This window comes from Nocardiopsis sp. NPDC006938 (assembly GCF_042869555.1).
Taxonomy (GTDB): domain Bacteria; phylum Actinomycetota; class Actinomycetes; order Streptosporangiales; family Streptosporangiaceae; genus Nocardiopsis.
Genome location: NZ_JBIAGA010000024.1, coordinates 1 through 55299 on the forward strand (window position 1 = coordinate 1; position 55299 = coordinate 55299).

Sequence of the window (55299 nt, forward strand, 5' to 3'; positions counted from 1 at the left end):
GGTTGCACCACTACAATCACCACCGGTTCCACACCGCCATTGGCGGCCCTCCCGCCTCCCGCGTACCTAACCTCTCAGGTCAGTACACCTAGGGCGACGGGCACGTATCGCCTCGGACGCGAGGTAGCGGGTACACGCCAGCTCGCAGAGTTTCAGGTAACGGGGCGCCATCAGCGCACACCTCCGGTACGGGAAGCCGCTGGATGAGGGCGGCGATGGATGAGTACGTCTCCATACTTCACTCGAAACTTTTAAATCGCAAGACCCAAATCAAGATACAGTGATCCGAACGAACGTGATGGGGAGTTGCGAAATGTCTGGTTCCGGTTGTGCGGCGATACCATCGGCGGCAGATCCAAGGGAGGTCGATTTGAGCAGCCCATCCGTGGCCAGACGGCAGCTATCAGCGCAAATGCGCGCGAAGCGAATCGCCACGGGCAAGACCATCGAGCAGGTTGCTGAGGACCTTGAGTGGTCGAGCACGAAGGTCTCGAACATTGAGACCGGCCGGTCGAAGAAGCCCGCTGTGACGGACATCCGTGTGTTGCTCGATCTATACAAGGTTCGTGACTCCGCAGAGCGGGAGGCGATCCTCACCCTGGTACGTCAGTCTCGGGAGAGCGGGTGGTGGAACCGCTACGGTGACGCGATCGGTGGCCCGTACACCTCCTACGAGGCTGGGGCGACCGGTATTAGGATCTTCGAGCCGCAGTACATTCCTGGCCTCTTCCAGACGGAGGCCTACGCTGCCGCAGTCGCCCAGGCGACCCTCATTCGCGATCCAGACGACATCGCCAGAGCAGTCGAAGCCCGGATGCGCCGCCAACAACTGCTCACGCAGCTGGACCCGCCGACCGTGTGGGCGGTGATCCACGAGGCCGCCCTACTCATGCTGCGATCGCATCCGGAGCTGTTTTTCCCGCAGGTTGACCGGCTTATCGAGCTGTCCGAAGCTCCGAACAACGTGACTATCCAGGTGCTCACCACGGGTGCGGGGCTGCATGCTGGGATGGGAGGGCCGTTCGTGATCCTGGACTACGAGGACGCCGCAGCGATCACGTTCCTGGAGACAAACACGGATGGCCTCTACTTGGAGAAGCCCACTGAGGTTACGCGGTATCGCCAGTCCTTCGACCGGCTGGTCGCCAAAGCCCTCGATCCAGATGAAGTGCCCGCGTACCTGCGGGCTCTGGCCGCCTAGAAAGTCACGACCATGTACTCATCCACCGACAGTCAGCTCGAGTTCCGTAAATCGAGCTACAGCAATCCGTCGAACTGCGTCGAGTACGCCGACGCCGGGGGAGGGACAGCCGCTGTGCGGGACTCCCAGAACCCGGAGGATGGCCACTTCTTGCTCTCCGGGCAGGAGTGGGGGGCGCTTCTGGGTGCCGTTCGACGCGACTAGGCTGCGAAAGCAGTGGGGCCCCGACATGTACCTGTCGGGGCCTCTGCGTACTCATCCAGAAGCAACGTATCCGCTGTGTGGTGAGCGAAAAAGTAGCCCGGCTGGCCGCAGTTGGACAGAGACTCGGGACGTTCTCCTCTGTGCGGAGGGCCCAGAGGCGGGCAGGACAGTGCATGAAGCCGTCCATGTCCCCACCCTCAGCGGAGGTCCCACCCATGCGCCCCGACACCACCGAACTCAACTTCCGCAAGAGCAGCTACAGCGGTGCCCGCACGCAGGACTGTGTCGAGGTTGCCGACATCCCCGGCGCCTCGGCTGTGCGTGACACCCGGAACCGCGATGCCGGGCACCTCACGTTCTCATCGGCGCAATGGGCTGGGCTGGTGGTCACGGTGAAGGCCCCCTCGTAGAACAGGCGGGAGGCCTGACCGCGCGGCGGCCCGGGCCCTCCTGAACCCGGTCCCCTCCCTCGTTCCCGGCCCCGCCCCTGGCCTTGGATGCCTGCTACCGGAACGAGCGATCCGATGATTTCGGGGATCTTCTTGAGCACACCCTCGTTGGGAGAAGGGCCCGAGTCGTCATGGCCAACCCAGGCAGGGCACAGGCCGAGGGCCGCATGAGGCATGGATGATCTATTCGACATGGCCCGCAGGAAACGGGTCACCGGCACTGGTGAGCGGAGGTATCGCGTGGGACTGACCTCATGGGAGACCGAGTTTTCGAGCTTGGACGGTCTCCGGTTGAAGGGGACCTTCACCGCGGGGGAGGGAGCTGTGGCGCCCACTCACGTGGTGGTGTTGGTACACGGTGGCGGCGTGGACCGTGAAGAAGGGGGGTTCGCGTCCCGCATGGCAGACGGGCTCGCACGAGCAGGGGCGGCGTCTCTACGGTTCGATCTTCGCGGCCACGGCAGTAGCCAGGGAGAGCAGAAGGACCTCACCCTCTCGGGCGTGGTGAACGACATCCGCTCCGCAGTTGAGCATGCGCAGGAACAGGTACCCGGCGCTCCAGGAGGTGTCTCGCTGCTCGGGGCGAGCTTCAGTGGAGGGCTGAGCGCCTTCTACACCGCGCACTACCCAGAGTCGATCACCGCACTTGTTCTGGTGAATCCGTTGATCGACTACAAGAAGCGGTTCATCGACGACAAACCCTACTGGGAAGCCGACCGTATCGCTCCCGAAGAGGGCGAAGCTCTTCTCCAGAACGGTTTCGTCCCGCACTCACCAACGTTCCGGCTCGGTCGAGCCCTGCTGAACGAGGTGTTCTACATACGACCTGACCAGGCGCTGTCTTCAGTGCGGTGTCGGACCCTGGTGATCCATGGAACTGCGGACAGCTTCATTCCAGTCGAGAGCTCTCGTCGTGCGGTGGAACAGATCGCGGGCCCGGCGAGGCTGTGGGAGATCGAAGGAGCCCAACACGGCATCGCCATCCCCAATGATCCCGGATACGGTGACCCGCAGACCCAGAAGTGGCAGGCCGAAGCCATCACTGAAGTCTCCGAGTGGGTCACTCAGTCGCGAGCGTGATCTCCTGGATGGTGTCGCGCACCACCGACCGGTTGCGCCACGGACGCAACCGGTCGGATAGCCGCCCCAACTCCTGGAGAGTGCGGCGCGACCCGACTCGCTGGGCGGTGGGCAAGGCCATGAGCGCGGTCTCGCAGGCTCTCTCCGGGGCTCCCGCGTCGGCCAGAGTCAGCGCTTGGAGCGAGCTGAAGTAGCGGCGGCCCGGGCCCTCCTGAACCCGCCCCCTCCCTCGCCCCCGCCCCTGGCGCCACTTGGGAGTGGCGCGCGGTGGATGCGGCCGCCCACATCCGGCGCCAGGTCGAGATGAGTACGGGATGTGGACACCCACAGAACCGAGCATGCGTCCCACACCTCCGGTTAGGCCCCTCGCGCCCCCTCCGGCACCCGCTCCGCACCGTCGCCGGAGGGCACGGTCAGCAGTCGAATCCCGTACGCCGCCACCACCGCGCACCCCACGGCGACCACTCCCCCCAGCCAGCCGCCCGCGTACGTCTCCCCCATGAACAGCACCCCCACCAACGCGGCCGCGACCGGGTTGGCCAGGGTGGTCACCCCCAGCGGCGCGCCCAGATCCATCCCCTGGTAGGCGGCCTGAGCGAGCAGGAGCCCGAAGACCGCCAGCACCGCCGTCGCCGCGCTCGACGGATGCGCCAGACCCACCACCAGGCCGTCCTCGAAGGCCCACACGGCGGTCTTCACCATCGCCGCCGAAACCCCGAACGCCACCCCGGCCGCCCCCGCCAGCAGGTAGGCGCGCCAGGCCGTCGACGACAGCCGCCCCGCACCCCAGGCCGTCGCGGCGAGCAGCACCGCGGTTCCGGCTCCCACCAGCGCCGCGTCCCCGTAGGACAGGACCCCGCCCGCGTCACCGGTGACGGTGACCGCGAGCAGAACCCCGAGCGCAGCCATCGTGTAGGCCGCGCCCCGCCACTCCGCACCACTCACCCTCCGGTGGGACAGCCGCGCCGACCACGGGATACCGAGGACCAGCACCAGGACACCCAGCGGCTGGACGACGGTCAGCGGCGCGAAGCTCACCGCGGCCACCTGGAACCCGGCCCGCCCCCCGTTGAACACCAGCGACACCCACCACAGGGGGTGTCGGAGCAGCGCTCCGATCTGCCGTCCGGTGGTGAGCGGCCCGGTCACGCGAACGGCGAGTCTGCGCTGCGCGACCGCCGCCACCGTGTACGCGACACACGACAGGACGCCGAACCCGATGCCGAGCCAGAGTCCGTAGGACAGAGCGGTCATACGCCCCATCTTCCCGGATTCCGTGAGCGGGAGACAAAGGCACGAAGTCCCCTCCGCGATCCGGTTCCGGGCCCGGACCTCACGCCCGGTCCCCGACCGGGACCGTGCCCCGGTACAGGGCGGACACCACCCCCTCGATGTCGGGCTCGCGAAGGGTCAGGTCGGCCACCTCGTGCGCGCTCGTGACCCGCGAGATCACCCGGGCCGGGTTGTCGGAGAGCTCCAACCACTGGCGCGGGCCCTCCACCCGGACCGTGACCGCTCCCTCCACCTCGATCGCGGCCGCCGGAACCGCCAGGTCGACCACCAGCACGCGCGGGGTGGGAACGGTGGCGCGCAGCTCCGGCAGGTCACCGTCGAAGGCGAGGCGCCCCTTGTCGATCACCATCACCCGGTCGCAGAGCCGCTCGACGTCCCCCAGGTCGTGCGTGGTGATGAGGATGGTGGTGCCCCGCTCCCGGTTGATCCGCAGCAGGAACTCCCGGATGGTCGACTTGCTGACCACGTCCAGACCGATGGTCGGCTCGTCCAGCACCAGTAGCCGGGGGGCGTGCAGCAGGGCGGCGGTGAGGTCGCCGCGCATCCGCTGCCCCAGGCTGAGCTGGCGGACGGGGGTGTCCAGGAAGGGCTCCAGCTCCAGGAGTTCGGTGAGCTCGGCCAGGCGCTCGGCGTGCGACTCCGCGGGCACCCGGTACAGGTGCCGGGTGAGGGTGAGGCTGTCGCGCAGCGGAAGGTCCCACCAGAGCGTGGTGCGCTGGCCGAACACGACGCCGATGTCCCGGGCCAGGCGCGTGCGCTGGCGGGACGGGTCCCGCCCGACCACCCGGACGCTGCCCGAGGTGGGGGTGAGGATGCCGGTCAGCATCTTCATGGTGCTGGACTTGCCCGCGCCGTTGGGCCCCAGGTAGCCGACGATCTCCCCGCTCCGCACGGTGAAGGTGACGTCCCGGACGGCGCTCACGGTGCGCCGGGTGCGACGCAGGAACGGGCCTTCGGAGAGGACGAAGTCGCGGCCGAGCCCGACCGCCTCGATGATCGGTTCGGCCCCGGGGGCCGGGCCGGGCGTGGACGTCTCCTCCGGAGAGGTCGCGCCGGTCGCGGCGGTCGCTCCCCCGGGGGCCGGTTCGGCCGCTGCGGGCGGTTCGGCCCCGTTCGCCAGCTCGCCCCCGGTGGCCGGTGCGGTCGTGGTGGTCGGTTCGGTCGTGGTGGTCGGTTCGGTTTCGGACATCGGTCAGCTCCCGGTGGATCGGTAGTGGCGCAACCCGAACCGCCACAGCAGTGCGGCTCCGGCGCAGGCGAGGACGGCGACGGCCGGGCCCGCGTAGCGCAGGGCCTCCGGCATGCCGAGGGGATCGGGGCGGTCGAGGACGAGCAGGACGGGCTGCCAGCTCACGAAGGCCAGCGGCACCACGTAGGTCACCGACCGGACGATCTCCCGGCCGTAGATCGCCAGCGGGTACTCGGTGAGCGCCTGCCCGCCGTAGGTGAGCGCGTTGGCGGCCTCGCGGGCGTTCGCGACGAAGAACTGCAGACACGCGGTGGCCACCCAGACGGCGCCGCAGATCAGCACCCCGGAGACCATCATCACCAGGAGCAGGAGCGCCTTGCCGGGCGTCCAGTCCACGTCGGTGTTGGCCACGGCGACCCCCAGCACCACCAGGGCGGGGACGACCTTGCCGAGGCGTCGGGGGGAGAACTCGTCCGCGGCCAGCTGGACCAGCGGGGAGACCGGGCGGACGAGCATGGCGTCCAGGGAACCGGTGCGGATGTGCTGTCCGAGCCGTTCCACCGCGCCCATGAACAGGTCGGCGAGACCGAAGGCGCTGGCCGCCAGCGCGAACACCATGAGCCCCTCGTACACCGTGAACCCCGCCAGGGTCCCGGCATGCCGAAACACGATCACCACGGCTCCGACCTGGGCGAGCACGCTCGCCGCGACGGCCAGCGACATCATCGCGAGCGAGGCCGGGTACTGCGCGAAGGCGCGCACCCAGATCCAGGCCAGCCTGCGGTAGTCGTCGATCGGCCGGAGGACGCCAGCGGCGGCGCGGGCCAGGAGCCGACGGCGCGCCGGGACCGGCGTGCGGATCTCAACCACCCTGGATCACCACCCTGCGCGCGGCCCGGCCGGTCAGCCAGGCGGAGAACACGAGCAGCGCCGCGGCCCACCACGCCTGGAGTACCAGCCCGCCGAACGCGCCCCCGAACGGCGGCGACTCCTTGCCGAGCAGGATCTCCGCCGGGATCTGCACCATGGACGCCCACGGCAGCAGCCGCAGCACGTCGCCGAGCGCGGGCGGGAACAGGGCCAGCGGCAGCAGCATCCCCGCGGCCACCGGCGCGACCAGGCCGCTCGCGGTCCACAGCCCCCGGCTGTCCACCAGCCAGAACCCGCTCAACGAGCACAGGTAGCGCAGCGCGAACCCGATCAACGCGGCGAGCACCACCGACAGCACGACCGCGACCGCCCGGGCGGGGGTGTCCGGCAGGGCGACGTCGAACAGCAGGAGGCCGACGCAGAAGGTCGGTACACCTCGGAAGAGGAAGGTGAAGGTGGCCCGGCCGAGGTCCTGGGCCAGCCACCAGCCCAGGAGCGAGACGGGGCGGAGCAGGTCCGTGGCCACGTCGCCGTCGCGCACGCGTTCGGCGAGGTCGAGGGAGGGAGCGGTGTTGACGATCAGGGTGACGGCGATCAGCGCCTGCCCGACGAACACCTGGGTGACGGCGTCCCCGGCGTCGTACCCGTTGATCTCGGGGCGGGCGGAGAACACGGCCAGGAGCACCATGGCGTTGATGGCGCCGAAGACCGCGTTGGTGAAGGCTCCGGCGACGAGCGCGGCGCGGTAGGTCGAGTGGCGGCGCAGCCCGCGGACGTACACCGCTGTGTGGACACGCACGTGGTCTCACTCCTTTCACTGGAGGGGTGGTCGGAGGCAGGGGCAGGAGGACGGGGCGGGAGGACGGGGCGGGAGGACGGGGCGGGCGGTGTGGAGGCGGTGCCCGGCGGGGTCCGTGGCCGGAGGCGGGCGGTGCCCGGGACGTCCTCCCGGAGGCCGGTCCGGGACGGCTGGCGACGGCGCCCCGGCACCGGGCTCAGCTCCCCGTGGAGCGGTAGCGGCGCAGACCGAACCGCCACACGCCCGCCGCCGCCAGCGCGAGGGCGACCGCCACGACCGGGGCGAGGAAGCGCAGGAAGTCCGGCAACCCGGTGGGGTCCGGGCGTCCCAGCAGGTGGAGGGCGGGCTGCCAGCTCACGAAGGCCAACGGCACCACGAAGGTCACCGCCCCCACCAGGCCGCGCCCGTAGATCGCCAACGGGTACTCGGTGAGCGCCTGCCCGCCGTAGGTGACCGAGTTGGCCGCCTCCCGGGCGTCCGTGGCGAAGAACTGGACGCAACTCGCGAGCAACCACACCGAGGTACAGATGACCACCCCCGACACGAGCAGCACGGGCAGCATGAGGACCCGCCCCGCCGTCCAGTCGATGTCGCACGCCACCAGCGCGAACACCAGGACGACCAGCGACGGGACGATCCGGCCGAAGCGGCGCGGCGAGAACTGGTCGGCGGCCAGCTGGAGCAGCGGTGAGACCGGGCGGACCAGCATCGTGTCGAGAGTTCCCGTGCGGATGTGGTCGCCGAGGTGGTCCACCGTCCCCGCGAGCAGCTGGGCGGCGCCGAAGGAGAACGCGGCCAGCGCGTAGACGAGCAGCCCCTCGTACACCGTGAACCCGGCCAGGGTCCCGGCGTGGCGGAACACCACGACGACGGCGCCCATCTCGGACAGCGTCGCCAGCGTGATCCCGAGGGTGAACAGCGACAGCGCCATCGGGTACTGGGAGACGGCGCGGGTCCAGGTCCAGGCGAGCCGGAGGTAGGTGCGCAGCTCCGCTCCCACGTGCGGCGGCGGGACCCGGTGGCGATCGGACCCGTGCCCGTGCCCGCGGCCGGGGGCGGTGATCGTGTCAGCCACCCTGCACCACCACCCTGTGCGTGGCCCGACCGGTCAGCCAGGCGGCCAGGGCGAGCAGCGCGGCCGCCCACGCGGCCTGCAACGCGAGCCCGCCAAGGACACTCCCTCCCGGCAGGGTGTCCTTGCCGAGGAAGACCTCCGCCGGGATCTGCACCATGGCCGCCCACGGCAGCAGCCGCAGCACGTCCGCGACGGGGGTCGGGAAGAGCGTGAGCGGGAGCAGCGCTCCGGCGAGGACCGGCCCGGCCGGTCCCATCACGGCCCACACGCCCCGGGTGTCCATGAGCCAGAACCCCGCCACCGAGTACAGGTAGCGCAGCGCGAAGCTCACCACGACGGCCAGCCCGAACGACCCCAGGGTGAGGAGCCAGCGCAGCGGGTCCCCCGGCAGGGCCAGGGTGAACAGCAGCGCGCCGAACACGAAGGTGGGCACGCCGCGGAAGACGAGGTCGTAGGTGGACCGGCCCAGGTCCTGGGCCAGGTACCAGCCCAGGAGCGGAACGGGACGGAGCAGGTCGACGCCGACCGCGCCGGTGCGGATGCGTTCGCTGAGGTCGAGCGCGGGCCCCATGATGGCGAGCGGCGCCAGCAGCGCCTGGGCGACGAACACCTGGGTGACGGCGTCGGTGGCGTCGTACCCGTTGATCTCGGGCCGGGCCTCGAACAGGGCGAGCAGCACCATGGCGTTGATCGCGCCGAAGACCGCGTTGGTGAGGACTCCGGCGGCGGTGGCCGCGCGGTAGGTGGAGTAGCGGCGCAGCCCTCGGGCGTACACCGCGCAGTGGACACGCACGGGCGTGGCTCCCTGGCAGCTGGTGAACGTGCAGAAGCGTCCGCTCTCCGCCGCTGGCCTTGGGGGCCGCGGGGAGACACGGGTTCGGCACGTCCCTGGGCCGGGAGGCCAGGTCCGGGTCGCCGCGAAGCAGTGACGTTAGCACGGAGCCCGGCGGGTCGTCACCGTTTTCGCGAACGGGCCGGTGTCAGCCGCGACCGGCGAAGGGCATCTCGCGGGCCATCACGGTGACGGTCGGCACGTTCACGTCCAGGGGCAGGGAGACGATGTGCGCGATGGTGTCGGCGACGTGCGCGACGTCGATGGTGGGCTCCGCACGGACCGACCCGTCGGCCTGGCGGGCGTTCGCCCCGAACCCGGCGGTCATCGCGGTGGCGGCGTTGCCGACGTCGATCTGCGTGCAGGCGATGCCGTGGCCCCGGAGGTCGAGGTTGAGCGAGGCGGTGAGGCCGCTGATCGCGTGCTTGCTGACGGTGTAGGCCACGCTCGACGGCCGGGGGACGTGCGCGGAGATCGAGCCGTTGTTGATGATCCGCCCACCTCCCGGGGTCTGCGCCCGCATCATCCGAGCGGCCTCGCGGGCGCAGTTGAGCGACCCGGTGACGTTGGTGTCGAGGACCTCCCGCCAGGCGTCGTCCTCGATCTCGTCCACGGAGGCCGCCGGACCGAACACCCCGGCGTTGTTGAAGAGCACGTCCACGCGCCCGAAGCGCTCCCGGACGGCCGCGAAGAGCGCGCCGACCGACTCCGAGGAGGTCACGTCGGTGTCGACCACCACGGCACCGGGGCGCTCCCCCGCCGTCTCCTCCAGGGTCTCCCGGCGCCGCCCCGCCAGTACGACGGAGTGGCCGTCGCCGAGCAGCCGACGGGCCGTCTCGCGGCCGATCCCGGCGCCGGCTCCGGTGATCACGATGACCTTGTGGTCGTTGACTGCTGGTCCCATGGTCGGCTCCCCACGTTCGTCGCGGCCCACCCCGGGGCCGTCAGCTGGAGACTACCGACACGGGGGTCACGGGGAGGAGGTTGTCCACAGCCTGTGGACAACATCATCCCGCGTGAACGCCTCCACACGGCACGCTCCGGTGGGAGGACTCCGTGCGGCACACCCCCACCGGTCCGCGCCGGATCAGATCCCGTCCGCCGCCTCGAAGAACCACGCCACCGCGACGGCCCCGGGATCGAGGACCTCCTGTGCGCGTTCCCCCAGGTAGCTGGCGCGACCCCGGCGCGCCACCATGCCACTGGTCGACTCCGCCCCGGCCCGGGCCGCCACGGCCGCCTCCCCCACGGCCACACGCCAGGAAGGGGACACACTGGCCGCGAGGGCCTCCGTCGCGGGCACCATCGCGTCGACCATCGTCTTGTGACCCACCTCCGCCCGGCCCAGGCGCCGCACGGCCCCCGTGGCCGTCTCGAAGGCCCCGGCCAGGTCGGAGACGGCCCAGGAGGCGGCGGGCCCGGCCCCCAACCGCCCGAACCACAGCCCGAAGAGCGGGCCGCTGGTGCCCCCGGAGGCGAGGAAGGCGTCCGACACCGACTGGAAGACCCCCGCCGGGGTGTCGCCGGTCAGACCGGCGCGGGCCCGCTTCAGGGCGGTGCTGATGTTCCAGCCGAAGTCGCCGTCACCGGCCCGCCGGTCGAGCTCGGTGAGCTCCGACGCGTCGGTCACGACCCTCTCGGCGAAGGCCTGCGTCCAGGCCCGGGCGTCCGCGCCGGTGAGTTCGTTCTCGGGCATGTTCGTTCCTCTCACCAGGCCAGTGCGGGAGTCCGCACCGGAGCGTCCCAGAGCTTCACGAGGTCGTCGGTCAGCGCGGTGAGCGTGATCGACAGCCCCTTCATGTCCAGCGAGGTGACGTACGGCCCCACCAGCGACCGCGCGACGCCCACCCCCAGTCCGTCGAGCACCCTGCGGGTCTCCCGGGCCGCCACGCCGAGCTCCAGGCCGTGCGTGGCCCCCAACCCGTTGACGATCGCCAGAACCGAGTCCCCGCGTCCGACCCCCACGGACTCCACGAGGGGGTTGACCAGGCTCTCCACCAGATCGGCGGCCTCCGTCACGGCCCTGGTCTCGATCCCGCGCTCTCCGTGGATGCCCACACCGAACTCCAGCAGGCCGGGCTCCAGCTCGAAGGAACGCTGCCCCGTCATCGGGTTGGTGCAGGCCTCGAAGGCCACACTGAGCGTCGCCGAGCGCGCCACCACGTCCTGACCGAGCGCCCTCACCTCGGCGACCGGCGCGCCCGCCTCGGCCGCGGCCCCGCAGACCTTCTCCACCGCGACCACGGCCGCGGTGCCCCGGCGCCCCGGTCCGCCGTCGTCCTCCCTCTGGGTGGCCAGGTCGTCGTCGACCAGCACCTGTTCGACCCGGTGGGTCTCGGCCAGGAGCTCGGCGGCGATCGAGAAGTTGAGGACGTCACCCGTGTAGTTCTTGACCACCATCACCGTGCCCTCGCCGGTGTCCACGGCACGGATCGCCGCGCGCACCTGGAGCGCGGTGGGGCTGGCGAACACGTCGCCCGGCACCGCCGCGTCGAGCATCCCGGTGCCCACGAACCCGGTGTGCAGCGGTTCGTGCCCCGAACCCCCGCCGGAGAGCAGGGCGACCTTGCCCGCCGCAGGGGTGCGCCGGGTGACGAAGAGCGGGTCGGCATGGACGTCGACCAGCCCGCCATGCGCCCCGACCATCCCCTCCAGCGCCTGCGCGACCAGGGTCTCGCGTTCGTTCATGAAGAACCGGCTCATGCCGCCTCCTGGGTCTGGAATCCCTCGGTCGTGGTCCGCTCGCCGCGTGCGGGCGTGGCGTCCCACCTCCTGCCTACCCAGTTCTGGCCGATCGGCTGGCCGGTCGGCCGATGCGCCGAACCGACCGGCTGGCCAAGACTGTGGGAAGGCTCCCAGGCCCGCCACCAACAGAGGAGACGAATCGACATGTCGGCAACAACAGGGGTCGGACCACCCGTCAGGGCCCAGCGCAAACTGGCGCCGGACCTGGCGCGCGGTGCCATGCTCCTGCTGATCGCGATGGCCTACGCGGGCGTGTACGCCGGCGGCGGGTTCGGCACGGACGTCGCCGGCGACCCCTGGCCGGACCGCGCGGCGGCACTGTTCACCACCCTCTTCCTGGACAACCGGGCCTTCCCGATGTTCGCGATCCTCTTCGGCTACGGGATGGCCTGGATGGTCGCCCGCCAACTGGCGCGGGGCACCCCGGAGCGCGAGGTCCGGCGGCTCCTGCGGCGGCGCGGCGGGTTCCTGCTGCTGTTCGGCTTCGTCCACGCGTTCCTGGTCTTCCCCGGCGAGATCCTCACCTCCTACGGCCTGGCGGCGTTGGTCACCGGATGGCTGCTGTTCCGCTCCAACCGGACCATCGTGCGCGCGGCCGCTGCGTTCGCGGCGTTCTACGCGGTCACCGTGCCCCTGGCGATGGTCGCCATGGCGTGGGCCGGGTCGGAGGCCGAGGAGTACGGGCTGATCCCCGGCTACCTCACCGCGCAGGACTGGTTCGAGCGTCTGGCCTTCCTGCCGTCCGGCCCGCTGTTCATCGCCTTCGCGTACCCGCTGCTGATCCTGGTGGTGCTCGGCTACCGGGCGGGTAGGGCGGGTCTGCTCGACGACCCGGCGGCGCACCGGGGACTCCTCACCCGGATCGCGGTCGTGTGCACCTCGCTGTCGGTACTGGGCGCGCTGCCCATCGCGCTGACCGTGCAGGGCGTGCTCTCCCCGGGCGCGATCACCGAGGGGCTGTCCATGGCGCTCCAGGTACTCACCGGGATTCTGGGCGGTGCCGGGTACGCGGCGCTGTTCGCCCTGTGGGGCATGCGCCTGGAACGGAAGCCGTCCCCGCTGGCCAGGGCGGTCGCGGCGATGGGACAGCGCTCACTGACCTTCTACATCCTGAACTCGGTGCTGGTCGCGGTGGTACTCCACCCCGACCTGGTCGGCCTCGGCACCGGGGCGGGCGCCTTCGGCGCCCTGCTGGTGGCGGCGCTGGCCTGGTCGGTCAGCCTGGCGCTGGCGGCCTGGTCGGAGGTCCGGAACCGCCCCGGTCCGCTCGACCAGCTGATGCGGCACTGTGTGTACGGCGGACGCAAGGCGCGCCGGGCCGCCGAGGCGGAGGCATCCAGACGAAGAGACGGTTGAGGTCAGACGGGGGTGGGGGCCGTGCCGGGCCCTCCCCAGTGGCCCGGGGCGCGCGCCACCCCCGTCGCTCAGCCCGGACCCGTGTGGTCGCGCGACCCTCGGGCCACGCGGCGGGTCCAGGCGAGTTCGGTGGTGTCCCATCGGGGTCGGTGGGAGTCGGTCGAGGTCGTTCGAGGCCGCCAGGGACGACCGGATCAGGCAGGGTCCGGGTCCGGGGATTCCCTGACCGGTGAAGCCGGGCAAGGCCGTTCGGCGGAGAGTGGTCCGGGCGGGGCCCGGGGCTCAGGCGAGTTCACGGCCGGTGGGTTGCCCGGAGACCGATAGGCGCAGCACGGTGGGCAGGCGGTCCAGCCCCAGGGAATCCCTGAGCCGGGCGAGCCCGTCGGCACGGCAGCGACGCCACACGGCGACGGGGTCGGCGTCCTCGGCCAGCACGAGTTCCAGACTCAGACACGGGTGGCGCTCGGACTCGGTCAGCCGTGCCCGCCCCCGGCGCACCCCCGGATAGCCGCAGACCTCCCTCACCAGGGCGGAACAGGCGGCGCGGGCCGCGACGTCGGTGTGCCCCCGCTCCTCCTCGTCGAGGCGGAGCGAGGGGACCCGTGCGGTGCGCCCCTGGACGAGCAGCCAGCGCAAGGCCAGCCACGCCACCACCACGGCCAGGACGGCGACCGCGTAGGGAACCCACGGTGCGGGCGAGGACGAGGTGAGGCGTTCACCCACAGCACCGAGGGTCTCCCCCTCGGCACCGGGAGGAAGGAGCTCGAACGGTCCCAGAGCGAGGGTGGGGACGACACCGCCCAGGGCGATCATCGACGCACCGACCAGGGCCAACCCCTGCCGGTTGCCCCGGGCTGTCCGTCGCTCCTCCCGATGCGGGCGGCGGTTCCCCCGAGACGGATGGCGGTCGCCCCGCTGCGGATGGCGACTGCCCCGATGCGGGCGGCGGTTCACCGGAGGCCTCCTTCCACCACGCGGACCTTGGCGCGCACGCGCACCGGGCGGACCGGGTCGAGTTCGTTCAGGCGCTCCCGGAAGCGTTCCTCCACCCGACCCCGTGTCCCGGGATCGACCGGAGCGGCCGCACGCGCCGTGAGGCGGACGGTGCCTCCCCGGACCCGGGCGCGGACCCCCGTGACCCCGGGCACGTCGAGCGCGACGGTCTCGGCCAGCTGGCGCACCCCGCGCCGGGACAGGCCGACGACCAGGTCCCGGTCGTCGGTACGCAGCACCAGGTGGCCGCCCCGTCCCGGAACGAACGCGGTGAGCAGCAGGCACAGACCCACGACGGCGGTCACCGCCGAGGCCAGGAACATCTCCGGTCCGTCCCAGTGGACACCGGCAGCGGGTTCGACGACCCTCCCGACCGGGACGATCCGCAACGGGCTGCCCGCCAGCGTGGCGATCAACTCGGCGGCGGCCGCCCCCGCGACCAGTGTCGCGACGGTGCTGACCACGATGGCGGCGGTGGACCTCCGGGGCCGGAAGGTGCGTATCGCGACCCGGCGGGCGGCGCGTGCCTCGGCCCCGGTGACGACCGGCTCCCCGGGGACGGCCACGGTGGCGCTCACCATCGCGGGTCCTTGCCCGCGCGCTCACGGGAGAACAGCGGCGCCAGGTCCGTCTCCCCGCTGTAGGCGCGCCCGGCCAGGAACCCGGCCGCCCCGAGGAGCAGGACCAGGAGAAAGGCCCCGAACCCGCCGAAGTAGGCCACCAGGCCGAGGAGGGACCCGTAGGTCAGGCCGACGATCGACCACATCGTTCGTGCTCCTTAGCTGCTGTGGGTGGGGGTGCGTCAGCGCACGCGCGGCTCGGAGGGGGTCTCCTGGGCCTCGTCGTCCGGCAGGTGGATGTCGTCGACGGTCACGTTGACCTCGGTGACCTCCAGGCCGGTCATGCGCTCCACCCCGGCGATGACGTTGCGGCGCACCACCCGGGCGAGGTCGGGGATCGAGATGCCGTACTCGACCACCAGGTTGATGTCGACGGCGGCCTGAGTCTGGCCGACCTCGACGGAGACGCCTCGGGCCGCCGCGTTGGTGGAGGTGGAACCGGGGATGCGCTCGCGGACGGCGTCGAACGCACGGGCCGCTCCGCCGCCCATCTGGTGGACGCCGCGCACCTCGCGGGCGGCCATCCCCGCGATCTTGGCGACGACGTGGTCGGCGATGTCGGTGCGCCCGTGGTCGCCCTCGCGGGCGGGTCCGCGGTCGGTACGGCCGGACGAGGTGGTGTCCAGGGCGGTCGGCGCGGTGGCCTCGTGGATGTCGGTGCGGGCGTTCGCGGTGTCCTTGGCTGCCATGGGGTGCTCCTGTGGTTCGGGACGGAAGGGCCGGCGAGGCCCTCGCGTCGTTCTGTTCGGGCCGTCGTGTGAAGGACACGGGTGGAAGGGCTCGGCTCACGCTCGCCATCGTGTGACCTGAGACACATACATCATCCCGCGATCCTTGCGTAGGGTGGTCCTCTTCTGACGACAGGTAGTCGACCGGCTTCGGGAGCAGGACCCCGCAGATGCACACGGACACCGCACTACCGGAGAGCGTGCTCGTGGAACGGGCACAGGACGGCGACGAACACGCCTTCGAGACCCTGGTGCGCCGCCACCAGGACGCCGTCTACCGCATCGCCCTGCGCACGCTCGGCAACGCCGCGGAGGCCAGGGACACCGCGCAGGAGGCCCTCATCACGGCGTGGCGCCGACTGCCCGACCTCCGCGACCCGCAGGCGTTCCCCGCGTGGCTGCACCGGACGGTGGCCCGCCTCGCGTTGAACGCCCTGCGGGCCCGCCGCCCCGAGGACCCGGCCGAGGCGGACCGCGCCGAACCCAGGGAACGCGGCGCGGGCCCCGCCGACAGCGCCCTGGCCACCGACCTGCACGAGGCCCTGCGCACGGCGCTGTCCGGCCTGCCGCCCCCGCAGCGGATCTGCTGGGTCCTCCGGGAAATGGAAGGATTGGGCTATGAGGAGATAGCGGAGATCGTCGACACGACCCCGACCGCCGTACGCGGGCGCATCCACCGCGCGCGTACCCATCTCGTGGAGGCGCTCGAACCATGGCGGTAGAACCGTCCGACGACCACGACCGGCTGCCCTGCGGCACCTCCGCCGACACGCTCCTGGACCACCTCCGGGCGGGCACCGTCACCGAACACGAGCGGACCTGCCCGCACTGCCGCGCCGCGACCGAGGAGTTCCGGCCCCTGCTGTCGGCCCTGGGCGCGGCACTGGACGACGACCACCGGATCACCGCCCCGCCCGGCCTGCTCGACGACGTCATGAGCGCGGTGCGCGCCGAGGGGCGCTCACGTAGGACGCTGCGTCTGCCCGGCACCGGGCCGGGTGGAGCCCGGGGCGACACGCGCGTCCGGCACTCGGCGGTGTCCGCGATGCTGCGCGCCCGCGTGGACCGGGCCGGGGGGCTGGTCCTGGGCCGCTGCCGGATCGAGGAGACCCCGGAGGGGCTGGTCGTCACCGCCACCGCCCGGGTCGTGAGCGGAACCGTCATCCCCGAGGCCACCGCGCGGGCCCGCCGCGACATGGCCGCCTTCGTCGCGGACCGGCTCGGTCTGCGGGTGGCGCGGATCGACATCGACGTCACCGACGTCATCGACCTCCCCTGAGCGGCTCTCCGGGGACGGCGCCTGCCCGCATCCGGTCCTTGTAGGGTCGGGACCGGCGTCGCCACCTCCCCGCCACGGGCCGTCCCGGCCGGTCGGGACCGTACGGATCGAAGGGCACCACCATGACATCGGCACTCACCGGCGCATGGGAGCTGCTGGAGGCGGGGGACGTCTCGGCCGCCGTGGACTCCCTGCGCGACACCTCGGACGACCTGCCCCTGGGAGAGCTCGGCGCCTTCGTCGCGGCGGTCGCCAGGGCCCTGGACCTCGACGACCTCGCCACCACGGGCGAGGCCCTGCGGGCGGAGCCCGACTCCGCCCAGGCCTGCTACGACTTCGGGTTCGAGTGCCTGGAGGTCGGGGCCCCGCACCTGGCGGTCCCCGCGCTGCGCGCGGCCCGTCTGCTCGCCCCGGCCGCCGCCCCCGCCCTGTGGGAGCTGGTCTCCGCGCTGGAGGACCAGGAGCGGCACGGCGACGCGGTCCGGGAGCTGCGCGCCTGGGAGGGCGACCTCCCGGACTGGCCCGGCGGCTACCTGCTCGCCTACAACGCGCTGTGCTCCGCGGACCCGGACACCGCGCGGGAGGTGCTCTCCGCCCTGTCCACCCCGGACGACGACGGCTGGGACCTGGCCCACGACCGGATCACGCGGATGGTGGAGCGCGCCGACGCCGCCCGTACCGCCAGCCCCCTGGACACCCGCGACCTGCGGGGGTGGCAGTTCGCCCTGACCGGCGCCCTCCTCGGCCAGGTCTCCCCCCACGGGTTCGACGAGGGCATGAACGGCAGGTTCGCCTACCTCGGCGACTCCTACGAGTCGTGCCGGACCGGGCTCCGCGACCTGGCCGCGGTGCTGGAGGCCACGGGGAGCCGCCCGGACGCGGTCATGCCCCTGCCGGACCGCTCCAGCCGCGTCCTCGGTCTGGCCGCCGCCCGGCTGCTGGACCTGCCCGTGGTCGCGGTGGACCCGGAGCGGTCCGACGCCCTGGTGGTGGCCTACGACCTGAACGACTCGGAGCCGGACCTGCTGCGCTCCCTGGTACCCCGCGCGCCCGGTCAGGTCCTGTTCGAGCACGCCTCCTGCTGGACCTCCCCGCCCGGCGCCACCGCCGACGTCGTCTCCGTGCTGCACCAGAGTGTGGTGCGGCCGTGGGGCGAGAGCCTCCGTGTGGTGGACGGCGAGGTGGAGCGCGGACCGGCCGACGAGTCTCCGGAGGAGGAGCTGGCCGAACGCGTCGTCGCGGCCGAGCCGGAGGCACGGGACGCCGCGCTGACGCCCTTCGCCGAGGCGGTCGCCGACCACTGGGCCCGGGGGCCGCGTCTGCCCGTGTTCACCTCCGGGCCGGTCCGCAGTTCCCGGTTCGCCTGACCCCCGGCGGGACGACGAGGCCCCGAATCCGGGACGGGGGCGGACTTGTGGGTAAATGAGACCTATGGTTTCCCCCCGATCACACTTCGCAAGGAACTCCGTTCGCACTACGACCCTCACCCTCGGGGCGGCCTGCGCCCTGGCGGTGGGATCGGCGCTGCTGGCCGCGCCGGCGCACGCCGTACCGACCCCCGCCGTCTCGGCGTCCGCCGCGGACGCGGTGACCGCGGACCTGCGCAAGGGCGACTCCGGTGCCCAGGTGAGCGCCCTCCAGCAGCGCCTGTCCGACCTCGGTTACTGGATCGACGGTGTGGACGGCGAGTACGGGCCGCACACCGAACAGGCCGTGATCGCGCTTCAGAAGGCCGCCGGGATCGACCGTGACGGACTCGTCGGCCCGGCCACCAGGACCGCCCTCGCCGAGGGCACGGTACCGACCGCCACGAGCTCGGGCACCGCGGTGGAGATCGACCTCGAACGTCAGCTGCTGCTGGTGGTCGTCGGTGGCGAGGTCGAGAGCGTGATCCACACGTCCACCGGCTCCGGTCAGCCCTACGAGGGCTCCGACGGCTCCGAGCGGATCGCCACCACGCCGACCGGCGAGTACGCGGTCTTCCGTGACGTGGACGCCTGGGACCCGGGCCCCTACGGCGCGCTCTACCGGCCCAAGTACTTCAACGGCGGCATCGCCGTGCACGGTTACCCCAGCGTCCCCTCCCAGCCCGCCTCCAAGGGATGTGCCCGGGTGAGCCTGGCCGCCATGGACTGGCTGTGGGAGCAGGGCCACCTGGACGTGTACGCGACCGTGGTCGTGCGCTGACCGAAACCCGCCGCCCCCTCCCGCCCCGGCCCGTGTCAGTCGGTTCCTGACGGGTAGGAGGGGGCTCGTGCCCCTCCACATCGCCACCGCCCCCGGACGCCCCGACCACCCCAACGAGGACTTCGCCGCGGCGACCGCCACGGCCGCGGTCCTGCTCGACGGCGTCAGCGCGCCGGTCGGTCGGGACAACGGCTGTTCGCACGGGGTGTCCTGGCACACGCGCCGTGTGGGCGCGCTGCTCCTGGCCGGGCTGGACGCGGGCGCCGACCCGCGCGCGGCGCTGGCGGAGGCCATCACCACCGTGGCGTCGCTGCACGCCGGAACCTGCGACCTCGGGGTCCAGGAGACGCCCTCGGCGACGGTGGTGGCGGCACGGATCGGCGCGGACCGCCTGGAGTACCTGGTGTTGTCGGACTCCGTGCTGCTCACCGAGGCGGACGGCGGGGTCCGGGTGCTGGCGGACACCCGGCTGGACGACCTGCGTCCCCGGGTGGCTCCGGGAAGCGTCCACACCTGGCGCAACGTCCCCGGCGGGTTCTGGACCGCGGGTTCCGACCCCCGTGCGGCCGAGGAGGCCGTGGTCGGGACGGTTCCGCCGGGCCCCTTCCTCGCGATGACCGACGGTGCGAGCCGCGCGGTGGAGGTGTTCGGCGACCTCGACTGGGAGGGCGCGTTCGCCCTGGTGCGGGAGCGGGGGCCGGGCGCTCTGGTGCGCCGGGTCAGGGAGCTGGAGTCGAACGATCCCGCGTGTCGGCGGTTCCCGCGCGGCAAGGTCCGGGACGACGTCACCGCCCTCTGGTGGTCCCCCTGATCCGTCCGGGGTTTCGGACAACCTAAATACCGGGTTTCGGTCGACCCTTTCAGAGAAAAAGAAAGATCGTTTTCCGGCGAAACCCGAGTGAACTGGGAGAAGAATGTTCCCGGCATTGCTGACGTTTACATTGGGGCTCCCGAGCACCGGGAATCCGTTTTCTGGGAGAACTTCCCAACAGAACGGCGCACCACGAGTCCGCCACCTCGAAAAAGAGACGTACGCCTCCCAGGGACCCGGACACCAGGCGCTTTCGCGTTTCGTCTTCTTCGGGTAGATTCCCCTGCAACCGACCAGTCAGCGTTACCGCCACGACGCCACCGCCGTACGGTCGGGCCTCTCGAACCCCTCGTCCGTACTCGTGATCCACGGGTACTGGAGAGTCCTTTCCATGACACAGGCAGTCACCCCGACCGCCGAAAAGGAGACCGTGTGAGCGTCCCGGGCCTCCTCGAACCGACCGGACCCAACCGCGCACCACACCGAACCCGCTGGCTGGATCGCGTCCCCTCTGAGGCCATGACCCTCCCCATCGAACCCGTCGAGAGCGTACGCCCCGACCCGGAGCGCCGCCCCAACCCCATGGACGCGCGGACCCCCGCGGAGTTCCTCCTCACCATGCGCCGCTACCTCTCCTGGGCGGGCGGCTGGTCGTACCTGGAGCTGGAGTACAAGTGCGGCGGCGTGGTCAGCGCCGCCAAGTTCCAGCGCGCGCTGGAGGGCACCGACCTGCCCGGGTACGTGTTCCTGATGGCCTTCGTCACCGCCTGCGTGGGCACAGACGAGGGCGAGCGTCTGCGCTGGGCCACCTCGTGGCACCGCCTGCGCCGCGCCGCCCGGGCCGAGGAGGACGCCCGCGCACGCGTTCCCCGCCAGGAGGAGCACGGCCACCGCTGACCCCGCCCCCCGCGGGCCCCGGCCCGCGGGGACGAACCCCGGCCGGTAACCACCACGGCACGTCGGCGCACCCGCGCGTCCACAGCCCCCGGCGCGCTATACACACCACGTATACATCGTGTGTAGAGTCATTCCATGTCACTCGGCCAGACTTTCGTGGGGCTGCTGGAAACGCGCCCCCAGCACGGATACGACCTCAAGCACGCCTACGACGCGCGCTTCGCCACCAAGCGCCCCCTGGCCTACGGCCAGGTGTACGCGACCCTCTCCCGGCTCCTCAAACACGGGTTCGTGGAGGTGGACTCCGTCGAGCCCGGCGCCGGACCCGAACGCAAGCGGTACACCGTGACCGAAGCCGGGATCACCGACATGGAACGGTGGCTCTCCCAGCCGGAGAGCCCCGAGCCCTACCTCCAGAGCACCCTGTACACCAAGGTCGTCCTGGCCCTGATCACCGGCCGCCCGGCCGACGAGATCCTCGACGTCCAGCGCACCGAGCACCTGCGGCAGATGCGCGAACTCACCCGCCGCAAGACGTGTGGCGACCTCGCCGACCAGCTGATCTGCGACCACGCCCTGTTCCATCTCGAAGCCGACCTGCGATGGCTGGAACTCACCGCGGCCCGGTTGCACGACCTCGCCGGGGAGGTACGCCAGCGATGACCCGGCCCGCCCCCCGCCCCCACCCCGTCCGACCCGGCGAGAACCCCGGCGCACCCCTGCTCGCGGGCACCGGTCTCCGCAAGTCCTTCGGCCTCACCCAGGCCCTGGAGGACGCCTCCCTGAGCCTGTACCCGGGCGAGATCGTCGCGATCATGGGCCCCTCGGGCTCCGGCAAGTCCACCCTCCTCCACTGCCTGGCCGGCGTGGTCCGGCCCGACGCCGGCCGGATCGCCTACTGCGGACAGGACCTGGCCACCGCCAACGACACCCGGCTCAGCGCCCTGCGCCGTTCCGAGTTCGGCTTCCTGTTCCAGTTCGGCCAACTCGTCCCCGAACTCTCCTGCCTGGAGAACGTGGCGCTCCCCCTGAGGCTGGGCGGGTGGTCCCGCCGCCGCGCCGAGCACACCGCCGCCACGTGGCTCGACCGCCTGGACGTGGCAGACCTCGCCCGCAAGACCCCCGGTGAGTGCTCCGGGGGTCAGGGCCAACGGGTCGCGGTGGCCCGGGCCCTCGTCACCGGTCCCCGCGTGGTGTTCGCCGACGAACCCACCGGCGCCCTCGACTCCCTGAACGGGGAACGGGTGATCCGGATGCTCACCGACACCGCCCGGGAGACCGGTGCCGCCGTCGTGGTGGTGACGCACGAACCCCGGGTGGCCGCCTACGCGGACCGCGAGGTCGTGTGCCGGGACGGCCGCACCCGGAACCTCGGAGGACCGGAATGAGCCCGCGTGGGGGCTCCGCCGAAGGGACCGGCCCGGACCGGGCCCGCCCGTCCCTGTCCAAGGACCTCTGGTTGGGAGCGCAACTCTCCCTGCGCGGCGGGCGGGAGGTGGTCCTGCGATCCGTGCTGACGGCGATCGGGGTGGGTGTGGCCACCGCCGCCCTGCTCCTGGCCGCCTCCCTGCCGACCATCCTGGACCACCTGGCCGAGCGGACCGCGGATCGCGCGGACTACCAGGTGGCGCCCTATCCGCAACCCCCCGCCGGTGACGACACGCTTCTGATCGGTCTCGCCGACACCCAGTACGACGGGCGTGGCATCCACGGGCGGGTGGTGCGGGCCGAGGGGTCCGACCCTCCGCTCCCACCAGGGGTAGCCGAGATCCCCGGCCACGGCGAGATCGTGCTCTCCCCCGCCCTGGCCGAGGTCCTCGACGACCCCGAGGCGAAGGCCCCCCGAGAGGCGTTCGGCCACCACACCGTCGTCGGGGAGATCGGGCCCGAGGGCCTCGAGGGCCCGCACGAACTGGCCTTCTACCTCGGCAGCGCGGACCTCTCCCCGGACAACGCCGGGACTCGCGTCACCGAGTACGGTGGCGAACCCGCCGCCGTACTGGCGGGACCGGTCGTCCTGCTGCTCGGCGTGGTGGGCGTGGTCGTCATGCTCACCCCGGTCGTGGTGTTCCTGAGCGCGGCCGTGCGGTTCGGCGGTGAACAGCGTGACCGTCGTCTGGCCGCACTGCGACTCATGGGCGCCGACCGCCGGGCCACCAGGCGGGTCGCTGCCGGTGAGACCCTTCCGGGAGTCGTGCTCGGACTGGCTCTCGGGGTGGGCTTCTTCCTTCTGGGACGCCCTATCGTGGAGTCGGTACCGGTGTCCTCCGGGCTCTTCACCTCCGACGTGACACCGCAGCCCCTGCTCGGGCTCCTGGTCCTGGTCGGGGTTCCGCTGCTGTCCCTGTGGGTCGTGCTCGGTTCCCTGAAGGGCGTGGTGATCGAACCGCTCGGAACGGTGCGGCGAGCCGAACGGCAGCGGCCCAGGCTGTGGTGGCGTCTGCTGCTGCTCGTCATCGGGTTCGTACTCATCTTCCTGATCGCGAACCCCGAAGTGACCGGTGGTCTCGGCCTGACCGGGGGCGCGTGGTTCCCCCTGGTGTCGATCGGACTCCTGGCCGCCCTGTTCGGTACGACCGCCGTACTGCCCTGGGTGGTGGACCGCCTCTTCGGGCGCGCTTCGGGCGGACCCCTCTCGCTCCAGCTGGCCCTGCGCCGCCTGAGCGCGGCGGGCGGTGGTCCCACGCGCGCCGTCAGCGGGATCGTGGTGACCGTCGCGGGCGCCATCGCGTTGCAGAGCCTGTTCGCCAACGCCTGGGCCGAGTCAACGGTGGTGCGAGCGGAGACCCGCGCGCAGGCCTACACGGAGGACGCGTTCGGCGCGGCCGGGTTCCAGGTCCAGGCGGACCTGATGATGCCGCCGACCGACGACGACCCCGCCACCGTTGTGTCGGGGGTCCCCGGTGTGGAGGAGGCCGTGGCCTTCAGCACGGTGTGGGGCGTCGACGACAGCGGTTCCGACATCGTCGTGCACGTCGCCGACTGCGCCGCTCTCCGGCAGATGGCCGACCTGCCGGAGTGCTCCCCCGGGGACGCCTTCAGCGGGGTGCCGGGGTTGGCCGCCGGTGACACCGTCATGGTCCGGCCCCGGGACGAGCGGGCCGAAAGCGCGTGGGCGGTACCCCGGCTCACAGGTTTCGAAGGACCGCTGGTCGAACACCCGTGGAGCGGGATGGGGCGGACGGCGGCCGACGTCGTCCTGGCCACCCCGGAGGCGGCCGCGGTGCCCGAGGAGATCGCCACCCGGAGTTCGGTCTGGATCCGAGTCGACCCGTCCGTCCCCGAGATGGAGGAGCAGCTCAGGTTCGCGGTCGGGGCTCTGGACCCGACGTCACGCGTGGGCTTCCCCATGCTCAGCGCCACCGCCTCGGGCATGGTCAACATGCGTGACGCGCTCATCGCCGGAGCCCTGGCCAGTCTGGCGGTCATCGCCGCCGGGCTGGTGGTGGGCACGGTCGAGCAGGTCCGCGAGCGCAGGCGGGTGCACGCGGTCCTCACCGCCTTCGGCGCACGGCGCGGGACGCTCGTGGCCTCGGTGCTGTGGCAGACCACGCTGCCCGTGCTCCTGGGCGTCACGCTGGCCGCGATGGCCGGGACCGTACTCGGCCTCCTGGTGCAGCGGGTAGCGGGCATCCCCTTGGCCTTCACCCCGACGGACACCCTGGTCATCGTCGGCGCGGGCATGGGGGTGGCGTTCCTGACCACCCTGCTGGCGATCCCCGCGCTGCTGCGCACGATGCGCCCGGAGGGGCTACGTTCGGAATGAGCCGGACGGCGGGCCCCTCGCACGACTGGCCCGCCGTCACCCGCCCCGGCCCGACTCTGCGACCGCCCCCCGAGGTGCCCCCAACCTCCTGGCTAGGCTGGTGGGATGTCGGAGACCGGGGAGCCGCCCCAGGCCGTACCACCGCCGGACGCACCCCCAGCGGGCACAGCACCGCCGCCGCACGCGCCAACCCGGGCCGCACCGGCCGCGCGCACCGCCCCTCTGGACGGCGCCTCCTGGCCGGGCGAGCTGCGCCCCTACCAGCACACGGCGCTCGCGGAGGTGGACCGGCGCTGGGCCGACGGCGCGCACCGGACCTGGATCGTGCTGCCTCCCGGCTCCGGCAAGACCCTCGTCGGGCTGGAGGCCGCACGCCGCCTGGGCCGCCGCACCGTGGTCCTGGTCCCCAACACCGCGATCCAGGGCCAGTGGGTGGGGCACTGGGAGCGGTTCGCCCGCCCCGAGGGGTGCGCCGCCGGGACCTCCAGGGACCTCGGTCACGCCGTCAACGTGCTCACCTACCAGTCGCTGGCCGTCTTCGACCCGGACGCCGAGACCGACGAGGAGGGGCGCTCGGCCACCCCCGTCCGCGATCGGCTGCACGCCAACGGGCGCGCCCTGGTGGACGCCCTGCACGCCGCTGGTCCGCTCACCCTCCTGCTGGACGAGTGCCACCACCTGCTCCAGGTGTGGGGGCGCCTGCTCGCCGAGGTCCTCGACGGGCTTCCCGACGCCCGCGTGGTCGGCCTGACCGGGACCCCCGCCGCGAGCCTCACCGCCTCGGAGAAGGACCTGGTCGACCGGCTCTTCGGCCCGCCCGTCACCGGAGCGTCCCTGCCCGCGCTGGTCCGGGACGGCTACCTGGCCCCGTTCGCCGAGCTCGTGCACGTCACCGAACCCACGCTCACCGAGCACGAGTACCTGGCGGGGCAGGCCTCCCGCTTCGAGGCGATGTGCACGGACCTGCTCGCCCCCGGGTTCGCGACCACGGACTTCCTCCCCTGGCTGGACGCGCGCTTCGTGTCCCGAGACGCCCGGGAGGGCGGGCGCGTGGGGTGGGGAACCCTGGCCGTGCGGGAACCGGAGCTCACCGACGCCGTGCTGCGACTCCACCACCGGGGACTGGTCGCGCTGCCCGAGGGGGCCCGGCTGCGGGAACGGCACCGGCACCCTCCGCAGGCCGAGGACTGGACGGCGCTGATCGGCGACTACGCCCGCAACTGTCTGGACCCGGAGGTCGAACGGGAACGGGAGGCCCGCGACCGTATCCGGGCGGCCCTTCCCTCAGTGGGCTACCACCTCACCCGCAACGGCATCCGGCGCGGAGCCTCACCGGTGGACCGGGTCCTGGCCCGCAGCGCCGCGAAGTCCCTGGCCACGGTGGAGATCCTGGCCGCCGAAAGCGACGCGGTGGGGCCCCGGCTCCGCGCGCTCGTGCTCTGCGACCACGAACGCGCCACCGCCCGCGCTCCCGCCGCGCTCCGGGGCGTGCTCTCCGACGACGCCGGTTCGGCGTGGCTCCAGGTGAGCCAGCTCGCCGCCGACCCCCGTACCTCGGCGCTGGACCCGGTCCTGGTCACCGGCCGTACCGTGGCGGTGGGTCGCGGCACCGGCGCGGCGTTCCTGGAGTTCGCCCGGGCCGCGCTGCCCGGGGTCGATCTGACCCTGCGCGAGACCGACGGCTTGTACCAGGTGGAGGGCGCCTGGACCTCGCGTACGTGGGTGGGCGTGGTGACGGCCTTCCTGGAGTCCGGCGGCTGCCAGGTGCTGGTGGGGACGCGGGCGCTGCTCGGCGAGGGGTGGGACGCGCGCGGGGTGAACACCGTGGTGGACCTGACCACCGCCACCACTCCCACGTCGGTAGTGCAGAGCCGGGGGCGGGCGCTGCGCCTGGACCCGTCGTGGCCGGAGAAGGTGGCGCACACCTGGACGGTGGTGTGCGTGAGCCGCGAGCACCCGCGCGGCGCGGCCGACTGGGGCCGCTTCGTGCGCAAACACGAGGGCTATCTGGGGGTGGGCGCGGACGGCGAGGTGATGAGCGGGGTGGCGCACGTGGACCCGGAGCTGTCCCCGTACGACCCGCCCGAGGACCCGGCGCGGGTGAACCGCCGGATGGCGGCGCGCGCGGCGGACCGCGAGGGGACCCGGGCCCGGTGGCGTCCGGGCGCGGGCTACGCGGACGTGCTCCTGCCGACGCTGCGGGTGCGGGAGGCGCGTGCGCTGCCGTCGGCTTCGGCCGGGGCGGTGGCCCGGCCGAAGCCGCCCGAGGTGGTGGTCGGGGCGTCCGGGCTCGTGCCCACGCCGAGGAGGCTGCCGTCCGCCCGGGCCCTGGGCGCTCTGTGGGCGGCGGGCGCCGTCCTGGCGGTGTGCCTCGTCTTGGGCCTGGTCGTGCCATGGCTGTGGACCGTCGCCCTCGGCGCCGCCACGGCGGCCGGGGTCGCGTGGTGGCGGGCGCTGCGGCGCACCGCGCGGGAGGCGGAGCGCGTGCGCGCCCTGGCCCGGGCGCCGGTGGAGACGGCCCGGTTCGCGTGCGCGGTTGCCGACGCCCTGCGGGCCGCCGACCTGTCCGCCACCGGCTCCGACGGCGTCCTGGTGCACGTGGACGGCGACGGCGTGTACCGGTTCACGCTCGATGACCAGGGGGCGGCCGCGCTGTTCGCCGACTCCCTGGACGAGGTCCTCGGTCCCCTGGTGGGAGATCCGCGCTATCTGGTGCCCCGGTACGTGCCCACCGGCCCGGAGGACGTCCCGGAGCCGGTGTTCCACGCGCTGCCGTCCGCCGTGGCCCGGAACAGGAGGGGCGCGCTCGCCTTCCAGCGGGCGTGGAACCGGTGGGTGGGCCCGGGGACCGTCGTGGGCACGAGGTCCGAGGAGGGCCGCGCGCTGCTGGCGGTCCACCAGGGGAGCTCGCCGTTGGAGGTCTGGACCGCGCACCGACTCACCTGGGAGTAGCGACGGGGGCGTTGAACGCGTGCGAAGGGGGCGTTGAGCGGGTGCGCTCCGTCTGACGGAGTCGGTGCCTCCGCGTCCGCGCCCCGTGGTGCCCGTCGCCCGAAGGCCCGCGTGTCGCCGTACGCACCGGGGCCGGTCACCGTCTGACCTGCGGCGGGGAGGTGTTTCGGGTCCGCACCTTCACCCGGAGGCCACCGGGAGTTCGGGTCCCCCTCGTCCCGGGGTGGTTGGCTTCGTGCGCATCCCCCTCTCACGAACCTCGGGAACCACCATGCGCAGATCCCTCACCGCCGCGGCCCTGCTCGCGTTCGGTCTCACCATGGCCGTGCCGGTCCAGGCCGACGAAACCCCCTCGTACGGGGCGCCCGAGGCCACCGGCGACATCCGGCTCTCCGCGTTGGGCACCTACCACACCGACGTCTTCGACTCCTCGGGGGCGGAGATCGTCGCCCACGACCCGCGTACCCAGCGCCTGTTCGTGGTCAACGCCGCCGCGGCCGTGGTCGAGGTCCTGGACGTCTCCGACCCCGAGCGGCCCGTGAAGCTCTTCGACCTGGAGACCGCCGGGGTCCCGGCGGCGGACGGGTCCGTGGTGGAGCGCGGCGGCGCCGCCAACTCGGTGGCGGTCCACGGGAACGTGGTGGCCGTGGCCGTGGAGGCCGCCGACCGCACCGACGACGGCTGGGTGGTGCTCTTCGACACCGACGGCAGGTCGGTGAACGCCCTGCGGGTCGGTGCGCTGCCGGACATGCTGACCTTCACCCCTGAGGGCCGCACCCTGCTGGTGGCCAACGAGGGCGAGCCCGACGACGACGTCACGGTGGACCCCGAGGGTTCCGTGAGCGTGATCCCGGTGAACCGCAGGCCCGCCGGGCTCACCCAGGACGACGTGCGCACCGCTGACTTCCGCGCCTGGGACGAGGACCGCGAGCTCCACCCGGACGTGCGCGTGTTCGGCCCGGACCTGTCCACCGGCGAGCCCGGCACCCCCGGCCGGGTGGCGCGCAACCTGGAGCCCGAGTACATCGTGGCCGACACCAACCACAGCGCCCACGTGGTGCTCCAGGAGGCCAACGCCTTCGCGGTGCTGGACCTGCGCGGGGCGGAGATCACCGACATCGTCCCCTTCGGCACCAAGGACCACCTGGAGCCCGGGAACGAACTGGACGTCTCCGACCGCGACGGCGGGATCACCATCGCCAACTGGCCGGTCAGCGGCATGTACCAGCCCGACGGGTTCGACAGCTACCGCTGGCGCGGGCAGACCCTGCTGGTCACCGCCAACGAGGGCGACTCGCGCGACTGGGACGGGTACTCGGAGGAGACCCGGCTGAAGAACCTGGAGCTGTGCGAGGACGCACCGGCCGTCCGCCGGTTCCTGGACGACAACGACCAGGGCATCGGGACCGTGGCGGAGCTGACGGCCGACCGCAACCTGGGGCGGCTCTCGGTCAGCACCGCTGACGGCCTGCGCGAGGACGGGTCCTGCTACGAGGAGATCCACTCCTTCGGCGGCCGTTCCTTCTCGATCTTCGGCACCGACGGCGAGGTGCTGTTCGACTCGGGTTCCGACTTCGAGCGCATCACCGCCGAGGCCGCTCCGGAGTTCTTCAACTCCAACCACCGCGAGAGCACCTTCGACGGCCGCAGCGACGACAAGGGCCCCGAGCCCGAGGGGGTGGCGCTGGGCAAGGTGAAGGGGCGCACCTACGCGTTCGTGGGCCTGGAGCGCGTGGGCGGGGTGATGGTCTACGACGTCACCGACCCGCGCGCCGTCACGTTCACGCAGTACCTCAACAACCGCGACTTCGGGGCCGAGCCGTCCAGTCGTGCGGCCGGTGACCTGGGTGCGGAGGGTCTGACCTTCATCAGCGCCGGTGACTCGCCGGTTCCGGGCGTGCCGGTGCTGGTCGTGGCCAACGAGGTCTCGGGCACCACCACACTGTTCCGGATCGACTGACGGCCGCCCCTGGCGCCGCGGGCTCCGGGGGTGGCCGACGCCGTCGGGGCGGGCGTGTCCGAGTGACGCGCCCGCCCCGGCGGCGTTCTCAGTGTTCGGCGCCCATCAGGTGCAGCAGGGAGTGCACGGTGGTGTCGACGAGTGTGTAGCGAACCGTGCGCCCGTCGCGTTCGTCCTGGACCCAGCCCTGGAGGCGGAGGGTGCGCAGGGCCTGGGAGGCGGCGACGTCGGTGATCCCGGCGGTCGCGGCCAGCTCCCCCACCGAGGCCTTCGCCGGGCCCGCGTGGTGCATGGCGGCCAGCAGGCGCAGGCGGGTGGGGTCTCCGAGCAGGCGGAAGCGATCCGCCCAGGCTCCGATGTCGATCTGGGGCTCCGAGGATGGGTGATCGCTGTGGGAGGTCATCGGTTCCATTATCCCCGATCGGACCCGGGAGGGTGACCGTCGTCTCCGGATGTTCCGTGGGGCGTGGAGTCGGCGGCACGGGGCTCCGATCCTGGCCGTGGGCGGGGCCGACGACGAGAGTCGATACCTTATCATCTGATCAGATGGTCAACTTTTCGCCATCGAATGACCATGACTCCCACAAGGAAGCACTGCATGAACGGAACCGTCCCCACACGCGCCCTCCTCGCGACCGCACTCGCCCCCGTCCTCCTACTGACCGCCTGCTCCGGCTCCACCGACACCGACGCATCGGGGACCCCGACCCGCGTGGTCCTCGCCGACGCCCAGCCCGTCGGCGCGTTCGACCCCGTCAACGGCTACGGCGAACTCGGCGTCTCCCCGATCTTCGAGGGCCTCCTGCGCCCCGACTCCTCCGGAGACGACGCCCTCCCCGAACTCGTCCCCGCGCTCGCCGCCTCCGACCCCGAACCCAACGACGACAACACCGTCTGGGACGTGGAACTGCGCACCGACGTCACCTTCTCCGACGGCTCGGCCCTCGACGCCGAGGACGTGGTGGCCACCTACTCGGCCGTGCTCGACCCCGACACCGCCTCGGAGGTCGCCGGTTCCTACTCGATGATCGAGTCCGTCACCGCCGTCGACGACCACAACGTGCGCTTCACACTGAGCCACCCCTACTACGCCATGCCCGCGCGGATGACCCTCGGCATCACCCCCTCCGAGGAGATCACCCCGGGCCCGGCGGCGGACTCCGAGCGCAACCGCGCCCCGGTCGGCACGGGCCCCTACGTGCTCTCCGACCTCAGCGCCGACCAGGCCGTGTTCGAGGCCAACCCCCAGTACCACGGCACCGCGCCCGAGGTCACCGAGCTGGTCATCCTCTCCGTGCCCGACGACAACACCCGGGCCCAGCGCATGAGGGCAGGCAACATCGACGGCACGGTGCTGCCCCCGGTGACCGCCGAGACCTTCACCGACCTCGACGGCTCCGAGGTCGTACCCGTCCGCACCGCCGAGTGGCGGGGCCTCTCCCTGCCCGCCGACAACCCCTTCACCGCCGACCCCGACGCACGGCTGGCGATGAACCTCGCGGTGGACCGCGACGGCGTCGTGGAGAACGTGCTCGCCGGGCACGGACGCCCCGCCCACACCCCCGTCCCCGACGTCTACGGTGAGGCGCACGACCCGGAGGCCGTCTTCGAGTACGACCCCGAGGCCGCCGCCGACCTCCTGGACGAGGCCGGATGGGAGGAGGGGCCGGACGGCGTCCGGGTCCGCGACGGCGACCGCGCCGCGTTCACCCTGAACTACCTGGCCTCGGACCACCTGCGCCGCGACCTGGCCACCGCGTTCGCCGCCGAGATGGAACCCCTGGGCGTCGAGGTCGACATCCAGGGCGCCTCCTGGGACGAGATGGGCGCGGCCAGCACCGAGGCGGGCATCCTGCTCGGCGGCGGCGACAAGCCCTACGACCTGGACACGCAGGTGTACGCCACCCTGCACACCCGAGACGCCGACACCCCCACCTACGAGAACCCGGGCGACTTCGCCATCCCCGGCGTGGACGAGGACCTGGAGACCGCCCGCCGCACCCTCGACCCCGAAGAACGCGTCGAGGCCTACCGCAGGGTCCAGCGGGCCTACGTCGAGAACCCCACCTACGTGTTCATGGCGTTCGTCGATCACACGTACGTCGCCGCCGAGGACGACTGGGACCGCGGCCCGCTCGTGCTCGAACCCCACGCCCACGGGGTCTCCTGGGGGCCGTGGTGGAACCTCGCCGAGTGGCGTCGATGAGTTCCCCGCCCGCCCGCCGGGTCCGGCCGCGCCGGACCCGGTGGCGGGACCGCCGCCGCGAGCTGGCGGGGCTGGTGGCGCGCCGCGTCGCCGTCGGCCTGCCGATGCTCGTGGGACTCAGCGCGCTGGTGTTCCTGCTCGCCGCGCGCTCCCCCTTCGACCCGCTCGCCGCCTACCTGGGCGCGGGCTACCAGCGGACCACCACCGAGCAGCGGGAGTCCCTCGGGGCCGCACTGGGGTTCGACCTGCCCTGGTGGCGGGCCTGGTGGTCCTGGGCCGGAGACCTCCTGCACGGTGACCTGGGCTGGTCCCGCGGGTACGCGATGCCGGTCTCCGAGGTGTTCGCCGAACGGCTCCCGTGGACCCTGCTGCTCTCCGGCACCGCCCTGGTCGTGGCCGTGCTGGCGGCCCTGGTGTGGGGCACCGTCGCCGGTCTGCGCCCAGGGTCGCGGGCCGACCGGATCGTCACCCGCGTCGGGGTCCTGGTGCAGGCCGTGCCGCCGTTCGTCCTCGCCCTGGGTTCGGTGACCGTGTTCGCCGTGATCCTGCGCTGGGCACCGGTCGCGGGAGCGGCCGCCCCGGGGCAGGCACCCACGTTCGGCGGGGTCGTCGTCCACCTGGTGCTGCCCGCGTGCACCCTCGCCCTGACCCAACTTCCGTGGCTGCTGCTGGCGGTACGCACCGCGGTGGCCCGCGCCCGGGAGTCGGAGCCGGTCCGGGCCGCCCGGGCGCGCGGGGTGTCCCCCGCCCGTGTGGTCACCGGCCACGTGCTGCCGGTCTCGCTCGCCCCGCTCGTGACGATCGTGGGGGCGCGGCTGCCGGAACTCGTGGTGGGCGCGGTGCTGGTGGAGGCGATCTTCGCCTGGCCGGGGATCGCCGCCGCCCTGGTGGCCTCGGCGGTGTCGCTCGACTTCCCGTTGTTGGCCGCCCTGACCCTGACCACCACCGCCGTGGTGCTGCTCGGCTCCCTGCTCGCCGACGCGGCCTACCTGTTCCTGGACCCGAGGGTGAGCGCCGATGTCTGAGCCCGTACCCGAACCGACCACACCAGCCCAGGCCGCCCCGGGGAACTCGGGTGGCCCAGGGGGAGCGCACAACCCTGGCGACACTCCCAAGTCACCGGGCACGGGCGCCACCACCCTCCCCGGGCGCGGCATGACCACCGCACCGTCCTCGAAACCACCTCGGCCCCGCCGTCGCCTCCCCTTCCGTCTCCTCCCCGCCACCGCCCTGGCCGCCCTCGTCGCCTACGCCGTCCTCGTCCCTTGGTGGGCGGGGACCCAGACCGCCGACTTCTCGCAGGCCCTGCTGCCGCCCGGCCCGGGGCAGTGGTTCGGCACCGACCACTCCGGCTACGACCTGTTCGTACGCTCCGCCGAGGGACTGCGCGTCTCCCTCCTGGTGGCGCTGGTCTGCGCCGTGGTGGCCACCGTGCTCGGAGTCGCCGTCGGGGCGGTCGCGGCCACCACGGGCGGCCGCGCGGACCGGGTGCTGATGCGCACCACCGACGGGGTCAACGCCCTGCCCCACCTCCTCATCGGTGTGGTCATCGTCGCCCTCTACCCCGGCTCGCTGACCGCGATCATCGCGTCGATCGCGCTCACCCACTGGCCGCAGATCGCCCGCGTCGTGCGTGCCGAGATGCTCTCGGTGCGCTCCTCCGAGTACGTCGAAGCCGCCTACCTGTGGGGCTCCTCCCGGAGGTGGGTGCTGGTCCGGCACCTCCTGCCCGCCGCGCTCCCGCAGGCGGCGGTCGGCCTGGTGATGCTGGTCCCGCACGCCGTCTGGCACGAGTCCACGCTCAGCTTCCTCGGTCTGGGCCTGTCCCCGGACGAGGCCAGCCTGGGCACCCTGCTGGAGATCGCGCGCGGCGACGTGTTCACCGGCGCCTGGTGGGCGCTGGCCGCCCCGGCCGGAGTGCTCGTGGCCACCACGCTGTCCGTGGCCGGGCTGACCCGCGCCCTGGACGGCCGTCCCCGCTCCCGGCGCGGCGGCCGGACGGCCGACCCCCTTCCCGGGGCCTCCCCCGGTGACGCGGGTCCGATCGACGGCGCGTCCCTGGTGCGGGTACGGTCCCTCACCCTGCGTCTGCCCACGGACGACGGCCGCTGGGTGCACGCGGCCACGGACGTCGACCTCGACCTGCGCGCGGGCGAACTGACCGCCCTGGTCGGGGAGTCGGGTTCCGGCAAGTCCACGCTGGCCTCGGCGCTGTGCGGTCTGGCCCCGGCCGGAACCCGGTCCTCGGGAAGTGTGCTGGTCCAGGGCCGGGAGATGCTCGGGGCCGACGAACCCGCCTGGCGGGCGCTGCGGGGCCGGACCATCGGCCTGGCCGCCCAGTCCGGCTCCGCGACCTTCACCCCCGTGCGCCGCGTCGGACCCCAGCTCGCCGAGGTGGTGGCCGCCCTGGGCAGCGGGGAGTCGGTCGCCGCGCTGTTGGAAAGGGTCGGCCTGGACGCCGACGCCGCCGAACTGTTTCCGCACGAACTGTCCGGGGGGATGGGGGTCCGGGCCGCGACGGCCGCCGCCCTCGCGGGCGCGCCCCGGGTGCTCGTGGCCGACGAACCCACCGCGGGTCTGGACCCGGACCTGGCCGTCCAGGTCCTGGGCCTGCTGCGCGCCGTGGCCGACTCCGGCACGGCGGTCCTGGTGATCACCCACGACCTCCAGGCGCTGGAGACCGCCGACCCGGCCGACCGGGTGGCGGTGATGTACGCGGGACGGATCGTGGAACAGGGCCCCGCGCGCAGGGTGCTCACCGCGCCGGAGCACCCCTACAGCCGGGCGCTCGTGGCGGCGCTGCCCGCGCACGGGCTGCACCCACTGCCGGGGCTCCCGCCGGAGCTCACCGACCTGCCCGCCGACCACGCGTTCGACGACCGGAGGGAGCGGAACGATGCCGTTGGTGGCTGACAGCGTCGCCTGTCGATACGGGGATCACGTGGTGATCCGAGGGGTGGATCTGACCGTCGAACCGGGGCGTGTCCTCGGGCTGACCGGCCCGTCCGGCAGCGGCAAGTCGTCGCTGGCGCGCGTCCTCACCGGCCTGCGTCCACCCGACGAGGGGGCCGTACTGGTCGACGGTCGGCCCCCGTCCGCCCGGCGGGGTCGGATGGACGGGCGGTTGGGGCTGCTGCACCAGTCACCCGTGGCCGCCACCGACCCGAGGATGACGCTGCGGCGGATCATCGCGGAGCCGTTGGACGCCCGGGGGCGTCGGGCCCGGCGCGGTGCGGAGACGGACGCCCGGACCGCGGAACTGGCCCGAAGGGTGGGGCTCACCCCGGACCTGCTGGAACGGCTCCCGCACCAGGTGTCGGCCGGCCAGCTGCAACGGGCCTGCGTCGCCCGGGCTCTGGCCGCCGCCCCCGACTACCTGGTGTGTGACGAACCCACCGCCATGCTCGACGCCGCCTCCACGGCGACTGTCGCGCACCTGTTGTCGGAGCTGGCCGCCGAGGGGGTCGGCGTCCTCACCATCAGCCACGACCACGCGCTGTTGCGGGCCTGGGCCCACGAGGTGGCGGACCTCCGGGAGTTGTCCGGCTGACCGAGGGAGGGCCGGGGGAACGTGTTCCCCCGGCCCTCCTCCGTCGCGCACACGCGCCAGACACAAGCGTCAGGCGAAGTCGTGCTCCGGTTCGGCCGCCTCGTATCCGGCGGGGTCCGTGAACTCCGCGCGCCACCGCCGCCACGAGTCGGCGACCTGGGCGTCCGCCTCGTGGGCGTGCCCGGCCACCGCCCTGGCCAGGGCCCCCGGCCCGTGCAGCAGGGTCTCTCGCACGCCCACCGCCCGCTCCGGGCGGGCCCCCAGCAGGAAGGTCGAGCTCTGCACCCGGTTCCCGCCCATCACCCCGGGGGCCGCCGACAACGACGGATCACGCAGGTCCAGGTCCTCCACCAGCAGCGGACGACCGTCCACGTCGACCCGGGTGACCGAACGCAGCGGCCCCCCGGACGATTCGTAGGAGCGGCCGAGCGCCAGCGTCTCGTGCACCAACGCACGGCCGGAACCCGACAGGCGCACCCGCATGTCCCGCGTGATGTCCGCGCCCGCGGTCACCACGAACGGGGCGCCGCGCCACACCAGGCACGCGCCGTCCGCCACGCTCAGGTCGGCCCGCCAACTCGCGGACCCGCCGTCGGCGTCGTAGGCGACCGTCCCGGACGGTTCCACCAGCTCCAGCCACACTCCGGGGCCCACGGTGACCTCCATCCGCAGGTCGTCCCCGGCGAGCAGCAGGGCCCAGGTGCCCAGCAGCGCCACCCGCGCGGTGTCGCCCCGCACGCCCAGGGGCTGAGCCCGCAGGTACGTGCCGCCGGACAGGTGCGTCATACGCACCCGCCCGCCGACCCGCTCCACGGTCACTCGGGCCGGGACGCTCTCACTCATCCGTGCTCGTGCCCGTCCCCGTCACCCTCATGGGTGTGGGTGGTGCCGTCGGCGTGGGTGTGCGGGGCCATCGGGCCCGGGTCGCGCGGCACGTGGCTACCGGCGCGGTAGTCGGCCAACACCTGGTGCACCCACCCGGCCAGGGCCTTGATGGAGACGTCGTCGTGCTGGCTCAGGGCCAGCACCGGGAGGCCGCCGCGCGAGGCGGAGGCGTCGGCCACCATCCGCTCGGCGTCCACGCCCACGTGCGGGGCGAGGTCGGTCTTGTTCACCACGAGCAGGTCGGCGCGCTCGATGCCCGGGCCGCCCTTGCGGGCCACGTCGCCGCCACCGGCCACGTCCAGGCAGAAGATCTGCGCGTCGGCCAGGGCGGGGCTGAACGTGGCGGTGAGGTTGTCGCCGCCGCTCTCCACCACTACCAGGTCCAGCGGGGCGAACTCCGCCTCCAGGTCCTCCACCGCGAGCAGGTTGGGGGTGACGTCGTCACGGATCGCGGTGTGCGGGCACGCACCCGTCTCCACCGCGTGGATGCGCTCGATCGGCAGGACCCCGGCCGCGCGCAGCAGGCGGGCGTCCTCGTCGGTGTAGATGTCGTTGGTGACCACGGCCATGCTCAGCTCGTCGGCGAGCTCACGGCACAGGGTCGCGATGAGCGTGCTCTTGCCGGTTCCGACCGGACCGGCCACACCCAGGCGCATCGCGCGACGGGGGGCGGTGGTGGAACCTGCGGCCGCGTTCGCTTCGGTCTGCTCAGGCAACGAAGATCCTCCTGGTCTTGACTTGGTGTTCGAGGGACCACCCCTCGATCTGGGGTGCGGTGCGGGCCGGGAGGTCGTCGGGACCCCGGACCGCGAGCGCCTCCGCGACCGTCGCGGAGATCACCCCCTCGGCTCCGAGCACCCAACCGGCCGCGTCCACCGGGTCGACGGGTGCGAGTTTCAGTGCGGCGGAGGCCACCGTCTGGGCGTCGTCGTACAGACTCACCCGGGCGGTCTCGGTCTCGTCCGACCCCATGACGGCCGCGACCACGCCGAGCGCGATCGGCCGCTGCGGGGCCCGGCCCAGCGTGCGCAGCGCCTTCACCGCCGGGTGTTCGGGCCACAGGCGGTCCGCCAGGCGGACCAGCCCCCGGCCGAGCAGCCCCGAGATGTCACGCAGCGGGGCGCTCGGCGAGCGGGCCAGCAGCGCCTCGTGCGCGTCGGCGAGGGCTCCGGCGTCCGCCCCGACCCCCTCGGGGCCGTCGATGGCGGGGGCGTCGGCGGCCGCGCCACCGACCGCACGGTGGGCCAGGACGGCGGCGGCCGCCTCCACGAGACCCACCGTGCGGGTACGCGCGGCGATGTACGCCGGGACGAGCTCCGTGGGCAGGCCGTCCAGCAGGGCGGGTTCGAGCCCCGCCGAGTACGTGTGGCCTCCCACCGGCAGGCGCGCGTCGGCCAGCAGGAGTGTGCCCAGTCCAGTGCTCACACGGCGGCCTAGAACATCGAGTACCGCTGCGCGAGCGGTACCTCGTCCACGGCCTGGCGCCGCACGAACTGACCGTCGATGGCGATCTCGAACGTCTCGGGGTTGACGTCGATGTCCGGCAGCGCGTTGTTGTTCGGCATGTCCGCCTTGGTGATGTCGCGCGTCGGCTTCACGCCCACCAGCTTGCGCTGGAGCCCCAGCCGGTCGGCCAGCCCGTCCTCGATCGCCATCGGCGACACGAAGCTCACCGCGAGGTCCGCCGCCGACGTGGCCTCCGCGGCCAGGGTCGGCCGCATCAGGACCGGCTGCGGCAGGGGAACCGCGCCGTTGGGGTCGCCCAGCGGGGCGGCGACGATCGCGCCCGCCTTGATCACCGAGGTCGGCCGGATGCCGAAGAACGCCGGGTCCCACAGCACCAGGTCGGCCATCTTCCCCGGCTCCACAGAACCGACCACGTGGTCGATGCCGTGCGCCACCGCGGGGCAGATGGTGTACTTCGCCACGTACCGGCGGGCACGGGCGTTGTCAGCGGGCAGCTCCGAGGGGAGCGGACCGAACTTGTTCTTCATCACGTGCGCCACCTGCCAGGTACGGCAGATCAGCTCACCGATGCGGCCCATCGCCTGCGCGTCCGTGGACGTGATGGCGATCGCGCCCATGTCCAGCAGGACGTCCTCGGCCGCCATCGTCGAGGCGCGGATGCGCGAGTCGGCGAACGCCAGGTCCTCCGGCACGCGCGGGTTGAGGTGGTGCACCACCATGAGCATGTCCATGTGCTCGGCGACGGTGTTCACCGTGAACGGCAGGGTCGGGTTGGTGGAGGCGGGCAGGACGTTCGACTCACCCGCGGTGACGATGATGTCCGGCGCGTGGCCGCCGCCCGCGCCCTCGGAGTGGAACACGTGGATGCCGCGACCGGCGATCGCCTCCAGCGTGTGCTGGACGTAGCCGGTCTCGTTGAGGGAGTCGGCGTGCAGGGCCACCTGGAGGCCGAACTCGTCTGCGCCGCGCAGGGCCGCGTCGATCGCCGCCGGGGTCGCGCCCCAGTCCTCGTGGACCTTGTACCCGCCCGCACCGGCCAGGGCGTCCTCGCCCAGGGCCTTCATGGAGACCGTGCTGCCCTTGCTGAACAGCAGAACGTTGAGCGGGAACTTGTCCAGGGCCCGGTGCATCATCCGCAGCGCGTGCGCGCCCGGCGTCACCGTCGTGGCCTTGGACCCCTCCGTGGGACCGGTGCCGCCGCCGATCACCGTGGTCGTCCCGGTGGTCAGCGCCTCGCGCATCTCGATCTCGCTGAGGAAGTGCACGTGGGTGTCGATCGCCCCGGCGGTGAGGATCTTGCCCTCACCGGCGATGACGTCGGTGCCCGGGCCGATCAGCAGGTCCGGGTGCACGCCGTCCATGATGTCCGGGTTACCGGCCTTGCCGATGGCCACGATGTGGCCGTCCCGGATGCCGACGTCGCCCCGGACGATCCCCCAGTGGTCCATGATCACCACGTTGGTGATGACCAGGTCCAGGGCTCCCTCGGAGCGCGTGGTCAGCCCCTGGCCCATCGACTCGCGGATGGTCTTGCCGCCACCGAAGACGACCTCGTCGCCTCCCGCGGTGCGGTCCTCCTCGACCTCGATCCACAGGTCGGTGTCGCCCAGGCGGATCTGGTCCCCGACCGTGGGCCCGTACAGCTGGACGTACTCGCGGCGGTCGATGCGGCTCACGGTTGCTGCTCCTCGGTGTCCTCGTCCTCGGTCACGCCCCGCTGTCCGGGAGGCGTCTCGGTGGGCACCACCTCGGCCGGGTCCCCGTCGTGCGCGTCGATCTCGCCGACGCGCATCGTGGTGCCGGAGGCGCGCTCAGGTGCGGGCACCTCGACGCCGGGGGTGCCGAACGGGATCACCGGACGCGGGACGCGCTCGCCGGTCTTGGGTTCCTTGCTCAGGTCGTTGAGCTGGAGGCCGGGAACGTAGCGTCGACCGCCGAAGGCCACGAGGTCGACGGTGCGGCTCACCCCGGGTTCCAGACGGATCGAGGTGCCGGCGGGGATGTCCAACCGGAAGCCCCGGCAGACCTCACGGTCGAAGTCCAGGGCCGGGTTCGCGTCCGGAAAGTGCAGGTGGGAGCCGATCTGGATCGGCCGGTCCCCGGCGTTGACGACGACGAGGGACAGGCGCTCGCGGTCGGCGTTGAGGTCGAGGGGGGTGACGCGGGTGCGGATCTCACCGGGAATGATCATTGGATCGGCTCCGTGATCGTGACGAGCTTGCGACCGTCGCGGAAGGTGGCCTCGACCTGGATGTTCGGGATCATGTCCGGGACCCCGTCCATGACCTCGTCACGAGAGAGCACGGTGCGCCCCTCGTCCATCAGGTCGGCCACCTTGGCGCCCTCTCGGGCCCGCTCGATCACCCAGCAGGACAGCAGCGCTACCGATTCCGGTTGGTTGAGCTTGACTCCCCGTTCCCGTCGGTCCCGGGCGATCATGCCCGCGACGGCCAGGAGAAGCTTCTCGGTATCGGAGGGAAGTAGATGCATGAACCACCTCTCAACGATTCGTTATGGGTTTGGTAGCAACCCCAAACCCACCTAGGTTTTAGCACGTGAGAGCCGTGTGGCAAGTCCGAACTTGCTCATCGGGTCGTTTCGGGACGGTTGTCGGTGGCCGGGAGGCCCTGTCGGACAAGGGAAAACGCCCCCGCTTCATGTGCGACAAACACTGGTACATTTTTTCGTGAGACGACCCCCTCCGCCCCGCTCTGACGGAGTGTTCGCGCCGCCTTCGAGGAGACTTCTTCTCGGGAGGCGCCGACGGGGCCGTTCGGCATCCCCTCGACCCCAGGACGGCCGCGCGGCGCCTACGGTGGGGCCGAAGGCCGATGCCCCCTCCCGGGGACTCCGGTTCCGAACGTCCACCCTCCGCGACGCCGGGGGAAGAGCCGCCCGCACCCGGACACGCCCGGAGGTCCGTTGCCGCACCACGCGCGACCGCTGCGCCCCTCGCCCCGATGGCCGCACGTGGAGTGGTGGGTGCCCGCCATGGTCGCGAGTTCGACGATCCAACGCGCCGACACCGACCTCCTCCTGGCACTCGACCTGACCGGTGCGCGGGCCCGGGTTCGAGCGGCCTGGGACGGAGGACCACGGGTCACCGTCGTCTGCGAGCCCGACACCGACGCGGACCGGCTTCGACACCTGTTGGAGGGCGCGGCCCCGGGCCGGACCGTACGGGCCTCGCCACCCGGACACGGACGGGAGTTCTGGGCCCCGCCCACGAACGCTTCGGCCCGAGCCCGCTACGCCTGGCTGCTGGACCAGATCTGTGTCGACTCCACCCACTGGCGGATGAGGGACCTGAATCTGGTCGCGGTCCACGCGGACCCCGCCACCGGGTCCGCGGACCTGACCCTGGAACGGCTCGACGGGGTCGGCACGGTCACCGCCCGCGTGCCGCTCCTCGCCGGGGAGGAGCTGGTCGGCGCTCCCGACTGGATCGCGGGCCGTGTGCGAACGATGTTGGCACAGGGCTCCGGAGGAACCCTGGTCGTGCTCCCCGGGTAGCCGCCTCGGTGGTTCCCGGTTAGTCGCCGACGATGGCCCCTGTCCTTCACCGCCGCCGGATCATCAGGTGGTAGAGCAGGGTCGACACCCCCATCATGACCGCGCCGCCCAGCATGTTCGTCGGGTTCGGGTCACCCGTGAGCGGGCTGGCGGACACCAGGATCAGCAGGCCGCCGACGAACAGCAGAACACAGGCGATCGTCAGCTTCAGGTGGCCGTCGGGGGCGCGGCCGGTCACCGGGCGCCCTGGGCGGACGCCGCGGGAACCGCGTCGGCGGCGGGGGGCATGACGAGCGCGCCCTCATCCCGAGCGTGGACGACCGCACGCTCGGCGGCGTCGGTGATCATGTCGAACATGGTCGGTTTCCGGCTTCCGTGGGGGGTGTCGGCCCCCATCCTCGCGCAGGACGAGGATCAGCGACGACCCGGGTTCGTGCTCAGTCGGGCTGCTTGTCCATGTGGTCCGACACGCGCTGGGTGAGCCGGGCGAACGTGCCGAGCTGGTTCGGGGTCAGCGCGTCGACGAACAGACGCCGCACGTGTTCGGCATGGAGCGGCGCGGCCGCGGTGAAGCCGTCCGGTCCGATGCCGCAAACCCCACCGACCGGGGCGTCTGAGGGCGTCAGGAACCGCACCGCCCGCCGTCGGGGGGCACGAATCCCTTCCGTCACACGGCCGCCGATCCACCGGCGGGCGGTCTCAGGCCCGCGACGAGGGTGTCCACGAAGACGTCGCGGTCCTCCGGCTCCCCCAGGCGGATGGCGTGTTCGATCCCGCAGACCAGTCGCTCGACCTGGGCGGTGGTCAGGTCCCGGCGCAGTGCTCCGCTCTCCTGCGCCCTCCTGAGCAGCTCTTCGAGCTCGCCGAAGATCGAGGCCTTGAGCGCCCCCACCTCCTCGCTCACGTCCTCGTTGGCGAGGAGGACCGCTTGGAGACCGCCCGCCTCCAGGTGCAGGTCGACCACGGCGCGCAGTGCCACCTCGAACCCGTGCCCCGGGTCGGGGTCGGCGCTGGCCCGTGCGGCGAGCGCGCGCAGTCGGCCCAGAGTCTCCATGGTGAGTTCCTCGACCAGGGCGTGGGACGTGGGGAAGTGACGGTAGACGGTCCCGACCCCGACCCCCGCCTCGCGGGCGATCTCGTTGAGGCGCAGGTCCTTGGGGTCGCTCCGTCGCGCGACCTCCAAGATGCGCTCCCTGCTCCGGGCGGCGTCAGCGCGCAGTGCGTTCATGAAGGCATCCTACTCGAACCGGATAAGTCATCCGATTACTGTTACAGTAAGCGGATAGATCATCCGATTGACGGGAGAGGTGCCATGGACTGGGACCCCGAAGTACTGCCCGAACAGCACGGACGCACGCTGGTGGTGACGGGGGCGACCGCGGGCATCGGGTACTTCGCGGCGGAGCGACTCGCGGCCACCGGAGCACACGTCGTCCTCGCGGGGCGCTCGCTCGACCGCCTGGGCACCGCCGCAGCCGCGATCCGGGCTCAGGTGCCGGACGCGAGTCTGGGCTCGCTGCTCCTGGACCTGGCGTCACCGGAGTCGACGGCCGCGGCCGTCTCGGGACTCGCGGAGTACGAACACCTGGACGGGCTACTGTTGAACGGGGGCTCCATGTCGCTGAGCGCGGCCGACCGGACCCCCGACGGCCTGTCGACCCTCCTGGCGACCCACGTCCGGGCGAACGTGGGGTTGGTCGCTGGGACGCTCCCACTCTTGGAGCGAACGGCGCGGAGGCACTGCGGGACCGCGAGGATCGTGCACACCTCGACGTCGTTCGTGGACCTGCTGCGCACAGGGGTCCGGGACGTGCGCGCCCGCTCTCGCGTGGGCGTCCACGCCTACACCTGGAGCAAGGCGGTCACGGAGATGTTCGCCTACGAACTCGACCGACGGCTGAGGGCCGCGGGTGCGCCGGTCACCTCCCTGGTCTCACGCCCAGGGAGGTGACCTCTACTCTCCCAGCGGCGGCGTCAAGGGGCGGCCAGTCCGCCTGACCCCGAACCCGCTGACCCAGGCGCCCCCTCCGGACGCGATGGAGTCGGTGTGGCGCCAACTGGAGGAGCTGGCCGGGGTCCGGCTCCCGACCACCGGTGCCCCCACCCCGGCCTGAGCTCCGTGAGTCACGGCGGGCCGCACCGTCGTGACTCACGCCGATCCCGGGCCCCGACACGGTTCGTCGGGCCCGCTTGGCGACCACCGGACGACGCCGACGCCCACCCCTGAAGTGCTTCCACACCCCTCCATTTCCCACACCGCACTTTCTGACGCCACGTGGCGCACCAGATAATCGGGATAATGGAATTTTCTGTGCTACTGTCAGAGGAGTTGCAGTAGTGGCCCCATGGAACCTCACTTCCATCGGAGATCACCGCAGTGACGGGAAAATCGTCATCTGCGGTTTTCTTCATTGTCGAGCGAGAGGTGCCATCATGGCCACCGGTACAGTCAAGTGGTTCAACGGCGAAAAGGGCTTCGGCTTCATCGAGCAGGACGGCGGCGGCCCCGACGTCTTCGCCCACTACTCGAACATCCAGGCCACGGGCTACCGTGAGCTGGCCGAAGGTCAGTCCGTGCAGTTCGACGCCGTCGCCGGGGCCAAGGGCCCCCAGGCCGAGAACATCACGCTGCGCTAAGCCTGATCCGGGGGAGGACACTCCCCCCGTGACGGGGTCCGCCCTCCAGGAGCCGGACCCCGTCTTTTTGTTTTCCCACGCCCGATTTCACGCGCGTCGTTTTCCAAGACTGCACTACTCGGTCTGGAAATTCTCTATCCGGGCGTGCAGGTTTCATTCATTCGGTGTTACCGGTTTTCACTGTGGGGCCGTGAGGCCTCCCTCCCGGGGAACTCCGACGGCGAAAGGCCATTCATGAGCCATCCCCACCCCACCACAGGCCGTGCGCGACCGGCACGGAGTTACGGTCGACAGCGCCCCGGCGGCTCCTCGCGCCCTCGCAACGCGGGCCCCTCCGGTAAGTTCGCGCTTCCCACCACCATCACCCCGGCCCTGCCGCCCGTGGACTCCTTCGCGGCACTGGACATGCCCTCGGCCCTGAAGCGGACCCTGACCCGCCAAGGGCTGACGACCCCGTCCGACATCCAAGCGGCGACCCTGCCCAACGCCCTGGCCGGACGCGATGTGCTGGGCCGAAACCGAACGGGTTCCGGCAAGACCCTGGCCTACGGCAGGGAAGCCACGTGGTCGTGGCCACTCCGGGGAGACCTGGAGGTCGGCCGATGGTGACCGGGCCCGCACCGAGCGGGACCCGGTCCGGCCGCGTCGCCCCTATGTGATCCGGGAGCGGCGCGCCCCATCGGCTTCACAGATCTTTGGCGCGCATCTCCTCGTTGATGCGCAACGCCTCCTCGAGCTGGTCCTCCAGGATGATGATGCGGCAGGCGGACTCGATCGGAGTCCCCTCGTCGACGAGTTCGCGGGCGCGGGCGGCGATCTTGAGCTGGTATCGGGAGTAGCGGCGGTGTCCGCCCTCCGAGCGCAGGGGCTCGATCAGTCTGGCCTGACCGAGAGCGCGCAGAAACGACGGTGTGGCGCCGATCATCTCCGCGGCGGCGCCCACGGTGTAGGCGGGGTAGTTGTCATCGTCGAACCGGTGGCCGGTGTCGGGACGGGGCAAGTGCGTGTCTTCCTTCTCCTGAACGCACGTAGAGGGCCCCAGCGCCGTTTCGGCGCTGGGGCCCGAGAGTTCAATACCACCTACCGGCGGGAGCCGGTCTTCCAAACCCCGAGGTCAAGCTGGGACGGGATCGTGGGGATCGCGGTTGTGTGACCGTGGACCACCTTCCTTCACATCCAGGGGCCTGCGGTACCCGGGCGGAGTCCTCTCCACGCTCGGGCGATCCTGATGGCATCTACTCCTCTCGCTTCTCACTTCGTGCACTGCTTTCGACTGCTTCCGGCTCCCGACGCCGTACAACCGTGCGCCGGTCAAGCCCTACTGCGTCCTTCTTCCTGCTGCGGCCTCCCCTGCACGAGCGAGAGACCGGTACCGCGGTACTGCTGTCCTACCGGCCCCCGGCGCCTTGAAGCACGTGCGCGCCGTCGAGCCGACCTGCTCTCCACCGACGTATCCGGTGGTCCAGCCGTGTAACTCAGTGGCCGTGGAAGAAAACTTAGCAACGAGCGGCACGCATGTCTACCCTCGCCGCTACAAGTTTCCGTGTCTCTGGAGATGAGTTTCAAAGCTTCTCCACGACGTTCCCACTCTGGAGAAGCTGGGTACACCTGAGGGCCCTCTTCAGGACCCACGGACACCAGCTGGACCCTGGGTCCATCGGAAGTCTGCCCCGACACAAAAGAAGCCGCCCGGCTGCTTGCGCGAACCGGGCGGCTTCTCCACTGTCTCAAGGTGGTGCACTCGGGAGGACTCGAACCCCCAACCTTCTGATCCGTAGTCAGATGCTCTATCCATTGAGCTACGAGTGCAGGTCTTCAGTTGTGTGTCGCCCGGGTGAGCTGCGCTCTCCCTTGCGACGTCTCCGACTCTATCACGGCGTCGGAGCACCTTTGCGCCAGTTTTCGGTGTGACCCGGGCCATGGGGCGCCGACCCCGGGGTCGGCGCCCCGCCAGCGTCTAGACCACGCTCTCCTCCACGGAGGCCGCCCACAGCTCCAGGGCGGTGTCGACCTGCTCGCCGTTGACCACCAGGGCCGGGATGAAGCGGACCACGTTGCCCGCCGGGCCGCAGGTCAGCAGCAGCAGGCCGTTCCTGGACGCCGCCTGCTGGGCGCGCTGCGCGGCCTCTCCGTCGGGGCTGCCGTCCTCCTTGACGAACTCGTTGGCCCGCATCAGGCCGCGGCCCCGGACGTCACCGATGGACGGGTGCGCCTCGGCGATCTTGGCCAGGCCCTGCTGGAGCCGCTCGCCCTGGCGGGCGGCGTTCTCCACCAGCCCCTCCTCCTGGATGACGTCCAGGGTGGCCAGGGCCGCAGCGCAGGAGACCGCGTTGCCGCCGTAGGTGCCGCCCTGGGAACCCGGCCAGGCCTTCTCCATGATCGCGGCCGGCGCGGCGATCGCGGACAGCGGGAAGCCGCTGGCCAGCCCCTTCGCGGTGATGACGATGTCCGGGCGCACCCCGGACGGCTCGTGGCCCCAGAACGTACCGGTGCGGCCGAAGCCGGTCTGGACCTCGTCCACCACCAGCAGGAACCCGTGCCGGTCGGCGCGCTCCCGCAGCCCCTGGAGGAAGGCGTCGGGGACGGGCACGTAGCCGCCCTCACCGAGGACGGGCTCGATGAACACGGCGGCGGTGTCCTTCGGGGAGGTCACCGTGGCGAACTGGTAGTCGAGCTCCCGCAGGGCGTACGCCACCGCCTCCTCCTCGGACAGGCCGAGGCGGAACGCGTACGGGAACGGCGCGACCACCACACCGGGCACGAGCGGGCCGATTCCGGCGCGGATCTTCACCCCGGACGTGGTGAGCGAGGCGGCTCCCATGGTGCGCCCGTGGAAGGAGCCCTGGAAGACCACCGCGTTCTGGCGGCCGGTGGCCTGGCGGGCCAGGCGCAGCGCCGCCTCCACGGCCTCACTGCCGGAGTTCACGTAGAACAGGCGGTCGATCCCCTCGGGCAGCACCTCGCCGAGGCGTTCGGTGAGTCGCAGCAGGGGCCGGTGCATCACGGTGGTGTACTGGCCGTGGATCAGGGTCGCGACCTGCTCCTGTGCGGCCGCGACCACCCTGGGGTGGCAGTGCCCGGTGCTGGTCACGCCGATCCCGGCGGTGAAGTCGAGGAAACGGCGGTCGTCCTCGTCGTAGATGTAGACACCCTCGCCTCGTGCCGCGACGACCGGGGTCGCCTGCTTGAGAACCGGGGAGAGCTCCGCCATGCGATGGCCTCAATTCCTTGTGTCGAGTTCCGTAGGATTGTTGACAATCGACGCTGCTATGGAAACATCCGGGGCGCGGCGGTGTCCAGCGGGCGCACGTCGGGCAGTTCTGACCACAGGCCGTTCCACGCCGGGGCGGCCCGTCGACGGAGGAGAGAACATGTCGGATCGCGAAGCACGGGTCGTCGCACAGGTGGACAAGAGGCTCTTCCTCGGCGGGAAGTGGCGGGACTCCTCCTCGGGCGCGACCTTCGAGGTCGAGGACCCGTCCACTCGCAAGGTGCTGTGCGACGTGGCCGACGCGGGCCGGGACGACGCTCTGGAGGCCCTGGACGCCGCGGCGCGGGCCCAGCCGGGGTGGGCCCGGGTCGCGCCCCGCGAGCGCGGCGAGATCCTGCACAGGAGCTTCCAGCTGCTCATGGAGCGCCAGGAGGAGCTGGCCGTCCTCATGACCCTGGAGATGGGCAAGCCGCTGGCCGAGGCCCGGGGCGAGATCGCCTACGCGGCCGAGTTCTTCCGGTGGTTCTCCGAGGAGGCCGTACGGATCGAGGGCGGGTACTCCACCTCGCCGGACGGCAAGTCGCGCTTCCTCATCATGCGCCAGCCGGTGGGCCCGTGCATGCTCATCACCCCGTGGAACTTCCCCATGGCGATGGGCACCCGCAAGATCGGCCCGGCGATCGCCTCCGGCTGCACGATGATCCTCAAGCCCGCCCACCAGACGCCGCTGTCGGCGCTGGCCCTGGCCGGAATCCTGTCCGAGGCGGGCCTCCCCGAGGGCGTGCTCAGCGTCCTGCCCACCACGGACCCCGGTGCGCTCACCGAGCCCCTGCTGTCGGACGGCCGCGTCCGCAAGCTGTCGTTCACCGGCTCCACCGCCGTGGGCCGCAAGCTGCTGGAGCAGAGCGCCCCGCAGGTCCTGCGCACGTCGATGGAGCTGGGCGGCAACGCGCCGTTCCTGGTCTTCGACGACGCCGACCTGGACGCCGCGGTGGACGGTGCGATGCTCGCCAAGATGCGCAACATCGGCGAGGCCTGCACGGCCGCCAACCGGATCTACGCCCAGTCCGGAATCGCCGAGGAGTTCTCGCGGCGGCTCAGCGAGCGCATGGGCGCCCTCCGGCTGGGCCGGGGGCTGGACGACGGCGCGGACGTGGGCCCGCTGATCGACGACAAGGCGCGCGACAAGGTCCAGGGGCTGGTGGACGACGCCGTGCGGCGCGGGGCGCGCGTGCTCGTCGGCGGGGGGCCCGGCGACGGACCGGGGCACTTCTACCAGCCGACGGTGCTGGCCGACGTCCCGTTCGCGGCGGAGCTGTCGACCACCGAGATCTTCGGCCCGGTGGCGCCGGTGCTCACCTTCGAGACGGAGGAGGAGGCGGTCCGCGCCGCCAACGACACCGAGTTCGGCCTGGTCAGCTACTTGTACACCCGTGACCTGAACCGGGCCATGCGGGTGAGTGAGGCCCTGGAGACCGGCATGGTCGGCCTCAACCAGGGCGTGGTGTCCAACCCCGCGGCGCCGTTCGGCGGTGTCAAGCACTCGGGTCTGGGCCGCGAGGGCGGCCGTGTGGGCATCGACGAGTTCCTGGACACCAAGTACGTGGGGATCGGCGGCCTGGTCTGACCGCTCGGGCTCTCGCAGGGGGTCGTCCCGGGTCGCGGCAATGCCACCGGGACGGCCTCACGGCGGGCCGTGTGGGACCGCGGCCCGCGTGGCCGAGCCGCACCCCGCTCGGTCGGCTCCGGGCAGCGTAATCGGGCACGCGGCTTAGCGGCGGCCCCGCGCCTCGGGGCACGGCCCCGCACCCCGTGACCGGGCACGGGTCCGTCCGGGTCAGGCCGCGGACTCCGCGTTGATGCGGGCGACGGTGTCGACCATGTGCGACTCGATGAGCGTGAGCAGCCGTTCCTCCTCGCCCTCCACGATGGCGTCGAGGATGCGGCGGTGCTCGTCCAGGAGCTCCTGGGGCTCGGGGTAGACGGACTGCATCACGGTGAGGCACATGCGGGTCTCGACCAGCAGGGTCTGCGCCATGCGCTCGAGCCGGGAGTTGCCCGAGCAGCTCACCAGGGTGCGGTGGAACTCCTGGTCGGCGTCGCTCATGGCGGTGCGGTCGGCGCTGGCGGCCGCCTCGGCCAACCGGTCCACGGCGGGGGTGAGGCGGGCCAGGGCCTCTCCCCGGTTGCCCCGCATGATCAGCTCGCAGGCGGTGCGCTCCACCGCGAGCCGGGCCACGTAGACGTCCCGGACGTCGTCGGGCGTGAGCTCGCGCACGAACAGGCCCCTGTGCCGTTCACTGCGGAGCAGGCCCTCCTGGACCAGGCGCTGCATGGCCTCGCGGAGCGGCCCCCGGCTGACGCCCAGCCGTCCGGCCAGTTCGGCCTCGCCGAGCTGGTCCCCCGGGGCGAGTGAGCCGTACATGATCGCCGATCTCAGCTGGTCGGCGATCAGCTCGGCGGTGGACCGTCTGGGGACGGGTCTGAGCTGACCGGGGGCTGGCATGGTGTTCCCTTCGAGGCTTCGGTGCAAAGGTGACGAACCGGGCGCGACTGGCCCCGAGGCTAACCGGACTCGAACGCGCTCCGGACCACGGAGGCCCCGGAGCGGAAGAGCGTGCCCGGCCCGGACCTGGCCCCGCACTGTCCGGCGAGCCGCAGGCCCTCCCACACGCTGACCTGGTTGGCGGTGAGCACCGTCTTGCCCAGCAGGGCCTCCATCGGTTCGATGAGGTCCGCGCTGTGCAGGGCCGTGTCGGGGACCAGGACCGCCTCGGCCCTGGGGTGGTCGTTGGAGATGACGAAGTCGAGCGCCTCGTCGGGGTCGAGGTGGCCGACCTCGGCCGCCGTGGCGATGCCGTGGCTGGCCATGGACATGACGGTCACTCCGGCGTCGGTGAGGAACTCCACGAAGCGCAGGGCGACGTCGTCGGGATAGGTGGCGGCGATGGCGACCCGGGAGGCGCGTAGCTGGCTCAGGGCGTGCACGAAGGCGAAGGAGGTGCTGGAGCTCGGTACGCCCGTCACCTCCCGCACCCCCTCCACCTGGCGGCGGGCGCCCTCCCAGCCGAACACGAAGCTGCCGCTCGTGCAGGCCCAGACGGCGGAGTCGACCCGCATCGCGGTCAGCTCCTGGGCGCCCTTGGCGAGCACGCCCTCGCTGCCCACGTCCAGCAGGGCGTCCACCCGGTGGGCGTCCTCACGCATGAGCGTGTGCACCAGCGGGAGTTCGACCTCGCCGCCGAGCGCCTCGGCGAAGGTCCGGTAGTCGTCCTCGGCGCTGTGGCCGGGATACAGGATTCCGACTCGGGTCATGGTTCTCCTTGGGGCCGGGCGCCCTCCGGGCGGTGTCAGACGGCGCTGGGCGCGGTCGCGTCGACCAGGCGCTGGCCGTGGGCCACGGGCTGGTGTCCGGCGGCCCGCAGCAGGTCCCACATGGTGACCTGGTTGGCGGCGATCACCGGTTTGCCCAGCTCTCGTTCCAGGGGCGCGATGATGTCGTAGGTGAGGACGTTGGTGCAGCTGATGAAGACGGCCTGGGCGTCGGGGCGGTCGACCTCGTGGACCGCCCGGGCGACCTCGGCGTAGGTGACCCTCCAGATGTGGCTGAGCAGGCCGAGCCCCACGCTGGAGGTGACCCCGACGTCGTGTTCGGCGAGGTAGTCGAGCAGGCGGTCGGTGACGCTGTCGACGTACGGGGTGACCACCGCGATGCGGTCGGTCTCCAGGGCGCGCAGGGCGTTGATCAGCGCGCCCGAGGTGGTGACGGCGGCGGGCGCTCCCGCCGCCAGCATGGTGGTACGCAGTTCCCGTTCTCCGTGCGCTCCGTGCACGAAGCTGCCGGAGGCGCAGGCGTAGCCGACCGCGAGGGGCTCGGGGGCCGTGAGGGCCCGGACCGCCTTGGTCACGCGCTTGCCGCGGCTGAGGGCCGCGGCCTGGTCGACGGTCACCGGGATGCGCACGTACGGCAGACGGGTGATGAGCAGTGAGACGTCGTCGGGCGTCCAGCGCCACAGTTCGCGGTCGAGCGCGAAGTCGTAGGGCGCCACGACGCCGACGCCCGCCTGCCAGGGGGTGAGCGTGGTCGCCGAAAGGTCGGCGACCGGGTGCGTCACGCCGTGTTCGGGGATGGTCGGGTCCACCGTGAAGGGGAGGGGGGCGGGGGTCCGGTCGTCGTCTCCCGCCTCGGGGCGTCGCACCGGGCCGCCTCCGGGGCCGCCCTCGTGGGCCGCTCGGTCTCGCTCGGTCCGCATCGGTCACTCACCTCCCGGTTTCGGTCGCGGTCGTGTCGGCTCGTGCGGCCTCGGGGTCTCCCGGACCGCCGACTCGGGGCCGGTCAGCGTTCGAGCCGTTCGTACAGGAGGCGTTCGCCGACGCTCCCGGAGCGCCAGACGTCGTTGCAGGCCTCGGCCATGGCGGGCAGGTTCTCCACGACGGTGGCGAACACGTTGCCGGGGACCCAGCCCACGTCGCCGTTGAGCAGCAGGTTGTTGCGCCCGTAGAACAGGGCGAGGTCGATGACGCCGGGCAGGTGTCCGATGCCCTTGTCCTCCTTGAAGGAGCGGTCGAGCATGCCCTCGTCGAACGAGAAGTAGACGATGTCGCCGGGGATGGGCGTGACGGTGGGGTTCTCCTGGCCCGGTTCGGGGTCGGCGAACCTCGGCACCATCGTGTAGACCTCGTTGCGCGCGTACTTGGCGTGCTGGACGGCGTCCCCCTGCGGGAGCGCGTTCCACACCGCTTCGCAGGTGCGGGGGGCGTCCGCCTCCAGGAGTTCGGCCACGCAGGAGACCCCGCGTCGAGCGAGGGTGACGGTCATGTATCTGGGCAAGTGGCGTCCCTTCGAAGATATTTCGTCAGGGTTCCCTGGCACCTCACGTGATGTTGATTGTCTACAATCTTACGATCCATCCACCCCGGACGGCAATAGCCGCCGGGACGCGCGGGTACGCCGTCAGCGTCGGTGCGGGTGAACGACGCCCCGAGAAGGCCCGGAGGCCTTGTGGACAACACGCCGCAAAGGCCCGGAACGGGCGTTTTGTGGATTGTTGACAATCCATGAGCGGCTCCCTAGCGTTTCCCGTGCAGGGCGAAACCACCACTCCGACGACAGGATCGGCACGTCAGAACACCGTCGCAACCGGAAAGGGCGCCCGTGAACAGTTCCGCCGCCAACCCGTCCGTGCCCGAGCGGCCCCGTCTCGTCGTCCTCCGAGGCGAGGACCTTCCACCGGGGCACGAGCGCATCGACGACCACCCCGGACTCGGCGGGGTCGTCTACGCCACCGCCGACGAGCTGCCCACCGCCCTTCCCGGCGCGGACCTCCTGCTCGTGTGGGACCTGTTCACCGAGGCGCTGGCCGACTCCTGGTCCAAGGCCGACTCCTTGAGGTGGGTGCACGCCGCCACCACCGGCGTGGACAACCTCATGTTCCCCGGGCTGGTCGAGAGCGACGTGGTGGTCACCAACTCGCGCGGGGTCTTCGACGAGCACATCGCCGAGTACGTCCTGGGCCTGGTCATCTCCTTCGCCAAGGACCTCCACGGCACCTGGGACCTCCAGCGGGAGCGGGTGTGGCGGCACCGCGAGACCGAGCGCGTGGCCGGTCGGCGCGCCCTGGTCGTCGGCACCGGGCCGATCGGCCGGGCGATCGCCCGCAAGCTCCGGGCCGTGGGCATGGAGGTCCACGGATCGGGCAGCCACGCCCGCGACGGCGACCCCGACTTCGGCTCCGTGGTCGAGTCCAGCCTGGACGAGCGAGGCGCCGACGGCGGCCCCACGCTGGTCGGCGAGCTCCCCGAGGCCGACTACGTCGTGGTCGCCGCGCCGCTCACCGAGGCCACCCGGGGCCTGGTCGCCCGGCCCTTCCTCGACCTGATGAAACCCACCGCGCGGCTGGTCAACATCGCGCGCGGCCCCATCGTCGTCCAGTCCGACCTGGTCGCCGCCCTGGACCAAGGCGCGATCGCCGGTGCCGCACTGGACGTCTTCGAACGGGAACCGCTCAAGGCCATCAACCCGCTCTGGGGGCTGCCCGGGTCGATCGTGTCGCCGCACATGTCCGGTGACGTCGTCGGCTGGCGGGAGGACCTGGTCGAGCTGTTCCTGGACAACCTCGCCCGTTACCTGGACGGGCGCGGACCGCGCAACGTCGTGGACAAGCGCCGGGGCTACGTGCCCGGCTGACCCCTCGCGTGACTTGGGAGGCTGATGTGACGATCCGTTCCGACCGGGCCGGGACCGACGACGCCGGTGCGGCCGTCGGTGCGGCCGAAGGCTCCACCGGTGCCGACGCGGGGGCCGCGCGCGGCGTCCCGGCGGCGCGCGCGGGCGAACCCGCGACACCGGCCGACCTGTCCGCCGAAGAACTCCTGCGCGCCTACTCCACCGGGGAGCTGTCCCCGGTGGAGGCGGTCGACGCGGTGCTCGAACGCATCGAGCAGGACAACCCGGCCCTGAACGCGTTCTGCCTGGTGCGCCCCGAGGAGGCGCGCGAGGCGGCCCGCGCCTCAGCGGAGCGCTGGCGGCGGGGCGAGCCCGAGGGCAGACTGGACGGCGTCCCCGCCTCCGTCAAGGACATCCACCTGACGAAGGGGTGGCCCACCCTCAAGGGGTCGGTGACCTCCTCCCAGGAGGGCCCGTGGGACGAGGACTCCCCCGTGGTGGCGCGCCTGCGCGAGCAGGGGGCGGTGTTCGTCGGCAAGACGACCACGCCGGAGCTGGCCTGGAAGGGCGTCACGGACAACCCGCTCACCGGGATCACGCGCAACCCGTGGGACCTGTCGACCACTCCCGGCGGCTCCAGCGGGGGGTCGGCGGCCGCGGTGGCCGCCGGGATGGGCCCGATCTCCACCGGGACGGACGGGGGCGGCTCCATCCGCATCCCGGCCAGCTTCACGGGCATCTGCGGGATCAAGCCCACCTGGGGCCTGGTGCCGCACTTCCCGGCGAGCCCGTTCGGGTCGCTCGCGCATACCGGGCCGATGGCCCGCACCGTGGGCGACATGGCGCTGATGCTGGACGTGGTCTCCGGGTTCGACTCCCGGGACTGGATGGCCATGCCGACCCCGGCCCCGGGCGGGCTGGCCGAGGCGGGGCGCGGCACTGACCCCGAGGCGCTGGTGCGGGGCATGCGCATCGCCTACAGCCCCACCCTGGGCGGGCTGGACGTGGACCCCGAGGTGGCCCGCGTGGTCGCCGACGCGGCGAGCGTGTTCGCGGCGCTGGGCGCCGAGGTGGAGGAGACCGACCCCGAGCTGCCGGGCTCCCTGGAGGAGTTCCACGTGCTCTGGTACTCGGGGGCGGCCAAGGCCACCGAGCGGCTCACCGACCGGGACCGCGACCTCCAGGACCCGGGCCTGCGGGAGATCATCGAGGAGGGCGGCACCTACACGGCCCAGGACTACCTGACGGCGATGGCGCTGCGCATGGCGATGGGGGCCCGGATGGGCCGCTTCCACGAGACCTACGACCTCCTGCTGACGCCCACCATGCCGATCGTGGCCTTCGAGGCCGGGCTGGAGTCGCCGCCCGAGCTGGCGGGGCGGCGGTGGACCTCCTGGGCCGGGTTCAGCTACCCGTTCAACATGACCCAGCAGCCCGCCGCGAGCGTGCCGTGCGGGTTCAGCGAGTCGGGTCTGCCGATCGGCCTCCAGGTGGTGGGCCCCCGGCACTCCGACGCGCGCGTGCTCCGGGCCTGCCGGGCCTTCGAACTCGCCCGCCCCTGGGCGGGCCGGCGGCCGTGAGGCGCGGGCGCCGGGACCCTGTTCGGGTTCCGGCGCCCGGCCCGGGTGACGAGATGGTGACGATGCGGTGGCGGCGCCCGCACTCAGACCAGGCGTGATCAGGCACTTCTCACCCGAGGTCACGTATTTGTCCGATTCTGGGACCTTCGCCCGGGGAGTTCGGTGTCCAAGGACCCCCGTGGCGCTCCTCTCAGGCGTTAACGTCTTCCTCGAAGCGGTGTCAGGTCCGAGCGGACACGAGACGAGGAAGGGGCCGCGATGAGCCACGGTGGAGCCGAGGGTGCCCGGAAGCCGATCAGGGTCTTCCTCGTCGACGACCACGAGGTCGTCCGGCGCGGCGTGGCCGCGCTCTTGGAGACCGAGGACGACATGACGATCGTGGGCGAGGCCGGGACCGCCGAGCAGGCGCTGTCCCGCATCCCGGTGGTGCTGCCCGACGTGGCCGTGCTCGACGTGCGCCTGCCGGGCGGCTCCGGGGTGCAGGTGTGCCGCGAGATCCGCTCCGACCACCCCGGGATCGCCTGCCTGATGCTCACGTCCTTCGCCGACGAGGACGCCCTGTACGACGCCGTGATGGCCGGGGCCGCCGGGTACGTCCTCAAGCAGATCCACGGCGCCGACCTCGTCGGCGCGGTGCGCACGGTCGCGGCGGGCGGCTCCCTGCTGGACTCGGGCAGCACCGGCGCGATGCTCGAGCGGCTGCGCGGGGCCCAGGCCGAGCCCGACCCCCTGGCGGAGCTGACCCCGCAGGAGCGCCAGATCCTCGACCTCATCGGCGAGGGCATGACCAACCGGCAG

Annotated in this window: 55 protein-coding genes, 1 tRNA gene and 2 pseudogenes (1 of these 58 only partly in view); 28 read left to right on the forward strand and 30 right to left on the reverse strand. The window is 72.1% G+C overall.

What is annotated here, in order from left to right:
* Positions 1–313 precede the first annotated feature (313 nt).
* The 4 genes from ACFYL4_RS25190 (at position 314) to ACFYL4_RS25205 (ending at position 2934) form a co-directional block, all read left to right on the forward strand.
* The gene (locus ACFYL4_RS25190) at positions 314–1201 is read left to right on the forward strand and encodes a helix-turn-helix domain-containing protein (RefSeq protein WP_387521665.1); all 888 of its coding nucleotides are present in this window, start codon (positions 314–316) and stop codon (positions 1199–1201) included.
* A 12-nt stretch (positions 1202–1213) separates the two neighbouring features.
* Entirely contained in the window at positions 1214–1405 is a 192-nt protein-coding gene (locus ACFYL4_RS25195) for a DUF397 domain-containing protein (protein WP_357764781.1), read from the forward strand.
* 215 nt (positions 1406–1620) lie between these two features.
* The gene (locus ACFYL4_RS25200; protein ID WP_387521598.1) at positions 1621–1815 is read left to right on the forward strand and encodes a DUF397 domain-containing protein; all 195 of its coding nucleotides are present in this window, start codon (positions 1621–1623) and stop codon (positions 1813–1815) included.
* A gap of 279 nt (positions 1816–2094) precedes the next feature.
* The gene (locus ACFYL4_RS25205; RefSeq protein ID WP_387521667.1) at positions 2095–2934 is read left to right on the forward strand and encodes an alpha/beta hydrolase; all 840 of its coding nucleotides are present in this window, start codon (positions 2095–2097) and stop codon (positions 2932–2934) included.
* A 357-nt stretch (positions 2935–3291) separates the two neighbouring features.
* Here ACFYL4_RS25205 and ACFYL4_RS25210 read toward each other — a convergent pair whose 3' ends face one another.
* The 9 genes from ACFYL4_RS25210 to ACFYL4_RS25250 form a co-directional block, all read right to left on the reverse strand.
* Entirely contained in the window at positions 3292–4188 is an 897-nt protein-coding gene (locus ACFYL4_RS25210; protein WP_357764772.1) for a DMT family transporter, read from the reverse strand.
* Between the two features lie 79 nt (positions 4189–4267).
* Positions 4268–5416: an ATP-binding cassette domain-containing protein gene (locus tag ACFYL4_RS25215; protein ID WP_387521600.1), complete on the reverse strand. Its 1149-nt coding sequence runs from the start codon at positions 5414–5416 to the stop codon at positions 4268–4270.
* A gap of 3 nt (positions 5417–5419) precedes the next feature.
* On the reverse strand, positions 5420–6286 hold the full coding sequence (locus ACFYL4_RS25220; RefSeq protein ID WP_387521602.1) for an ABC transporter permease: 867 nt from the start codon (positions 6284–6286) through the stop codon (positions 5420–5422).
* On the reverse strand, positions 6279–7085 hold the full coding sequence (locus ACFYL4_RS25225) for an ABC transporter permease (protein WP_387521604.1): 807 nt from the start codon (positions 7083–7085) through the stop codon (positions 6279–6281). The genes ACFYL4_RS25220 and ACFYL4_RS25225 overlap by 8 nt, the downstream gene beginning before the upstream one ends.
* A gap of 196 nt (positions 7086–7281) precedes the next feature.
* Complete coding sequence (locus ACFYL4_RS25230; RefSeq protein WP_387521606.1) at positions 7282–8160, reverse strand: ABC transporter permease; 879 nt, start codon at positions 8158–8160, stop codon at positions 7282–7284.
* Positions 8153–8953 carry an ABC transporter permease gene (locus tag ACFYL4_RS25235; RefSeq protein ID WP_387521608.1) on the reverse strand — a complete coding sequence of 267 codons (801 nt, stop codon included), beginning with the start codon at positions 8951–8953 and terminating at the stop codon, positions 8153–8155. Before ACFYL4_RS25235 ends, ACFYL4_RS25230 begins: the two co-directional genes overlap by 8 nt.
* A 187-nt stretch (positions 8954–9140) precedes the next feature.
* Positions 9141–9896 (reverse strand): SDR family oxidoreductase, encoded by a 756-nt coding sequence (locus ACFYL4_RS25240; RefSeq protein ID WP_387521610.1) that lies wholly within the window; start codon positions 9894–9896, stop codon positions 9141–9143.
* Between the two features lie 183 nt (positions 9897–10079).
* The gene (locus tag ACFYL4_RS25245) at positions 10080–10688 is read right to left on the reverse strand and encodes a DAK2 domain-containing protein (RefSeq protein WP_357764758.1); all 609 of its coding nucleotides are present in this window, start codon (positions 10686–10688) and stop codon (positions 10080–10082) included.
* An 11-nt stretch (positions 10689–10699) separates the two neighbouring features.
* Entirely contained in the window at positions 10700–11695 is a 996-nt protein-coding gene (locus ACFYL4_RS25250; RefSeq protein ID WP_387521612.1) for a dihydroxyacetone kinase subunit DhaK, read from the reverse strand.
* A 186-nt stretch (positions 11696–11881) separates the two neighbouring features.
* Here ACFYL4_RS25250 and ACFYL4_RS25255 point away from each other — a divergent pair, with 186 nt between their 5' ends.
* Positions 11882–13093, forward strand: coding sequence for a DUF418 domain-containing protein (locus tag ACFYL4_RS25255; protein ID WP_387521614.1), 1212 nt, complete (start codon positions 11882–11884; stop codon positions 13091–13093).
* A gap of 282 nt (positions 13094–13375) precedes the next feature.
* On the opposite strand, the gene ACFYL4_RS25260 is transcribed toward ACFYL4_RS25255, so the two are convergent.
* The 4 genes from ACFYL4_RS25260 to ACFYL4_RS25275 form a co-directional block, all read right to left on the reverse strand.
* Complete coding sequence (locus ACFYL4_RS25260) at positions 13376–13927, reverse strand: hypothetical protein (RefSeq protein ID WP_387521616.1); 552 nt, start codon at positions 13925–13927, stop codon at positions 13376–13378.
* A 116-nt stretch (positions 13928–14043) separates the two neighbouring features.
* A complete protein-coding gene (locus tag ACFYL4_RS25265; protein WP_387521618.1) occupies positions 14044–14667 on the reverse strand; it encodes a DUF6286 domain-containing protein in 624 nt (207 codons plus the stop codon).
* The gene (locus ACFYL4_RS25270) at positions 14661–14852 is read right to left on the reverse strand and encodes a hypothetical protein (RefSeq protein ID WP_387521620.1); all 192 of its coding nucleotides are present in this window, start codon (positions 14850–14852) and stop codon (positions 14661–14663) included. The genes ACFYL4_RS25265 and ACFYL4_RS25270 overlap by 7 nt, the downstream gene beginning before the upstream one ends.
* Before the next feature lie 36 nt (positions 14853–14888).
* Positions 14889–15395 carry an Asp23/Gls24 family envelope stress response protein gene (locus tag ACFYL4_RS25275; protein WP_357764742.1) on the reverse strand — a complete coding sequence of 169 codons (507 nt, stop codon included), beginning with the start codon at positions 15393–15395 and terminating at the stop codon, positions 14889–14891.
* Positions 15396–15604: 209 nt separating this feature from the next.
* Here ACFYL4_RS25275 and ACFYL4_RS25280 point away from each other — a divergent pair, with 209 nt between their 5' ends.
* From ACFYL4_RS25280 to ACFYL4_RS25330, 11 genes are all read left to right on the forward strand, one after another.
* Positions 15605–16156: a sigma-70 family RNA polymerase sigma factor gene (locus ACFYL4_RS25280; RefSeq protein ID WP_357764739.1), complete on the forward strand. Its 552-nt coding sequence runs from the start codon at positions 15605–15607 to the stop codon at positions 16154–16156.
* On the forward strand, positions 16147–16713 hold the full coding sequence (locus ACFYL4_RS25285) for a hypothetical protein (RefSeq protein WP_357764736.1): 567 nt from the start codon (positions 16147–16149) through the stop codon (positions 16711–16713). The genes ACFYL4_RS25280 and ACFYL4_RS25285 overlap by 10 nt, the downstream gene beginning before the upstream one ends.
* A 122-nt stretch (positions 16714–16835) precedes the next feature.
* Entirely contained in the window at positions 16836–18080 is a 1245-nt protein-coding gene (locus ACFYL4_RS25290; RefSeq protein ID WP_387521623.1) for a hypothetical protein, read from the forward strand.
* Positions 18081–18144: 64 nt separating this feature from the next.
* Positions 18145–18900 carry a peptidoglycan-binding protein gene (locus ACFYL4_RS25295; RefSeq protein WP_387521625.1) on the forward strand — a complete coding sequence of 252 codons (756 nt, stop codon included), beginning with the start codon at positions 18145–18147 and terminating at the stop codon, positions 18898–18900.
* Between the two features lie 67 nt (positions 18901–18967).
* A complete protein-coding gene (locus tag ACFYL4_RS25300; protein ID WP_387521627.1) occupies positions 18968–19711 on the forward strand; it encodes a hypothetical protein in 744 nt (247 codons plus the stop codon).
* Positions 19712–20143: 432 nt separating this feature from the next.
* A complete protein-coding gene (locus ACFYL4_RS25305; protein WP_387521629.1) occupies positions 20144–20608 on the forward strand; it encodes a hypothetical protein in 465 nt (154 codons plus the stop codon).
* A 135-nt stretch (positions 20609–20743) separates the two neighbouring features.
* Positions 20744–21271, forward strand: a complete 528-nt coding sequence (locus tag ACFYL4_RS25310; RefSeq protein WP_387521631.1) for a PadR family transcriptional regulator — start codon at positions 20744–20746, stop codon at positions 21269–21271.
* Positions 21268–21996, forward strand: coding sequence for an ABC transporter ATP-binding protein (locus tag ACFYL4_RS25315; RefSeq protein ID WP_387521632.1), 729 nt, complete (start codon positions 21268–21270; stop codon positions 21994–21996). The genes ACFYL4_RS25310 and ACFYL4_RS25315 overlap by 4 nt, the downstream gene beginning before the upstream one ends.
* On the forward strand, positions 21993–24374 hold the full coding sequence (locus ACFYL4_RS25320; protein WP_387521634.1) for an FtsX-like permease family protein: 2382 nt from the start codon (positions 21993–21995) through the stop codon (positions 24372–24374). The genes ACFYL4_RS25315 and ACFYL4_RS25320 overlap by 4 nt, the downstream gene beginning before the upstream one ends.
* A gap of 105 nt (positions 24375–24479) precedes the next feature.
* Complete coding sequence (locus ACFYL4_RS25325) at positions 24480–27326, forward strand: DEAD/DEAH box helicase family protein (protein ID WP_387521636.1); 2847 nt, start codon at positions 24480–24482, stop codon at positions 27324–27326.
* Between the two features lie 271 nt (positions 27327–27597).
* Entirely contained in the window at positions 27598–29286 is a 1689-nt protein-coding gene (locus ACFYL4_RS25330) for a choice-of-anchor I family protein (protein ID WP_357767585.1), read from the forward strand.
* Positions 29287–29374: 88 nt separating this feature from the next.
* Here the strand turns inward: ACFYL4_RS25330 and ACFYL4_RS25335 are convergent, their stop codons facing one another.
* A complete protein-coding gene (locus ACFYL4_RS25335; RefSeq protein WP_357767588.1) occupies positions 29375–29689 on the reverse strand; it encodes a metalloregulator ArsR/SmtB family transcription factor in 315 nt (104 codons plus the stop codon).
* A gap of 195 nt (positions 29690–29884) precedes the next feature.
* Between ACFYL4_RS25335 and ACFYL4_RS25340 the strand changes: the two genes are divergently transcribed.
* The 4 genes from ACFYL4_RS25340 to ACFYL4_RS25355 all read left to right on the forward strand — a co-directional run bounded on the left by ACFYL4_RS25340 (position 29885) and on the right by ACFYL4_RS25355 (position 35042).
* The gene (locus tag ACFYL4_RS25340; RefSeq protein ID WP_387521638.1) at positions 29885–31492 is read left to right on the forward strand and encodes an ABC transporter substrate-binding protein; all 1608 of its coding nucleotides are present in this window, start codon (positions 29885–29887) and stop codon (positions 31490–31492) included.
* On the forward strand, positions 31489–32517 hold the full coding sequence (locus ACFYL4_RS25345) for an ABC transporter permease (protein ID WP_387521640.1): 1029 nt from the start codon (positions 31489–31491) through the stop codon (positions 32515–32517). The genes ACFYL4_RS25340 and ACFYL4_RS25345 overlap by 4 nt, the downstream gene beginning before the upstream one ends.
* Positions 32518–32647: 130 nt before the next feature.
* Complete coding sequence (locus ACFYL4_RS25350) at positions 32648–34405, forward strand: ABC transporter permease subunit (protein ID WP_387521641.1); 1758 nt, start codon at positions 32648–32650, stop codon at positions 34403–34405.
* Positions 34389–35042, forward strand: coding sequence for an ABC transporter ATP-binding protein (locus tag ACFYL4_RS25355; protein ID WP_387521643.1), 654 nt, complete (start codon positions 34389–34391; stop codon positions 35040–35042). Before ACFYL4_RS25350 ends, ACFYL4_RS25355 begins: the two co-directional genes overlap by 17 nt.
* Before the next feature lie 69 nt (positions 35043–35111).
* On the opposite strand, the gene ACFYL4_RS25360 is transcribed toward ACFYL4_RS25355, so the two are convergent.
* The 6 genes and pseudogenes from ACFYL4_RS25360 to ACFYL4_RS25385 form a co-directional block, all read right to left on the reverse strand.
* Positions 35112–35885, reverse strand: a complete 774-nt coding sequence (locus tag ACFYL4_RS25360) for an urease accessory protein UreD (RefSeq protein ID WP_357767603.1) — start codon at positions 35883–35885, stop codon at positions 35112–35114.
* Positions 35882–36583 (reverse strand): urease accessory protein UreG, encoded by a 702-nt coding sequence (gene ureG, locus ACFYL4_RS25365; RefSeq protein ID WP_387521669.1) that lies wholly within the window; start codon positions 36581–36583, stop codon positions 35882–35884. The genes ACFYL4_RS25360 and ureG overlap by 4 nt, the downstream gene beginning before the upstream one ends.
* Positions 36584–36635: 52 nt before the next feature.
* Complete coding sequence (locus ACFYL4_RS25370) at positions 36636–37352, reverse strand: urease accessory protein UreF (RefSeq protein ID WP_387521646.1); 717 nt, start codon at positions 37350–37352, stop codon at positions 36636–36638.
* 8 nt (positions 37353–37360) lie between these two features.
* Complete coding sequence (locus ACFYL4_RS25375) at positions 37361–39070, reverse strand: urease subunit alpha (protein WP_387521648.1); 1710 nt, start codon at positions 39068–39070, stop codon at positions 37361–37363.
* A gap of 236 nt (positions 39071–39306) precedes the next feature.
* Positions 39307–39582, reverse strand: a pseudogene (gene ureB, locus ACFYL4_RS25380) (urease subunit beta); the annotation flags it as partial.
* Positions 39582–39884, reverse strand: coding sequence for an urease subunit gamma (locus tag ACFYL4_RS25385; RefSeq protein ID WP_357767615.1), 303 nt, complete (start codon positions 39882–39884; stop codon positions 39582–39584). The pseudogene ureB and the gene ACFYL4_RS25385, both read right to left, overlap by 1 nt.
* A gap of 432 nt (positions 39885–40316) precedes the next feature.
* Here ACFYL4_RS25385 and ACFYL4_RS25390 point away from each other — a divergent pair, with 432 nt between their 5' ends.
* Positions 40317–40907, forward strand: coding sequence for a hypothetical protein (locus ACFYL4_RS25390; RefSeq protein ID WP_387521650.1), 591 nt, complete (start codon positions 40317–40319; stop codon positions 40905–40907).
* Positions 40908–40953: 46 nt separating this feature from the next.
* On the opposite strand, the gene ACFYL4_RS25395 is transcribed toward ACFYL4_RS25390, so the two are convergent.
* From ACFYL4_RS25395 to ACFYL4_RS25405, 3 genes are all read right to left on the reverse strand, one after another.
* On the reverse strand, positions 40954–41145 hold the full coding sequence (locus tag ACFYL4_RS25395) for a hypothetical protein (RefSeq protein WP_387521652.1): 192 nt from the start codon (positions 41143–41145) through the stop codon (positions 40954–40956).
* Complete coding sequence (locus ACFYL4_RS25400) at positions 41142–41264, reverse strand: hypothetical protein (RefSeq protein ID WP_387521654.1); 123 nt, start codon at positions 41262–41264, stop codon at positions 41142–41144. The genes ACFYL4_RS25395 and ACFYL4_RS25400 overlap by 4 nt, the downstream gene beginning before the upstream one ends.
* A 310-nt stretch (positions 41265–41574) precedes the next feature.
* Positions 41575–42135 carry a TetR/AcrR family transcriptional regulator gene (locus ACFYL4_RS25405; protein WP_387521656.1) on the reverse strand — a complete coding sequence of 187 codons (561 nt, stop codon included), beginning with the start codon at positions 42133–42135 and terminating at the stop codon, positions 41575–41577.
* A gap of 84 nt (positions 42136–42219) precedes the next feature.
* Here ACFYL4_RS25405 and ACFYL4_RS25410 point away from each other — a divergent pair, with 84 nt between their 5' ends.
* The 3 genes and pseudogenes from ACFYL4_RS25410 to ACFYL4_RS25420 all read left to right on the forward strand — a co-directional run.
* Positions 42220–42858 carry an SDR family NAD(P)-dependent oxidoreductase gene (locus tag ACFYL4_RS25410; protein ID WP_387521658.1) on the forward strand — a complete coding sequence of 213 codons (639 nt, stop codon included), beginning with the start codon at positions 42220–42222 and terminating at the stop codon, positions 42856–42858.
* 482 nt (positions 42859–43340) lie between these two features.
* A complete protein-coding gene (locus ACFYL4_RS25415; RefSeq protein ID WP_357767640.1) occupies positions 43341–43544 on the forward strand; it encodes a cold-shock protein in 204 nt (67 codons plus the stop codon).
* 234 nt (positions 43545–43778) lie between these two features.
* A pseudogene (locus tag ACFYL4_RS25420) lies at positions 43779–44096 on the forward strand (DEAD/DEAH box helicase); the annotation flags it as partial.
* A gap of 133 nt (positions 44097–44229) precedes the next feature.
* On the opposite strand, the gene ACFYL4_RS25425 reads toward ACFYL4_RS25420, so the two are convergent.
* From ACFYL4_RS25425 to ACFYL4_RS25435, 3 genes are all read right to left on the reverse strand, one after another.
* The gene (locus tag ACFYL4_RS25425) at positions 44230–44544 is read right to left on the reverse strand and encodes a MerR family transcriptional regulator (RefSeq protein WP_357767646.1); all 315 of its coding nucleotides are present in this window, start codon (positions 44542–44544) and stop codon (positions 44230–44232) included.
* Between the two features lie 733 nt (positions 44545–45277).
* Positions 45278–45353: transfer RNA gene (locus tag ACFYL4_RS25430), tRNA-Arg, on the reverse strand.
* A gap of 148 nt (positions 45354–45501) precedes the next feature.
* The gene (locus ACFYL4_RS25435) at positions 45502–46755 is read right to left on the reverse strand and encodes an aminotransferase class III-fold pyridoxal phosphate-dependent enzyme (protein ID WP_357767648.1); all 1254 of its coding nucleotides are present in this window, start codon (positions 46753–46755) and stop codon (positions 45502–45504) included.
* 160 nt (positions 46756–46915) lie between these two features.
* On the opposite strand from ACFYL4_RS25435, the gene ACFYL4_RS25440 reads away from it, so the two are divergent.
* A complete protein-coding gene (locus tag ACFYL4_RS25440) occupies positions 46916–48382 on the forward strand; it encodes an NAD-dependent succinate-semialdehyde dehydrogenase (RefSeq protein ID WP_357767651.1) in 1467 nt (488 codons plus the stop codon).
* A 210-nt stretch (positions 48383–48592) separates the two neighbouring features.
* Here ACFYL4_RS25440 and ACFYL4_RS25445 read toward each other — a convergent pair whose 3' ends face one another.
* From ACFYL4_RS25445 to ACFYL4_RS25460, 4 genes are all read right to left on the reverse strand, one after another.
* A complete protein-coding gene (locus ACFYL4_RS25445) occupies positions 48593–49261 on the reverse strand; it encodes a GntR family transcriptional regulator (RefSeq protein ID WP_357767654.1) in 669 nt (222 codons plus the stop codon).
* 59 nt (positions 49262–49320) lie between these two features.
* Complete coding sequence (locus ACFYL4_RS25450; RefSeq protein WP_357767656.1) at positions 49321–50070, reverse strand: maleate cis-trans isomerase; 750 nt, start codon at positions 50068–50070, stop codon at positions 49321–49323.
* Between the two features lie 35 nt (positions 50071–50105).
* A complete protein-coding gene (locus tag ACFYL4_RS25455) occupies positions 50106–51008 on the reverse strand; it encodes an Asp/Glu racemase (RefSeq protein ID WP_387521661.1) in 903 nt (300 codons plus the stop codon).
* A gap of 83 nt (positions 51009–51091) precedes the next feature.
* Positions 51092–51574, reverse strand: coding sequence for a DUF3830 family protein (locus tag ACFYL4_RS25460; protein ID WP_387521671.1), 483 nt, complete (start codon positions 51572–51574; stop codon positions 51092–51094).
* A gap of 336 nt (positions 51575–51910) precedes the next feature.
* On the opposite strand from ACFYL4_RS25460, the gene ACFYL4_RS25465 reads away from it, so the two are divergent.
* The 3 genes from ACFYL4_RS25465 to ACFYL4_RS25475 form a co-directional block, all read left to right on the forward strand.
* Positions 51911–52942, forward strand: a complete 1032-nt coding sequence (locus ACFYL4_RS25465; RefSeq protein ID WP_387521663.1) for a D-2-hydroxyacid dehydrogenase — start codon at positions 51911–51913, stop codon at positions 52940–52942.
* A 26-nt stretch (positions 52943–52968) separates the two neighbouring features.
* The gene (locus ACFYL4_RS25470) at positions 52969–54501 is read left to right on the forward strand and encodes an amidase (RefSeq protein ID WP_357767665.1); all 1533 of its coding nucleotides are present in this window, start codon (positions 52969–52971) and stop codon (positions 54499–54501) included.
* Between the two features lie 258 nt (positions 54502–54759).
* Positions 54760–55299: the 5' portion of a response regulator transcription factor gene (locus tag ACFYL4_RS25475; protein ID WP_357767668.1), read on the forward strand. 132 nt of this gene lie beyond the right edge of the window; only the first 540 of its 672 coding nucleotides appear in the window; the start codon lies at positions 54760–54762; its stop codon lies off the right edge, out of view.

Coding starts and splice junctions, on each gene's coding strand:
- ACFYL4_RS25275 (WP_357764742.1), bottom strand. CDS start 15,395: ATGGCAGCCAAGGACACCGCGAACGCCCGCACCGACATCCACGAGGCC.
- ACFYL4_RS25405 (WP_387521656.1), bottom strand. CDS start 42,135: ATGAACGCACTGCGCGCTGACGCCGCCCGGAGCAGGGAGCGCATCTTG.
- ACFYL4_RS25455 (WP_387521661.1), bottom strand. CDS start 51,008: ATGCGGACCGAGCGAGACCGAGCGGCCCACGAGGGCGGCCCCGGAGGC.
- ACFYL4_RS25400 (WP_387521654.1), bottom strand. CDS start 41,264: ATGTTCGACATGATCACCGACGCCGCCGAGCGTGCGGTCGTCCACGCT.
- ACFYL4_RS25325 (WP_387521636.1), top strand. CDS start 24,480: ATGTCGGAGACCGGGGAGCCGCCCCAGGCCGTACCACCGCCGGACGCA.
- ACFYL4_RS25290 (WP_387521623.1), top strand. CDS start 16,836: ATGACATCGGCACTCACCGGCGCATGGGAGCTGCTGGAGGCGGGGGAC.
- ACFYL4_RS25415 (WP_357767640.1), top strand. CDS start 43,341: ATGGCCACCGGTACAGTCAAGTGGTTCAACGGCGAAAAGGGCTTCGGC.
- ACFYL4_RS25410 (WP_387521658.1), top strand. CDS start 42,220: ATGGACTGGGACCCCGAAGTACTGCCCGAACAGCACGGACGCACGCTG.
- ACFYL4_RS25195 (WP_357764781.1), top strand. CDS start 1,214: ATGTACTCATCCACCGACAGTCAGCTCGAGTTCCGTAAATCGAGCTAC.
- ACFYL4_RS25360 (WP_357767603.1), bottom strand. CDS start 35,885: ATGAGTGAGAGCGTCCCGGCCCGAGTGACCGTGGAGCGGGTCGGCGGG.
- ACFYL4_RS25340 (WP_387521638.1), top strand. CDS start 29,885: ATGAACGGAACCGTCCCCACACGCGCCCTCCTCGCGACCGCACTCGCC.
- ACFYL4_RS25210 (WP_357764772.1), bottom strand. CDS start 4,188: ATGACCGCTCTGTCCTACGGACTCTGGCTCGGCATCGGGTTCGGCGTC.
- ACFYL4_RS25265 (WP_387521618.1), bottom strand. CDS start 14,667: ATGGTGAGCGCCACCGTGGCCGTCCCCGGGGAGCCGGTCGTCACCGGG.
- ACFYL4_RS25285 (WP_357764736.1), top strand. CDS start 16,147: ATGGCGGTAGAACCGTCCGACGACCACGACCGGCTGCCCTGCGGCACC.
- ACFYL4_RS25295 (WP_387521625.1), top strand. CDS start 18,145: ATGGTTTCCCCCCGATCACACTTCGCAAGGAACTCCGTTCGCACTACG.
- ACFYL4_RS25280 (WP_357764739.1), top strand. CDS start 15,605: ATGCACACGGACACCGCACTACCGGAGAGCGTGCTCGTGGAACGGGCA.
- ACFYL4_RS25445 (WP_357767654.1), bottom strand. CDS start 49,261: ATGCCAGCCCCCGGTCAGCTCAGACCCGTCCCCAGACGGTCCACCGCC.
- ACFYL4_RS25240 (WP_387521610.1), bottom strand. CDS start 9,896: ATGGGACCAGCAGTCAACGACCACAAGGTCATCGTGATCACCGGAGCC.
- ACFYL4_RS25350 (WP_387521641.1), top strand. CDS start 32,648: ATGACCACCGCACCGTCCTCGAAACCACCTCGGCCCCGCCGTCGCCTC.
- ACFYL4_RS25440 (WP_357767651.1), top strand. CDS start 46,916: ATGTCGGATCGCGAAGCACGGGTCGTCGCACAGGTGGACAAGAGGCTC.
- ACFYL4_RS25335 (WP_357767588.1), bottom strand. CDS start 29,689: ATGACCTCCCACAGCGATCACCCATCCTCGGAGCCCCAGATCGACATC.
- ACFYL4_RS25330 (WP_357767585.1), top strand. CDS start 27,598: ATGCGCAGATCCCTCACCGCCGCGGCCCTGCTCGCGTTCGGTCTCACC.
- ACFYL4_RS25450 (WP_357767656.1), bottom strand. CDS start 50,070: ATGACCCGAGTCGGAATCCTGTATCCCGGCCACAGCGCCGAGGACGAC.
- ACFYL4_RS25190 (WP_387521665.1), top strand. CDS start 314: ATGTCTGGTTCCGGTTGTGCGGCGATACCATCGGCGGCAGATCCAAGG.
- ureG (WP_387521669.1), bottom strand. CDS start 36,583: ATGCGCCTGGGTGTGGCCGGTCCGGTCGGAACCGGCAAGAGCACGCTC.
- ACFYL4_RS25270 (WP_387521620.1), bottom strand. CDS start 14,852: ATGTGGTCGATCGTCGGCCTGACCTACGGGTCCCTCCTCGGCCTGGTG.
- ACFYL4_RS25355 (WP_387521643.1), top strand. CDS start 34,389: ATGCCGTTGGTGGCTGACAGCGTCGCCTGTCGATACGGGGATCACGTG.
- ACFYL4_RS25345 (WP_387521640.1), top strand. CDS start 31,489: ATGAGTTCCCCGCCCGCCCGCCGGGTCCGGCCGCGCCGGACCCGGTGG.
- ACFYL4_RS25320 (WP_387521634.1), top strand. CDS start 21,993: ATGAGCCCGCGTGGGGGCTCCGCCGAAGGGACCGGCCCGGACCGGGCC.
- ACFYL4_RS25315 (WP_387521632.1), top strand. CDS start 21,268: ATGACCCGGCCCGCCCCCCGCCCCCACCCCGTCCGACCCGGCGAGAAC.
- ACFYL4_RS25435 (WP_357767648.1), bottom strand. CDS start 46,755: ATGGCGGAGCTCTCCCCGGTTCTCAAGCAGGCGACCCCGGTCGTCGCG.
- ACFYL4_RS25460 (WP_387521671.1), bottom strand. CDS start 51,574: ATGACCGTCACCCTCGCTCGACGCGGGGTCTCCTGCGTGGCCGAACTC.
- ACFYL4_RS25200 (WP_387521598.1), top strand. CDS start 1,621: ATGCGCCCCGACACCACCGAACTCAACTTCCGCAAGAGCAGCTACAGC.
- ACFYL4_RS25250 (WP_387521612.1), bottom strand. CDS start 11,695: ATGAGCCGGTTCTTCATGAACGAACGCGAGACCCTGGTCGCGCAGGCG.
- ACFYL4_RS25255 (WP_387521614.1), top strand. CDS start 11,882: ATGTCGGCAACAACAGGGGTCGGACCACCCGTCAGGGCCCAGCGCAAA.
- ACFYL4_RS25385 (WP_357767615.1), bottom strand. CDS start 39,884: ATGCATCTACTTCCCTCCGATACCGAGAAGCTTCTCCTGGCCGTCGCG.
- ACFYL4_RS25245 (WP_357764758.1), bottom strand. CDS start 10,688: ATGCCCGAGAACGAACTCACCGGCGCGGACGCCCGGGCCTGGACGCAG.
- ACFYL4_RS25215 (WP_387521600.1), bottom strand. CDS start 5,416: ATGTCCGAAACCGAACCGACCACCACGACCGAACCGACCACCACGACC.
- ACFYL4_RS25310 (WP_387521631.1), top strand. CDS start 20,744: ATGTCACTCGGCCAGACTTTCGTGGGGCTGCTGGAAACGCGCCCCCAG.